Annotated in this window: 39 protein-coding genes and 4 pseudogenes; 12 read left to right on the top strand and 31 right to left on the bottom strand. The window is 70.6% G+C overall.

Annotated features, from left to right (window positions below):
- Nucleotides 1-69: 69 nt before the first annotated feature.
- The 3 genes and pseudogenes from ABZZ79_RS36205 (at nt 70) to ABZZ79_RS36195 (ending at nt 6124) form a co-directional block, all read left to right on the top strand.
- On the top strand, nt 70-4275 hold the full coding sequence (locus ABZZ79_RS36205; RefSeq protein WP_356696301.1) for a ricin-type beta-trefoil lectin domain protein: 4206 nt from the start codon (nt 70-72) through the stop codon (nt 4273-4275).
- A gap of 4 nt (nt 4276-4279) precedes the next feature.
- On the top strand, nt 4280-4990 hold the full coding sequence (locus tag ABZZ79_RS36200) for a DUF6193 family natural product biosynthesis protein (protein WP_356696299.1): 711 nt from the start codon (nt 4280-4282) through the stop codon (nt 4988-4990).
- Nucleotides 4991-5372: 382 nt separating this feature from the next.
- Nucleotides 5373-6124: pseudogene (locus ABZZ79_RS36195) on the top strand (transposase family protein).
- A gap of 221 nt (nt 6125-6345) precedes the next feature.
- Here ABZZ79_RS36195 and ABZZ79_RS36190 read toward each other — a convergent pair.
- The 4 genes from ABZZ79_RS36190 to ABZZ79_RS36175 form a co-directional block, all read right to left on the bottom strand.
- On the bottom strand, nt 6346-7851 hold the full coding sequence (locus tag ABZZ79_RS36190; protein ID WP_356696309.1) for a DUF2637 domain-containing protein: 1506 nt from the start codon (nt 7849-7851) through the stop codon (nt 6346-6348).
- 344 nt (nt 7852-8195) lie between these two features.
- Nucleotides 8196-10709, bottom strand: coding sequence for a bacterial transcriptional activator domain-containing protein (locus tag ABZZ79_RS36185; RefSeq protein WP_356696297.1), 2514 nt, complete (start codon nt 10707-10709; stop codon nt 8196-8198).
- Complete coding sequence (locus tag ABZZ79_RS36180; RefSeq protein WP_356696295.1) at nt 10706-11296, bottom strand: hypothetical protein; 591 nt, start codon at nt 11294-11296, stop codon at nt 10706-10708. The genes ABZZ79_RS36185 and ABZZ79_RS36180 overlap by 4 nt, the downstream gene beginning before the upstream one ends.
- Nucleotides 11293-11466: a hypothetical protein gene (locus tag ABZZ79_RS36175; RefSeq protein ID WP_356696293.1), complete on the bottom strand. Its 174-nt coding sequence runs from the start codon at nt 11464-11466 to the stop codon at nt 11293-11295. The genes ABZZ79_RS36180 and ABZZ79_RS36175 overlap by 4 nt, the downstream gene beginning before the upstream one ends.
- A gap of 264 nt (nt 11467-11730) precedes the next feature.
- On the opposite strand from ABZZ79_RS36175, the gene ABZZ79_RS36170 reads away from it, so the two are divergent.
- Nucleotides 11731-12708 carry a hypothetical protein gene (locus tag ABZZ79_RS36170; RefSeq protein ID WP_356696291.1) on the top strand — a complete coding sequence of 326 codons (978 nt, stop codon included), beginning with the start codon at nt 11731-11733 and terminating at the stop codon, nt 12706-12708.
- A 383-nt stretch (nt 12709-13091) separates the two neighbouring features.
- On the opposite strand, the gene ABZZ79_RS36165 is transcribed toward ABZZ79_RS36170, so the two are convergent.
- A complete protein-coding gene (locus tag ABZZ79_RS36165; RefSeq protein ID WP_356696289.1) occupies nt 13092-14165 on the bottom strand; it encodes a replication-relaxation family protein in 1074 nt (357 codons plus the stop codon).
- 286 nt (nt 14166-14451) lie between these two features.
- Here ABZZ79_RS36165 and ABZZ79_RS36160 point away from each other — a divergent pair, with 286 nt between their 5' ends.
- Entirely contained in the window at nt 14452-15258 is an 807-nt protein-coding gene (locus ABZZ79_RS36160) for a leucine-rich repeat domain-containing protein (RefSeq protein WP_356696287.1), read from the top strand.
- A gap of 13 nt (nt 15259-15271) precedes the next feature.
- Here ABZZ79_RS36160 and ABZZ79_RS36155 read toward each other — a convergent pair whose 3' ends face one another.
- Nucleotides 15272-15514: a hypothetical protein gene (locus ABZZ79_RS36155; protein WP_356696285.1), complete on the bottom strand. Its 243-nt coding sequence runs from the start codon at nt 15512-15514 to the stop codon at nt 15272-15274.
- A 143-nt stretch (nt 15515-15657) separates the two neighbouring features.
- Nucleotides 15658-18315 (bottom strand): ATP/GTP-binding protein, encoded by a 2658-nt coding sequence (locus ABZZ79_RS36150; RefSeq protein WP_356696283.1) that lies wholly within the window; start codon nt 18313-18315, stop codon nt 15658-15660.
- A gap of 531 nt (nt 18316-18846) precedes the next feature.
- Here ABZZ79_RS36150 and ABZZ79_RS36145 point away from each other — a divergent pair.
- Together ABZZ79_RS36145 and ABZZ79_RS36140 are read left to right on the top strand one after the other, a co-directional pair.
- The gene (locus tag ABZZ79_RS36145; RefSeq protein WP_356696281.1) at nt 18847-19515 is read left to right on the top strand and encodes a class I SAM-dependent methyltransferase; all 669 of its coding nucleotides are present in this window, start codon (nt 18847-18849) and stop codon (nt 19513-19515) included.
- Between the two features lie 205 nt (nt 19516-19720).
- Nucleotides 19721-20239, top strand: a complete 519-nt coding sequence (locus ABZZ79_RS36140; RefSeq protein ID WP_356696307.1) for an NUDIX domain-containing protein — start codon at nt 19721-19723, stop codon at nt 20237-20239.
- 285 nt (nt 20240-20524) lie between these two features.
- Here ABZZ79_RS36140 and ABZZ79_RS36135 read toward each other — a convergent pair whose 3' ends face one another.
- From ABZZ79_RS36135 to ABZZ79_RS36105, 7 genes and pseudogenes are all read right to left on the bottom strand, one after another.
- The gene (locus ABZZ79_RS36135; protein ID WP_356696305.1) at nt 20525-20917 is read right to left on the bottom strand and encodes a C40 family peptidase; all 393 of its coding nucleotides are present in this window, start codon (nt 20915-20917) and stop codon (nt 20525-20527) included.
- Nucleotides 20918-21239: 322 nt separating this feature from the next.
- Complete coding sequence (locus ABZZ79_RS36130) at nt 21240-24611, bottom strand: hypothetical protein (protein ID WP_356696279.1); 3372 nt, start codon at nt 24609-24611, stop codon at nt 21240-21242.
- A 24-nt stretch (nt 24612-24635) separates the two neighbouring features.
- The gene (locus tag ABZZ79_RS36125; RefSeq protein ID WP_356696277.1) at nt 24636-24995 is read right to left on the bottom strand and encodes a hypothetical protein; all 360 of its coding nucleotides are present in this window, start codon (nt 24993-24995) and stop codon (nt 24636-24638) included.
- A pseudogene (locus ABZZ79_RS36120) lies at nt 24992-27711 on the bottom strand (ATP-binding protein). The gene ABZZ79_RS36125 and the pseudogene ABZZ79_RS36120 overlap by 4 nt, the downstream one beginning before the upstream one ends.
- A 383-nt stretch (nt 27712-28094) precedes the next feature.
- A pseudogene (locus ABZZ79_RS36115) lies at nt 28095-28481 on the bottom strand (hypothetical protein); the annotation flags it as partial.
- Entirely contained in the window at nt 28478-28816 is a 339-nt protein-coding gene (locus ABZZ79_RS36110) for a hypothetical protein (protein ID WP_356696275.1), read from the bottom strand. The pseudogene ABZZ79_RS36115 and the gene ABZZ79_RS36110, both read right to left, overlap by 4 nt.
- Nucleotides 28813-29646, bottom strand: coding sequence for a conjugal transfer protein (locus ABZZ79_RS36105; RefSeq protein ID WP_356696273.1), 834 nt, complete (start codon nt 29644-29646; stop codon nt 28813-28815). Before ABZZ79_RS36105 ends, ABZZ79_RS36110 begins: the two co-directional genes overlap by 4 nt.
- A gap of 1216 nt (nt 29647-30862) precedes the next feature.
- Between ABZZ79_RS36105 and ABZZ79_RS36100 the strand changes: the two genes are divergently transcribed.
- Both ABZZ79_RS36100 and ABZZ79_RS36095 read left to right on the top strand, forming a co-directional pair.
- The gene (locus ABZZ79_RS36100) at nt 30863-32326 is read left to right on the top strand and encodes a hypothetical protein (RefSeq protein ID WP_356696271.1); all 1464 of its coding nucleotides are present in this window, start codon (nt 30863-30865) and stop codon (nt 32324-32326) included.
- Nucleotides 32327-32442: 116 nt separating this feature from the next.
- Nucleotides 32443-32991, top strand: a complete 549-nt coding sequence (locus tag ABZZ79_RS36095) for a hypothetical protein (RefSeq protein ID WP_356696269.1) — start codon at nt 32443-32445, stop codon at nt 32989-32991.
- Between the two features lie 353 nt (nt 32992-33344).
- Here the strand turns inward: ABZZ79_RS36095 and fxlM are convergent, their stop codons facing one another.
- The 7 genes from fxlM to ABZZ79_RS36060 all read right to left on the bottom strand — a co-directional run bounded on the left by fxlM (nt 33345) and on the right by ABZZ79_RS36060 (nt 40996).
- Nucleotides 33345-34550, bottom strand: a complete 1206-nt coding sequence (fxlM, locus tag ABZZ79_RS36090) for a methyltransferase, FxLD system (RefSeq protein ID WP_356696267.1) — start codon at nt 34548-34550, stop codon at nt 33345-33347.
- A gap of 13 nt (nt 34551-34563) precedes the next feature.
- Nucleotides 34564-35703, bottom strand: a complete 1140-nt coding sequence (locus tag ABZZ79_RS36085) for a lanthionine synthetase C family protein (RefSeq protein WP_356696265.1) — start codon at nt 35701-35703, stop codon at nt 34564-34566.
- Nucleotides 35700-38666: a lantibiotic dehydratase gene (locus tag ABZZ79_RS36080; RefSeq protein WP_356696263.1), complete on the bottom strand. Its 2967-nt coding sequence runs from the start codon at nt 38664-38666 to the stop codon at nt 35700-35702. The genes ABZZ79_RS36085 and ABZZ79_RS36080 overlap by 4 nt, the downstream gene beginning before the upstream one ends.
- A gap of 79 nt (nt 38667-38745) precedes the next feature.
- Nucleotides 38746-38916: an FxLD family lantipeptide gene (locus ABZZ79_RS36075; RefSeq protein ID WP_356696261.1), complete on the bottom strand. Its 171-nt coding sequence runs from the start codon at nt 38914-38916 to the stop codon at nt 38746-38748.
- 413 nt (nt 38917-39329) lie between these two features.
- Nucleotides 39330-39776 carry an ATP-binding protein gene (locus ABZZ79_RS36070; protein WP_356696303.1) on the bottom strand — a complete coding sequence of 149 codons (447 nt, stop codon included), beginning with the start codon at nt 39774-39776 and terminating at the stop codon, nt 39330-39332.
- A 180-nt stretch (nt 39777-39956) separates the two neighbouring features.
- Nucleotides 39957-40550, bottom strand: coding sequence for a hypothetical protein (locus ABZZ79_RS36065; RefSeq protein WP_356696259.1), 594 nt, complete (start codon nt 40548-40550; stop codon nt 39957-39959).
- Nucleotides 40547-40996, bottom strand: a complete 450-nt coding sequence (locus ABZZ79_RS36060) for a hypothetical protein (RefSeq protein ID WP_356696257.1) — start codon at nt 40994-40996, stop codon at nt 40547-40549. The genes ABZZ79_RS36065 and ABZZ79_RS36060 overlap by 4 nt, the downstream gene beginning before the upstream one ends.
- 380 nt (nt 40997-41376) lie before the next feature.
- Here ABZZ79_RS36060 and ABZZ79_RS36055 point away from each other — a divergent pair, with 380 nt between their 5' ends.
- From ABZZ79_RS36055 to ABZZ79_RS36045, 3 genes and pseudogenes are all read left to right on the top strand, one after another.
- Entirely contained in the window at nt 41377-42714 is a 1338-nt protein-coding gene (locus ABZZ79_RS36055; RefSeq protein ID WP_356696255.1) for a hypothetical protein, read from the top strand.
- A gap of 10 nt (nt 42715-42724) precedes the next feature.
- Nucleotides 42725-43285, top strand: a complete 561-nt coding sequence (locus ABZZ79_RS36050; RefSeq protein ID WP_356696253.1) for a GNAT family protein — start codon at nt 42725-42727, stop codon at nt 43283-43285.
- 4 nt (nt 43286-43289) lie between these two features.
- A pseudogene (locus ABZZ79_RS36045) lies at nt 43290-43445 on the top strand (transcriptional regulator); the annotation flags it as partial.
- 134 nt (nt 43446-43579) lie between these two features.
- On the opposite strand, the gene ABZZ79_RS36040 reads toward ABZZ79_RS36045, so the two are convergent.
- The 10 genes from ABZZ79_RS36040 to ABZZ79_RS35995 all read right to left on the bottom strand — a co-directional run bounded on the left by ABZZ79_RS36040 (nt 43580) and on the right by ABZZ79_RS35995 (nt 52836).
- A complete protein-coding gene (locus ABZZ79_RS36040; RefSeq protein ID WP_356696311.1) occupies nt 43580-43840 on the bottom strand; it encodes a hypothetical protein in 261 nt (86 codons plus the stop codon).
- Nucleotides 43841-43869: 29 nt separating this feature from the next.
- On the bottom strand, nt 43870-44802 hold the full coding sequence (locus ABZZ79_RS36035) for a hypothetical protein (RefSeq protein WP_356696251.1): 933 nt from the start codon (nt 44800-44802) through the stop codon (nt 43870-43872).
- Nucleotides 44803-45436: 634 nt separating this feature from the next.
- Nucleotides 45437-46060: a hypothetical protein gene (locus ABZZ79_RS36030; RefSeq protein ID WP_356696249.1), complete on the bottom strand. Its 624-nt coding sequence runs from the start codon at nt 46058-46060 to the stop codon at nt 45437-45439.
- A gap of 87 nt (nt 46061-46147) precedes the next feature.
- On the bottom strand, nt 46148-47728 hold the full coding sequence (locus ABZZ79_RS36025) for a ParB N-terminal domain-containing protein (protein WP_356696247.1): 1581 nt from the start codon (nt 47726-47728) through the stop codon (nt 46148-46150).
- 242 nt (nt 47729-47970) lie between these two features.
- Nucleotides 47971-49128, bottom strand: a complete 1158-nt coding sequence (locus ABZZ79_RS36020) for a DUF6573 family protein (RefSeq protein ID WP_356696245.1) — start codon at nt 49126-49128, stop codon at nt 47971-47973.
- A 44-nt stretch (nt 49129-49172) separates the two neighbouring features.
- The gene (locus ABZZ79_RS36015; protein WP_356696243.1) at nt 49173-49895 is read right to left on the bottom strand and encodes a protein phosphatase 2C domain-containing protein; all 723 of its coding nucleotides are present in this window, start codon (nt 49893-49895) and stop codon (nt 49173-49175) included.
- Between the two features lie 60 nt (nt 49896-49955).
- Entirely contained in the window at nt 49956-50126 is a 171-nt protein-coding gene (locus tag ABZZ79_RS36010; RefSeq protein ID WP_356696241.1) for a hypothetical protein, read from the bottom strand.
- 1016 nt (nt 50127-51142) lie between these two features.
- Complete coding sequence (locus tag ABZZ79_RS36005) at nt 51143-51787, bottom strand: hypothetical protein (RefSeq protein WP_356696239.1); 645 nt, start codon at nt 51785-51787, stop codon at nt 51143-51145.
- Nucleotides 51788-51908: 121 nt separating this feature from the next.
- Complete coding sequence (locus ABZZ79_RS36000) at nt 51909-52193, bottom strand: hypothetical protein (RefSeq protein ID WP_356696237.1); 285 nt, start codon at nt 52191-52193, stop codon at nt 51909-51911.
- Between the two features lie 73 nt (nt 52194-52266).
- A complete protein-coding gene (locus tag ABZZ79_RS35995) occupies nt 52267-52836 on the bottom strand; it encodes a hypothetical protein (RefSeq protein WP_356696235.1) in 570 nt (189 codons plus the stop codon).
- Nucleotides 52837-53833 lie beyond the last annotated feature (997 nt).

The raw sequence follows: 53833 nt of genomic DNA, 5'->3' as shown, positions 1-53833 counted from the left end.
GCTACCTCACCCCGCTGGAGACCCGGCAGCGACACGAGCAAGAACACGCCCTCGCAGCGTAAGCAACGAGTGTCCAGCATCACGGGGAAAGTTCACACCGTCACGGACCCCAACAGCCGGACGACGCGCTACGAGTACGACGCTCTCGGCCGCCTCGTCAAGGGCTGGTCACCATCGCGCTCGACCGGCGGCAAGACACCCAACGTGACAATCGGCTACCAATCAGCCGTCGCCTCGCCCGCGGAGAACCTCCCGGCCGCCGTCACCGTCAACACGCTCCAGGACGACGGCTCTTACGCCAAGACGGTCACCCTCTACGACGGCCTGGCCCGCGTGGTCCAGGAGCAGACCGAGGCTCACGGTGCCGGCCGCATCGTCGTCGACACCGCCTACAACGACCACGGCCTGGTCTGGGAGAAGACCAGCCCCTACCTGGCCAAGGGGGAACCGGACACCCAGTTCTTCCGGCCGAGGTCGACCAGCGTCATCCCGAGCTCCACCAAGCACCGCTACGACGGACTGGAGCGCGAGTACCGGACCTCGGTTTACCACGACGAGCACTTCCAGTACGCCACGTACACCTACTACAACCTGACCAGCACCTACGTCGACCCTGTCGGTTCCACCGCGCCCCGGACGCTGACCTACTTCGACGCACTCGGCCGCGTCACGCAGATCAAGCACTACAACCAGGCCACCTCCTCGTCCGACACAGGCCGCATCACGGCGTACAGCTACGACGACCGAGGCAACCGCAGGCAGGTCAAGGACCCGGCCGACAACGTCTGGACCTACACCCACGACGCCCGAGGCCGCGTCACCTCGGCCAAGGACCCTGACACCGGCACCACGGACACCTGGTACGACGCGGCGGACCGGCCCAACCACGTCCAGAACGAGCGCGGCCTGGACACGTTCACCGAGTACGACGACCTGGGCCGGGTGACGAACGTCCGCGAGGGCAGCGCGACCGCTGTTCCCTCCAAGGTGTTCACTTACGACGACGCTCCCGGCGGCAAGGGCCTGCCGTACGCATCGACGCGGCACACGATCAACGGCGACTACACCGACCGCGTCACCGGCTACGACTCGGAGAACCGTGTCACCAGCCGTGAGACGGTGATCCCCGCCAACTCGATGACCGGCGGGATCTCCGGCACGTACCCGTACAGCTACACGTACACGCCCACGGGGAAGCTGGAGTCCGTCACTCTGCCCGCGAAGGGCGGCCTCGCGCAGGAAAAGGTCATCACCCGCTACACCAGCGACGGCCTGCCCGAATCGACGTCCGGCCTGACCTGGTACACAGCCGACGTCACCTACTCACCCCTCGGCGAGCCGCTGCGCACGGTCACCGGTTCGCAGCCCTCCCGCGTCTGGACGACGAACTTCGTCGACCCGCACACCGGACGGCTTCAGCGCACCGTCACGGACCGCGAAACAGCCAGCCCCAACCGGGTCAACGACAGCTACTACGCGTACGACACCTCGGGCCTCATCACTTCCCAGGCCGCCAACTTCGGCGGAACCACCGGCACGGACACCTGGGACACCCAGTGCTACACCTACGACGCCATGGGCGAACTGGTGCATGCCTGGACCTCGAACATCACGCCCAACCAACTCGGCACCGGCTGCAAGGCGTCCAACGGCAGCACATGGGGCCACAACGGCAATAACACGATCTCCTCCGGCCCGGTCGCCGACGCCCCCAACGAACTCGCGGACACGACGGCCCCTGACGCCGCCCTGACGTCCTCGCTCGCGGCTACCACCCCCTACACGGGCACGGTCTCCTCCGGAGCCACCGCCTACCGCCAGTCCTTCACCTTCGACTGGCTCGGCAACCGCGCCACGATGACCGAGCCCGACCCGGCCGACGCGACCAAGGACGTCAAGTCCACCTACACGTACGGCGAGACGGTCACCGGAAACGGCGTGAATCCGTCCTACATCTACCAACCCCACACGATGAGGAAGGCCACCACCGACCCCGTCGGCAAGGGCGGCGGCGAGTACCTCTACGACGAAACAGGCAACACCACCGAGCGCCGGGTCGGCGGCACCACCCAGAGCCTCACCTGGAACCACGAAGGCCGCCTCGACACCGCCGGGGCACTGCAGACGGCAGCGGGCCCGATCAAGGGCCTCGCCGACAAGTGCATCGACGTCCAGGGCGGCCAGACCGCCGACGGCACTCCCATCCAGCTCTACACCTGCAACAGCAGCAGCGGCCAGCAGTGGGAGCGCACCGGAGACGTCCTGAAGTCCCTGGGCAAGTGCGCCACAGCCAGCGGGACCCAGGTCCAGCTGAGCACCTGCACCAGCGGCAGCGAAGCGCAGAAGTTCGTCCTGCGCACGAGCGACAAGTCCCTCTACAACCCGAGTACGGGCCTGTGCCTGAACGTTCCCGGAGCCAACTCCGCGGACGGCACGGACCTCCAACTCGCCGCGTGCGCCGGCGCAACCGCCCAGCAGTGGACCCCGGCAGGCACGACCACCTACATCTACGACGCGGCCGGCAACCGTCTCCTCGAACGCTCCGACGCCGGCTCGGTTCTCTACCTGGGCGAGACGGAACTCACCACGAACGCGACGGGCAACATCACCCGGGCCACACGTGCCTACGCCCACCCCGGCGCCCCCACGGTCATCCGCTCGACGAGCAACGGCTCCACGACGGGCCACAAACTCAACGCGATGATCGCCGACCACCTCGGCACGGCAAACACGACCGTCGAACTGTCCGGCACCCAGCCGGTCACCCGCCGATCCTTCAAGCCCTACGGCGATCTCCGCGGCCCCAAGCCGTCCGCCTGGCCCGACAAGCGCAGCTACCTCGGCGTCGGCATCGACGACGTCGCCAGCAGCCTGACGCACATCGGGGCACGCGAGTACGACGCGGCCACCGGCCGCTTCATCTCCGCCGACCCGATCATCGACATCGCGGACCCGATCCAGATGAACGGGTACGCCTACGCCAACAACAGCCCCATCTCCAACTCGGACCCCACGGGTCTGATGAACAACGCTGATCTTCTGGGCAAGCCGTGCAAGTCGTCTTGCTTCACTTGGGAGGACGAGGGAACGTCCGGGCTGGATTTCTCCGGTGACGGCTACATCACAGTATTTCCAACCGTCAATGTTCCTGCTAACTGGAGTAAGGCCCCCAAGTACATCGAGAATTTCAATGCCCAGATCCGTTCAAGATGCACCCGACGGAGTCTGGCTGAATGCTCCGATCTAATGGAGCCCTTCAACGCGAGTAGCGCAATTGCTTCCAAGGGAATTGCGTGTGACGCTGCGGGCGGATCGTGCCCCGCGGGGCTCGACTACGAATGGGGTGCACTGGTTCGTGCCGGCGTCGACGGTGCGATGCAGTACGGCCTCGAAGGCCCCAAGGGGGGATTTGGGGGTCCCCTGCCGGGCAAGAAGCGCAGCAAGTCACGGGGTGACGATGACTGCCATCAGTGCTTCCTTGCCGGGACCCAGGTACTCCTCGCAGATCAGACCACAAAGAACATTGAAGAGATCAAGGTCGGCGACGAGGTGCTCGCCACAGACCCTGAAACCGGTGAGACTGCATCACGTACTGTCACCGATGTCATCATCACCGAGTACAGCGTCAAGCACTTCAACGAGCTGACGATCGAGACACCTCTCGGGGACGAGACGCTCGCCGCCACTGCAGATCACCCCTTCTGGGTGCCTCAATATGGCGAATGGGTCCCCACCAGCAACATCGCCCCAGGAACAGCGCTCCGTAGGCCCGACGGTACGACGGTCACTGTCACGGCCAACCGGCCCTTCATCAAGAAGGCTCACACCTATAACTTCACTGTCGACGATCTGCACACGTACTATGTGCTGGCGGGACAGACTCCAGTACTCGTTCACAATTGCAACGTTGCGCTGGGCCTGAAGGGTGAAGGCACCTACGAGTGGGCCGAAAAGCTGGGCTACAAACACTTCGGGAAATTGGAAGGCTGGCAAGGGCCGGTAGAGGCGGCGATCAGGGATACTAGCAATACTCTTCACGTAAACATGAAGGGACTTGGGTCTTTCGCTGACGCTGCGAGGGACGGGCTTACCCCGGGGCACCCATATGCCACAGATGTCGAGATGGGCATGATTGCAAGGTCTGTGGTTCATGGTGGACGTTCGTGGGACAGTATCAAGTTCTACCGGCCGGGTAAGCGCGGTTCTCTCGTTGAATTCCCAGTGCCGGAACCTGACTGGGGTTCGTTCGGTAGAATTCGCCCCTACATAGATTGAGTTTGTGGACGGTGTAGCGCTGATGGGAATGATCGACTTCGATCTCTATCCGGAGATTCGGGATGCTGGCTCGCTATCTTCGGCCATGACCGAGGCGGCAGATAAGGTCGGCCTCGATTTGGCCGGAGTGCGCAGCCAATCCGAGGTTGGGTCGGGCGTGATCTCCACCGCGCAGGTGGATTCAAGTCGTGGAAAGGTCTTGGTGTGGCTCGACGAGTCCACAAGGACATTCTTCGTTGGTGTCCAAGAGGGCCGGTTTGTCTGGGCGGAAGGTGCCACCGATGATCTCGCTGCTCTGGTTGCTGCCTCTGTGGCGTGGCGTGATGGGATGTCGGTAGGCGAGTTCGCAGAGAATTTTCCTTTCATGACGCTGACGCGACTCGCTAAGGCGCGGGAGGCGGGTGATCCGGTCCCGGCCCAGTGGGACTGGCTTTTGAATTCGGAGATATTTGAAGACGAGCGACCTCTTGTGGAGGCCGCTCACGTCGAGTATCGCCTCCGTCGATTGTTCCCGAATTTGAGTCATGGGACATTGCGGCTCAGTACGAATCTTGGAGTGCAGGGATCGCGCGAGATTCACATCAAGCCTCTGGATGGCGGTCGCTATCGCGTCGAAGATACTTCAGTGTCTGGTTCGTCTTTCGACGCTGGCAGCTTGATGGAGGCGGTCGTAGCCGCCGCCGAATTTCTTGATCGAGGCCCAGATTTGGAATGAGGTGGCTTCCTTTGTTGCAGCGATCTTCCGCGGGCATGGGCATTCGCCCGTGATTTTCCCAACGCTACAGCAAATTGGAAGCCCAGTCAGGTGCGTACTGTCGAGGCTTCTGAGGGGCTTGACGGCAGTAGTTGACGGCAACGGCGGCGAACACTGCGGGTGGGGAGTGTAAATCTAACGGGTCTGGCCCGTAGTCGGTGGTGACGGCCAGTAGCCATCAGCGGCCATGATCTTGTGGTGGATGTCAACTCGCTTGTGAACACAGTGAGGTCTTTCAGGGCGGCCACCGATCGAGTGACAGGCACTGTGGCCAGAACGCACAAGGCTCCCGTGCCGTTGAGGGAGGTGTTCGAAGTCTCAACCCATCGGCGCAGGAGCCTTGTTGGTCCCTCATCCTGCCGCACTCGACCTGCCCCATGCGCTCATCGAGTGGGTGACGATGCTCATCGTCACCCGCGAGGGTGACCGTCGCTGCAAGCTCCCGCCGCACCAGCGTGCTCTGGTCGCTCTGGTGTACCTGCGCAAACACGAGCCCCTCGCGCAGATCGCCGCCGGGTTCGGCATCTCGGTCGGCACCGCGCACGCCTACACCACCGCGGTCATCGATCTCCTGGCCGCCCGTGCGCCCGGTCTGCTGCGCGCTCTGCGCGAGGCAGACCCCGAGTTCGTCCTGCTCGACGGCACCCTGGCCGAGTGCGACCGCCTCGGCGAGGGCCGCGCCGACTACTCGGCCAAGCACCGCCGCCATGGGGTCAACGTGCAGGTGGTCACCGACCCACGCGGCGAGGTGCTGTGGCTGTCACCGGCCCTGCCGGGGCGCTGCCATGACCTGACCGCGGCCCGTGCCCATCGGATCATCAGGATCTGCGAGCGCCAGGGGGTGCCGATCCTGGCCGACCGTGCCTACATCGGTGCCGGCGAGTGGGTAACCACACCGGCCAGACGGCCTCCCGGAGGCGAGCTGACGCTCACCCAACAGACCGTCAACCGGGCGCTGTCGAAGGCGCGGGCCCCGGTCGAGGGCGGCGTTGCCCGCCTGAAGTCCTGGCGGATCTTCCGCAAAGCGCGCGGTGCAGCCCGAATCGAATGACGTCAATCGCAGCAGCGGTCCTCACTCTGGAGCGGCAACGCTGAAAGACCTCAGTTATTAACTGTCGCTTCCAGCTCGGGAGTTACACCGCTCACCGTACAGACCTGCGCGGGGACCACTCTTCCTGAGCTGGTAGTTCAGGCGGGCTTTGTGTGCTCTTTACTGCTGGCTGTTCCGTTGGGCATGGCCCAATCCTGGCATGAGTATCGTCCGCACTGCTGTCGGCTGTTGGAACTCCTCCCGAAATGATCTTCTGCTGGCTGTGTCAGGCCCGGCACCGGCATGTCCAGCGCGAGTACGAAGGCCATGGGTGGGCTCGGGGGATGGCCAGTGCCGGCCGGGCCCCGCGGACTTGTGGTCTCGCGTGTTGGCGCGGTTCCGGCGGGTGTCCGGGACGGTCAGGTCCTCCGGGGCCGCTCGGCCGGGGCGGCCGGGCGGGGTGGTGGCGGTGTGGTCTTCGGCGGGGGTTTGCCGGCGACCGGGGGTCCGGGTGTCGACGGTGATCGTTACTGGTGGCGGTGAGTGTCTGCCAGCGGCGTTCGAAGTCGCGTGCGTGTTCGGTGATGTAGGCGGCTTTGAGGGGTTTGTTGTGCTGTGCGGTGATTCCGTGGAATGTACAGTTCCGGGCTGTGGTGTCGGGTGACGGTGTCGGGGTGCGTTTTCGTTGTTGGGCCCAGTGGGTGTAGACGCGGAAGTTCAGGTAGTAGCGGCGCAGGGTGGATGGGCTGACCGGTTTGCCGCGGGCGCGGCTGTGGATGCCGTTGTCTGCGAGGTGGGTGGAGAGTTGCTCGGGGGTGGGTTCTCTGCCGTGCTGGGTCTGGTAGTTCTTCCAGGCGAGGTAGTAGCGGTCGACCGTGGTGAGCTGCGATTGGCCCCGAAGCGTGTTGCCCTGCGGCGGTGCGTCGTCGGTTGCGGGGCCGACGGCGGGACTGCGGGTGCTCTTGGCTGCCTGTGCTGCCGCGCTGATGTCTGTCTCTGACTTTTGGGGGGAGGGATCGTCGGATAGCGGCTGCTCGGCCGTGGCCTCGACCGTTGTGGGAGGCTGGACTTCGCCGTATTCGTGCTGCCGTACGGCCGTGGTGCGGCTTTCGTCCTCGATTTGAGCTGGTTGCAGGTCCTGGCATGCAGCGGTCTCGAGCGACTCCGCACTGTGGTGCTGCGTAGTTCCGGTGGTCCGGTCGAGGCGGTGTTGCTTGGGTGATTCGCTGTGGCCGGCGGGGAGGGTTTGGGTCAGGGGGATTCCGTAGCGGGCGAGGCGCAGGGGGATGAGGGATGCGGCGGGGGCTTTGCGGCGCCAGTTGCGGCCGTAGCGGGAGCGCAGGCGGGCCTGGTGGACGAGGCGTTCCTGTTCGAGCTTGATGACCTGGTCGTAGGAGCGCAGTTCCCAGAGTTTCATGCGTCGCCACAGCAGGAAGGTGGGCAGCGGGCTGAGGAGCCAGCGGATGGGGCGGACGCCTTCCATGTGTGTGCCGTGGGTGATGTCGGTGATCCGGCCGGTGGCGTGCCGGGCGGCTTCGACGGCGATGACGAACAGGATGGGGATCACCGCGTGCATGGCGGTGCCGAGCGGGTCGGGCCAGGCGGCGGCGCCGTTGAAGGCGATGGTCGCGGCGGTGAGGACCCAGGCGGTCTGGCGCAGCAGCGGGAGGGGGATGCGGATCCAGGTCAGCAGCAGGTCGAGGGCGAGCAGGACGCAGATGCCGGCGTCGATGCCGATCGGGAAGACGTGCGAGAAGTTCCCGAAGCCCTTCCGCGCGGCCAGTTCGCGCATGGCCGCGTACGACCCGGCGAAACCGATCCCCGCCACGGCGGCCGTGCCCAGGACGATGAGCACAGCCAGGGCGCGCTGCACCGGCGAGAGGCCGGCCGTCCCCACCCGACCGGCCGGCTCGGCCGGTTGGGCCGGGTCGGCCGGCTCGGCCGGGTCGCCCGGTTGGGCCGGGTGAGTCGGGTGGGTCTGGGCGGGGGCGGCGCCGGTCGTGGACGCCGTGGCGTGCGGCTTCGCGGAGGAGCCTGCCCCGTCGGGGTCGGGCCGTCGCGGGCGCTGATGTCGGTGCGGCCGCTGTGGCGGTGCACGGCGGGTTGCGGGTGGTGGTGTGGTGGTCATGGCGGGGGTCAGGGGCGGGTGGGGGTGAGGAGTTGCTGGATGAGGTGCTCGGTTTCGGGTTCGAGGGGGGTGCCGAGCTGCCGGCTGTGGTGTTGCAGGCGGTCGATGACGGTGTGCAGGGCTGCGTGGTTGTGGTCGAGGTGTTCGATGGTCATCCAGGTCCGGTAGAGGCGTTCGCTGTGGGCTCCGGCTTCGAGGGCGGTGGTGACGGCGTGGCGGGCTGCGGTGAGGTTCTGGCGGGGGCCGGGGGTGGTGCGGTGGGTGGCGACGAGGTGGGCCGTGTCCGCGATGGCGGTGGTCATTTGCTGCTGGAGGGGTTCGGCCCAGGCGGGTGGTCGGTCGCCGAAGGGGCGTCCGCGGACGAGGGTGAGGGCGTGTTCGAGGTCGGGCAGGGCGTCGGGGCCGCGGTTGTGGGCGTGGTGGGTGAGGTGCTGGAAGCGGGTGTGGTCGCAGCGGATGGCGGGGTGGAGGCGGTAGGGGTCGTCGCCGTGGCGGCGGCGGGGGACGTAGGGGGTGTTGTCGGGTGCGTCGCCGAGGTGGCGGCGCAGGCCGTTGAGGCGGGCGTTGAGGGTGCTGATGCCCCACGCGTGGTGGGGGTCCATGGCGGTGCAGAGGGTGTCGGCGTTGTGGTGGGGGTGGAAGTAGAGCAGGGCGGCGAGCTGGGCTGCGCGTGGTCCGTGCCCGGTGTCGGGAACGCGGTCGACCTCGAGGGGGCCCAGGACCCGGATCTCGGGCGCGTACGGATCACCTGTCCGGCCCGGCTGCGCGCCGGGCCCGCTGTTGCCGGGATCCGCGGATGTGGTGGGGGAGGGGCGGCGCCGGGGTTGGGGTGTGCGGGTGGACGCGGCGGCGAGCAGGGACGGGAACACTCCGCCCGCACTGGTGTCTGCGCCCGTGCCGACCCCTTGGTCCGGGTGGTGTGACGGATGCACTGAACTGCTGACCGCATCCGCAGGGGCACCGCTCGCACTGTCCGATCCGGCGCTGGGCGGCGCCGGTGTCCGGCCGGTCGTGCGGGTGGTGGCTGAGGGCAGGTTGCTCGGGTCGCTGCTGGTGGAGGCTCGTGCTTCCAGTGTGCGGATGACGTGCTGGTAGGCGTCGTCGTCGATGCGCTGCAGCACGACGTCACAGCCGACGGCTTCGACGTGCTGCGCCTCGTCGGCTGCGGCGTCCAGGACGAGGGCGTCGGGGAAGACCTCACCGGTGCTGCCTGCGGACGCGATGACGGTGATCGGGGGACGGCCGGGCGCCGCGAGGAGTGCGGTGAGGCGGGCGGCCGCCTGTGGGTCCAGAGGCCGGGTGGAGATCAGCAGGCAGGGCTGCTGCTCGGGACTGGGTAACTGGGCTGCCTCGAGGAGGTGTTCGCTGAGTTCGTGCAGGGCGTCGTCAAGGTCGTTGGTTGCGGTGATGCGGGCTGTGGGCAGGAGCGGGGCGAGGTCCTGTGCGAAGCCGGCCGTGATCAGGCGGGCTGTTCCGGCGCAGGGGCTGAGGGCGTGCTCGAGGAGGAGGGAGCGGCACGCGGCGAGGACGGCGTCGGTGTCGCCGTCGAGGGCGATGACGGGGTGCCGGGCGAGGTCGAGCAGCAGCAGGCTGCCGTCCGCGGTGGTTCCGATGGCGGTCAGCGCCGGGTACGGAGCCCCGACGGCGTCGGAGCCTGTCCCTGCGGCAGCCTGGTCTGCACCGGCGGGAAGCACCCACCACCCGTCGGCGCCGGTGGCGAACCCCGCCGGCGGGACTGCGGCGTCGTCGGGGAGCACCTCGATGGTGTCTCCGATGATCCGGGCGGCGCGCAGGCCGGGCAGGGGCTGCCCGGCCTGCCGGGCGTGGTGGGCGAGGGCGCGCAGGGCGATGTCCAGCCGGCCGGTGGCTGCGGTGTCCGCTGCCTGGGCGTCGGGCGCGTCGGTGTCGGCCGGCGTGTTGGCGGTGGCGGGTGCTGCCGGTGGGGTGGTGCGGTTTCGGCGGGTGCGGCGCAGGGCGAGGGCTGCGGTGACCGCTGCGGCGGCCAGGTATCCGCCGCCGATCAGGCCGGTCAGGGCCGACGGCTCCTGCGCCGCAGCCGGGACGTCTTCGGCGGGTCTCGATGTGGCGGGGTCTGTTGCAGGGCGGGACGGGGTGTCCTGTGTGCTCTCGGCGCCGGGTGTGGGAGTGCTGTCCGTTTCGTGGTCCTGCCGTCCGGGCCGTGTCCCGGGGGTGGCTGGTGTCCGGGTGGCGGGCGTGCCGGGCTGCGGGCCGGGTGCCTGGCCGGGTGGGACGCTTTCCACGAGCAGGTCGATCGCGAGCCGGGGCGCCTCGAGGGGGAGGACTTTCGGTGTGGCCAGATGGGCTCCCTCGCGCAGCGCCAGATCGGGATCACCGGTGTCGATCGCCTTGACGCCCTGCGCACCGTGGGCGGCATCCGGGCCGGGGGAGGGGGCGGCGGCTGCGGGCAGCGCGCTGGCGAGGGCGGCGAGAGCGGCGGCTGCGGTGACGGCCGGTGCCGTGCGGCGGGCGGCCCGGGCGCTGGCCGCGGGGGCGCGGGTCACGGCCCGATCCTGATGGTGGCGGTGTCGAACTGCGGGAGCTGGAAGCCGACTTCGCGGGTGGTGTCGGGTGGCTGCGGGAACTGCATGAACACCGGGATGCTTTCGCCGGATTTCAGGTAGTCGACGCTGGTGGTGGTCAGGGGCCGGCCGTCGGTGTCGCGCAGCACGTAGTAGCGCTTGCGTTCGCGGTAGTCGACCAGGGTGGCGCCGCCGAGGGACTGCCCGTTGCGCAGCACCTTGCTCTCGTTGCCGCGCAGCCCCGCGGGAACTTCCAGCGTCTGCGCACCCTGGTTGGCCAGCGTGCCCCGCACGGTCAGGAACCCGCCAGGATCACGCACCGCGCCCGTGATGGTCAGCAGCATCTGATGCTGCCCCTCGATCACGGCCAGCGGCCGTGCCTGCTCCTGCGTCTGACGCTGGGCCTGACCGCCTGCCCCGGTGGTGGCGGTCGTGGGCCGGGCCCGGCCGTCCGCGTCGTCGTTGCCGCTTCCGCAGCCCGCCGTGGCGGCTGTGCCGAGCAGGGCGAGGGCTGCCGCCAGTGCTGCGGCAGCCGGCCGGCGGTGGCGGAGGTGGTGGGGTCTCGTCATGCCGTCTCCCGCAGGCGGGGCCAGACGGTGATGACATCGCCGTCGAGGGTGACGCGCTGGTGGGTGAACTGCTCGCGGACGAGGTTGAAGTCGTTGACGTCGAAGTCGCCGGTGGCGTGCAGGACCCAGGCGTCGCCGATGCGGCAGACGTCCCTGGTGGCTTTGGCCACCGGTAGGGTAAGGAGTCTTCGTTGCTGCGAATGCATGCTTGGGTGTGGTTCACCGGGGCATCCCTGAAGTTCGCCTGTTTATGCGGAAGATGGGGGGTGGTATCTACTTCACGCCGGTAACGTAAATCTTCGCGTGAGCAAAGCGCAAGGGTTTTTGGATGAATCTCGGATCTATGTGCGGGCAATCCGGTCCGAGCGGGGAAGTCTCGAGGCGAGCGAAGCATCGCGGCTCGTAACGCAGGCGACCTCGGACGGGGGCTCCATATGAGTGACGACAGCAAGAAGCTGGCCGCGGCTTCTCTTGGCGTTGTGGTCCTGGTCGCGGCTCTGCCCGCGGTGTTGCTGCTCAGCCCGGTCGCTTTCGGGCGGGGGAGTACCTCCCGGCTCACTGCCGTTCTGACCTTCGCCGGGGTACTGGTCACTGCATCTGTGTCCCTGATCGGACTGATGCTGAACCGCCAGACCGAGCGTCGCCTGGCCCAGGAGCAGGCGGATCAGCAGCGCCAGCTCAGGCTGGATGCAGCGATGCGGGCCGGACAGCTTGTCTCTCCCCCCGATGCGGCGGCCGCGCACCCGGCAGGCATGGCATCCGGACTGCTCGCGCTCACCAAACTCGACAATGCCGACCTTGCCGTGGCGCTCCTCGTCGACCTGTGGGCCGAGGAGAGTGAGAAGGAACAGAAGAGGATTTCGGACGAGACGGCGATCCTGGTGATCGATGCCGCGTTGCGCTCGACCTCCCCGAACGCGCAGCTCGTCGCGGCCGAACTGCTGTGCCGTCACGCCGGCAAGCTCAATGTCAGCCAGTCTCTGCACTGGCCGAGCGCGGTGGACGGCTCGTGGAATCCCGCCTACCGGCCCAAGACGAAACTCCTCATCGTCGAGGCTCTCGTGCGCATGGCCACCGCCAGCGAACCCAACGAGGGCGCGCTGCGGTCAGTCGCGGTACGGCTCTACGGAATCTGGCAGGCGGAGCCCCGGGAGAGTGTCCGCGGCTGCATCGGCAAGCTCATCAAGGTGGTCTTCGACCGGCTGTGCCAGTTCCGCCACAAGGAGCTGGTCCACGGCATTCAGATGGTGGCGCTCAGCGACCTGGAACGCGCGGCGGCGAGCGCCGCGGAGAACCCCGACAGCTACCTCAACGACCTCTCGGACAACCTGGCCAACCGGCTCAGGGAATGGGCCCCGTCGTGCCAGGGGCACCCCATCGGCCCAGGAGCCCTGGCCTCGGCAGCCGGGTAGCCCCGCGAAGTCATCCCACGCCACGACCGAACCGGCACCCGAAGGAGACGAACGCCGCCCGCTACACGGCAACTGACTGCTGTCCGGCTACGGCCTGCGCGCTTCGCGCGCCTGCTCACCGCCAAGTCCCCGACCGTGCTGCACCTCATGAGGTGGAGCCTGCTCACCCGCAACCCCCCGACCCCGCCACCACCGGGACCCTCAACGTTCGCCACTCGCGGGGACGGACCCGCCTCGGCGAGAGCCCCGCCGGTCACACCGCCCTGCTCCCAGCAGCTGCGGGGATGGACCCCGCGCCAGATCATGGCCGCGAAGCGGGAATCCCGCCGAAGTGTGAGCGCCGCGAGCAGCAAGGCAGTGCCGCTGTGTGGTCGCGTGCCCGTTCATAGTTCGGTCCATGGGCGTGGTGGTCCGCCGGTGAGGGGTGTCCAGGTGTCGCCTTGCGGGCTGTGGGTTTCGAGGTCTTCCAGTACGGCGGCGCCGAGGGGGACGTGGTGGGCGAGTGCGGTGACGTGGGGGTGTTGGGCGGTCATGGCCTGCAGGTCGTGGATGCGGTTGTCCAGGACGCGGCGGGAGGCGCCGGTGAGGATGAACAGGATCCGGGGGTAGAGGGGGTAGCGGCGCAGCCAGGCCGGCCCGGCCGGCTGAGGGGTGTGTCTGGCGGGGCGGGGCTGGTAGGTGTGCAGGCGGGCGTAGTCGATGAGTTTGGCGGCGAGGCGTTCGCTGCTCATGGTGGCGCGGTCGATCTCGATGAACGCCCGCATCTTGGTGCGGCCCCGCCCCCGGCCCCGGTCCTGGCTGTTCTCGCCTTCGCTGTTCTCGCTCTCGCTCTCGCTCTCGCTCTCGTTCTCGCTGTGGTCGTGGCTTGTGTGGTGGAGGGTGTAGTGCATGACGGCGTCGGCGATGAGGTGTTCGCGGTCGCCGAGGGGGTGGGCGACTTCGGGGGTCCAGTCGAGGTAGCCGTGTTCGTCGCCGCGCTCCCGGGCGTCGGTGGCGAAGGCGAGGTGGGCGCGGACGGTGGTCAGGGTGTGGGGGGTTTTGAGGGAGGCGGCGTTCGCGGTGGTGACGGGGTAGGGAGGCCGGCCGCGCAGGGCGGGCAGCTCACGCGTGAGACGGGCGCCCTTGCCGGTGAGGTACCAGGCCCGGGCGCCGTGGGAGGCCGGCAGCACCGTGGAGTCGACGAGCCGCTCCTGGCGCAGGGTGTTCAGGGGTTCCCAGACGGTCTGGCGTGCTGTGCCGGGGCGGAGCATGGCGCGGAGCTGGTCTGTGGTGGCCATCCGGTGCTGCGCGAGCGCGGTCAATAACTGGTGGGGCAGCGGGTCGCGCGGACTGGGTTTGTGCCCCACTGCCGCCGCACCGGCACCGGTGCTGATACCGGAATCCGTGTCGGTGCCGGTCGTCGTGGCGGTGTCCGCGCGTGTGCCGGGGCTGGTGCGGGCGTGTTGGCCGGCGTTCATCGTTGCTCCTCCGTGTCGTGTTTGGCGTGCGGGGCGGTTGTCGGTGCAGGGGTGAGGGGGCTGAACTGCTCGGCCGGTGTGGTGTCGTCGGATCGGGCGGCGGTCTGGATCGGGCTGGAGGGCGGGCGAGCTCGGCGGCTCGCTGTCGGGGCCGGGGCGCCTCGGTGACGCGGACGGGCCGGTACGGCGGCCGGCCGTGGTTCCCCGTGCGAGTGTTTGATCCTGGTTCTGGCTGGGGTGCAGGGCCGCTGGAGCGGCTCTCGGCGGTGTCCGTATCGTGGCGGCTGTGACGGGTGAGGAAGAGCCGGGGCTTTATGTGAACCGCTGGGGTGACACATCGCCTCCTGATCCGCAGCGGTTCGGGCTGCGCCAGGATGCGTGTTCGTGTTTCGACCAGTCCCGGCCGCGCCCGCGTGCCCGTGTCGGGTTCCATGGGGAGCGGCAGGACACCTCTGCTCAGGGCTGGCGGCGCCTGCTGGAGCTGGTGGACGAGGCCGCCGCCGACGGGCGCGAGGAGTTCCGTCCTCTGACCGGGCTCAGCCCGCAGGAGCGGCGGGAGGTGGTCACGCTGCCGCCGAGCATCGCCTCGCTGACGGCGGTCAGGCATCTTGTGCTGTACGGCAGCAACCTGGTGCGGATTCCGCCCGAGATCGGAGCCATGACCAGCCTGGAGGAGTTCACCCCCTACACCTCCTACCGGCTGCACTGGTTCCCCTACGAGATCACCCGGTGCCGGAAGCTGACACGCAGCACCGTGAGCACGCGGGCGCTGTTCGGCAACGAGAAGCTGCGGCCGCCCTTCCCCAGGCTTCAGCCGGGCCAGGACCCGCCTGCGGACCCCGATCGGGAGGACCTGGATCCCAGGCGATGGGGTGTCACCGCGATCCACAACTGCAGTGTCTGCGAAGGCCCGGCCGGGCCAAGACTCCAGCAGGCGTGGATTTCCCTGCGCGTGGCCACCGACGTGCTTCCCCTGCTCGTCAACGCCTGCTCACCGGCGTGCTTCGCCGCACTGCCCCACGGCGCGAAGAACCACCTCCCCACACCGCACCAGGGCGGCCGCCTCGACCAGCCCACGCCCGACTACGACTGACAGCGGCACAACCTCACCGCGTGCTGCTCCACCGATGAGACCACAGCGGTTCCACGGCCTGGTTGTGGAACTGCCGCTCGGCTTCACGGCATGGGGCGGCCATGAACGCTCGCTGGGCTTCCCCGAGTTCGCAGTTGAGCAGGCCCATCGTCACCAGGACAGCGTCGACCCCATGGCAGCCCTGATCCTTGAGGAACTGCTGGAGTGCGGCGGTGTCGCGCGTCGACTCCCACAAGGGCCGGGCCGTTTCCTGCATGGCAGCGATGCGTGCGGATCTCTCTGCGTTGCAGTTCATCCGGCTCTGCCTCCCCCGAGTCGGGCCGCAGGTTACCGCGAGGACGGCGAAGACGTCGTGAGCAGCCTGCGCCGTGCGGTGCGGCCCTTGTGGCTGGCGGGCGGTCATCCGAATTCGGTGTCCCTCCTGGCGGCGGGCCCGGCCGGGCGGGTGCGGGTGCCGGTGGGGGTGTGGGTGGTGAGGAAGGCGGTGACGCGGGCGAGTTGCCCGGCTGCGCGGTGGGTGAGGTGGGTCAGGGGGTGGGCGTCGGCGTTGGCGTGGGCGGCGTGTTCCAGGGCGGGCACCTGGCGGGGCCGGGCGTGGTCGGCGTACACGTCGTCAAGATGCGGCCCGCGCAGCTGGACGGGTCCGATGCGGTGTCCGCGGACGGTGAGGGACACGTAGTGCTCGTAGCGGTTCATCGTCGCGACGCGGGCGGCGCTCGGGGTGTCGCCCCATTCGGCGGTGACGGGTGCGACGGCGGAGACGGAGCCGGCGGTGGTGGCCAGGGTGGAGGCGTTCTGCAGCAGGGACTGGCGGACGGGTGCGGGAAGCCGTGAGAGGAGCTGGGTCATGCCGTGGACGTGGCACCGGTATTTGCGCAGGTCCTCGAACATGGAGGCGATGGTCTCCGGCGCGGCCCCGGTCAGGGTGATCAACTCGTCGAAGTAGGTGCGGAACGGCACCCGCCGCTGTTCGGGGGTGTCGCGGCGGGAGCGGGCGGCGCGCAGCAGGTCCCGGGCGAGCAGGGCTGTGATGAGGCGGTCGGTGGGGCCGTTTCCGCCGGGGCATATCCACACGATCATGTGGGTGTCCATGGCGGTGCGGATGTTGTAGACGCCTTCTGCCTGGCCGAGGAACGCCCGCGTGACCGGGTTGGCGGCCAGCCGGGCGATCGGGTTGAGGACCACGGCGAACGCGTCCGGAGCCAGGCTGGGGAAGACGGTGGTCCACCAGGCGCGGGTCTCGGCATCGAGCCGGTCGGCGACCGCGGCGAGCGCAGCGTGGCGGAAGGCGGTCTCGGTGAGCAGGGCCCGGATGTGGAAGAGGGTGGCCTGGTCTGCGGGCCGCCCGGCCCGGCACGCCGTCTCGTTCACGGCGGTGAGGACGGTGAGGGCGGCGGTGAGGATGGTCAGCGCCCGCGGCGCGTTCGCGTCGTCCCAGGCCAGTACGGAGGCGAACGCGTCCGCCACCGCTTCCACCACCTCGTGCGGGTGCTGCCCGTAGTGCATGCCGAGCGGGTTCCAGGAGCTGATGCGGGGGTCGGGGCCGAGGGCGTTGAGGTCGATGAGGGCGATGCGGTGCATCAGATGCTCGTGGGCGAGGAAGGGGGCGGCGCGGGGCCAGGAGTCGCGGTGCGGGTCGACGAAGACGAGTCCGCCCCCGGCGTGCGCCCAGCCGATCGCCTGCGCGAGGGCCCGTTCGGTCTTCCCGCCGCCGGCCTTGCCGACGCCGACCTCGAAGAGGGTTTCACCGGCCCAGGTGGCGACCAGGCGCCGTCGCCCGTCGGGGCCGTGGTGGATGCCCTGCAGCAGCAGGGCGGGGTCGCCGAAGGTGAAGGTGGGCAGGTCCGCGGCCAGCACGGGCAGACGGCAGTGCACGGTCGGAGGCTTCAAAAGGCCGGTGAGTTCTTCCAGCCGCGTCCAGTTGGGGCGGGGCGGCTGGCAGTGGCCGAGGTGCCAGCGGCGTTCGAAGCCGCGCCGGGTGGGCCAGCGGTCTGCGCCGATCCGCCACGGCCCCACCCGCCAGCCCCGCATCGCCCACCTGGAGCGTCCCCCGAACACATCCAGCCCGGCCTGCAGTTGCGCGAGGCGCGCCTGGGCGCGGCCTTCGGTGTTGGAGGCGCACATCACCAGCAGCTGCACCCGCACCAGATGATCGTCCTCGGCGAGCTTGCCCAGCGCCTCCACCGGATCGACCCGCCGCGGCACCGGCGGCATCACCAGCCTGCGCCCCCCACCCGCCCCCGACCCCGTCCCGGTCTTGTTGCTGGTGAGGAGTTGTTGCAGCTGCCAGGGCAGGGAGTCCTCGATCCGGCCCGCGTCCTGACGGATCCAGCGCGCCGCACGCTGCGCCTCCCGGCGCTCGCGCCGTCGTGCGGCGGCCATCAGCTGCACACGGCGGGCGCGCAGGACCCATTTGGGGGCGCGCTGGATGGCGAGGCGGATCTCGGCGAGGTCACCGAGTTCGGCGCGCAGGTCCGCGACCGCGTCCACGAGCGGCTGCAAAGGATCCGGGGCGAGGGGGACGTCGCGCAGGGGTGCGGTGGGTTTGCCGCGCAGCACGAACTCCGCCCGCACCGTATGCACACGCGGCGTGTCCGCGATCCGCCCGGCCCGGGTGACGGTGACGTCGGGCCCGAACGGGGTGATCGACAGCAGCCGTTCACCCCCGGCCGGGCCCTCGATCCGGTACCGCAGCGCACGGGAGCCGTCCGCCCGCAACCGCACCTGCACGCATTTCGCCCGCCGCGGCACCCACCACGGCATCGACGTCGACGCCCGCGCCAGCTGCACACCCCGCCTAAAGATCTCCTCCAGCCCCGGATCGAAATGCCGCGACGCCACCAGCTCCAGCGCCATCCGCTGCGCAGACGCACGCGCCGCGAGACAGCGGACAGCCCACTCGCCTCCCGCCCAGACCACCGTGAGGGCCAGGGCGAGTACCCACCAGTGGGCGTAGAGCCAGCCGGCCGCGTGCACCAGAGCGGCGAACACACCGATCACCTCGGCAGCACCGAATGCCTGGCCGGTCAGGGGCGGGGCTGCTGCTGCGGCATCCAAGGTGCTGCTCCCTTCGTGATCAAGCACGTGAAGTGCACATCGGCGATGCTGCAGGAGTAGGGGTGCTGGGATGTCTGCCAGTTCCACTTGCCGGGGCACCGGCCGCGGCGGCGCACCCGAGCCAGGACGGATCGCGGGCGCTGATCGGCAGCGGGACCACGAGCCGGCCCGGCCCGGGTGCACGCTGGGCGATCTTCCCGTCGTAGGAGGCCCGGGCCGCCCAGGGCTGCGTACGCGGCCGGGAAGAAGCAGTGTCCCGGCTGTTTGGTTCCTCGCCTGGAGGGGTGTTCGCCGAGGTCGACGAGCCGGAGCCCGCCGGTGGTGCCGGACTGTCCGCGCCCCGGCCCGGTCGGGGGGCGGGAGATGCGTGTGGTGCTCTGACCGCTCTGCCGCCGGCACCGTCCTGCGCTTGTGGTGCGCCTCTTGTGCCGGGTGCCGTCCTGGTGGCCTCGTGCGGGTCGCAGGCTTCGCATTGCGGTGTCGGCCTACGCTGGCCTCACTACCGGTGGGGCAGGGAGAGGGAAGGCCGGCGTGTCGCGGGACGGGCAGGAGGACCTGGCCGCTGCGCAGCGTGCGCACTGGCAGCGCACCTATGGTGAGCATCCGCGCATGTACGGCGCACAGCCGTCCGAGGCGGCGGTCCACGCCGCCGCGGTATTCCGGGCCGCCGGTGCCCGCGACGTAATGGAGCTCGGCGCCGGCCACGGCCGCGACGCCCTGTATTTCGCCCGCCAGGGTTTCACCGTGCGCGCCGCCGACTTCAGCCCGGCAGGGCTGGAGCAGCTGCGCGCAGCGGCGCACGGCCAGGGAGTCGCCGACCGTGTCACCACCATGGTCCACGACGTACGCGAACCCCTTCCGCTCGCAGACGCCTCGGTGGACGGCGTCTTCGCGCACATGCTGCTGTGCATGGCCCTGTCCACCCAGGACATCCACGCTCTGGCCGGCGAGGTCCGCCGCGTGCTGCGCCCGGGCGGTTGCTTCGTCTACACCGTCCGCCACACGGGGGACGCGCACTACGGGGCCGGCACGGGGCACGGGGACGGCATCTGGGAGCACAGCGGCTTCGCCGTGCACTTCTTCTCCCGGCCGCTGGTCGATGCCCTGGCCGATGGCTGGCACCTTGAGGAGGTCCACGCCTTCGAGGAGGGCGGCCTGCCGCGCAGACTGTGGCGCATCACCCAGCGCCTGCCGGCCTGACGGGTACTTCGACACCGCAGCGCTGCCGCACCACGTGGGCCTGCCGCCTGCGCCCCGAACGCCGGGTAGCGCCCGCTGGACAGGCAAAGCGCCGCTCGTGCTCAGTGCAGTGTCAGCGCGAGCGTCGGCCTGGGTGACGCCGGGCCAGGCCCGGGCCCTGGCGCGGCCGACGGCGTGGACGGGAGTGTCTGCCATGGTGGTCCTCATGGGTGAGTGGGTGGAGCGGGTGGACGAGGACGATGTGGTGCTGGGTGTGGTCGACCGTGAGGAGGCGGTCCGCTGCCGGTGGCTGCACCGGATAGCGACGGTGGTGTGCCGGGACGGGGAGGGCCGGATCCTCGTGCACCGCCGCCCGCACGGAGCAGATCGTTTTGCGGGGCAGCTGAACTGGATGCTCGGCGGCGCGGCCGGCGTGGGTGAGTCCTACGGGCAGGCGGCTGCACGGGAGTTGGCGGAGGAGCTGGGCGCCCGGGTCCGTCCTCGTTTCCGGTTCAAGTTCCTGTGTGAGGGGGTGATCAGCCCGTACTGGCTCGCCGTGCACGAGGCCGTCGTCACCGGCCCTGTGCGGCCGGACCCGTCGGAGATCGCCTGGTACGGCTGGCTGGCCGAGTCCGAACTGGCGGACCTGGCCGGGCGGCAGGACTTCGTCGCGGACGCCCGTGAGGCTTTCGACCGCTACCGCGCCCTTCCCGTGCCCCCCGGCGCGCTCCCCGGCGCGGGGTGAGCCACGGGCGCACCGCGCCGGGCTGCGGCCGCGCCCCGGCTGTGCGGCACCGTTCGGCAGGGAGCCCGCAATCGCGGCGGCGTCGCCCCCGCGGGCCGGCGGGAGCACGTGGCAGTTGGGGCTGGCGGACCGTTGCTGCGTGTAGCCGACGGTGTGGCCGGGGCTGGCGGGTGCCGGCCGTGGGGCAGGCCCAGCAGGGTGACCCGGTCACGGTCAGCAGCAGCGTGGCGGACAGCAGCGGCTGCAGCAGCGGGCGGCGTGGGTGCCGTGTGCAGGCAGGGGTGGTCATAGCAGTCGTGCTCCTCCGGCGTAGCCGGACATGGCGCTGACCGGGTCGGTGCGGACGGTGGTGCCCGGCCGGGCGGCGTTGATCATGCGGCCGCCGCCTGCATAGATGCCGACGTGGTAGATGGTGGCGTCGCGGCCGGGTGCGTGGGCGAAGAAGACGAGGTCGCCGGGCTTGAGGGCTGCGGTCCCGAGACTCGCAGGTATGCGGCGGCCCTCACCGGCCTGCGCTGCTGCGGTGCGCGGGAGGCGTATCCCGGCGCGTGCGTAGGCGTAGGTGGTCAGCCCCGAGCAGTCGTAGCCGTTGATGCTGGTACCGCTCTTGCCGCTGGGGGAGCAGCAGATGCCGTGAGAGGGGCCGCCCGCGTTGCCGCCGCCCCACGAGTACGGCACTCCGCGCTGCGAGAGTGCGGCCTCGAGAACCGTACGCACCGTCCCTGAAACCCCGTCCAGGCCCGGGTCCTTGGCGGCGCGGGTGTAGTGGTCGATCCAGCCGAGGACGTCTGCCACGTAGGCGGTGGAGTGGTTGTACTGCCAGACGGCCGCTTCAAGCTGCGGCCGTTTGCTGAGGTCGCGGCCGCTCCCGCACAGGTAGACGGCGGCGCCGAGGGCGGCGTCGTCGGCGTTGTGCGGGTCGGCCGTCCCGTCGCCGCCCGCGTCCTGGCCGGTGCTGTTCCACGTGGAGGGCAGGAACTGGAACGGCCCGACCGCGCGTTCACCGGTGGCCGTGCCGTCCCAGCGGCCGTTGTCCGTATCCGGGAAGGCGGTGGTGTTCCCGCCCTGCCCGGAGCCGTTGAGGAGAACCCCGTAGATCTTCGGGCGGATGTCGCCGCCCGCCGTGACGCTGCGTCCCACGGCGTGGTGGGACTCGGTCTTCGCGATCCCTGCCAGGACGGGCCAGCGCATGCCCCGGCACTCCGGCACGTACCGGCCCACCTGCTGGACGGCCTTCTTGTAGGCGGCGAGCATCCTCGGCGGGATGTCCGCCGCACTCCCGCCCTCGGGTAACGAGGCGTACTGCCCCGCGCCCGCCTGTGCTTGGAGGGTGACGTAGGCGGTGATGGCGTTGCCCACCGGCACCGCGCAGGACACCGCCGCGCCCACCAGCAGCACGGTCACGCAGGCCCAGCGGGTGATGCGCCGTCGCGCGCGGCTCATTCGTCGTCTCCTTCCGTGTCCGGGGGCTGGGGGCGGGGCCGGCGCCTGATCGTCGGCCGGGGCGGCGGTGGCGGGGACGGCGGGTTCGGGGGCTGGTTGTCGGGGCCGGTGCGGCGCAGCAGCTCCTGGAAGCGCTCCTCGGCCTGGCGGCGGGTGTCGCTGCGCGGTGTCCGCCGTCCGGGCAGCGCGGAGCCGCCGGATGGCGTGCGGCCTTGAGGCGGCGGCGGTGGCGGTGGCGGTGGTGGGCCGGTGTCGGGCCGGCGTGCGGGCAGTGGCGTGCTGGTGGGGCCGGGCGGGGCAGGTGTCGGTGGGCGCGGTGTGCTGCCCCGCTGCCGGGTTGCCGGCGCGGGCGGTGCGCTGCGGCTGCCTGGTTCCGCAGTTGGCCGGGCTGCCGGCGGCTCGGTCCGGCCTCGCGCTGACGCGCGCGGGGGCCGGCCGGTCGTGGTCGGGCGGGTCCGGGGGACGGGCAACGGGGAATCCGGGTGCGGGCCGGCTCCAGGGGCAGACGGGGCCTGCGCCTGGGCCGGGGCTGGGGGTGTGACGGGCAGGCGGCGGTTGGTGAAGGGGGCCGGTCCGCCGCGGTCGTCGCCGTCACGGATGGCCCGGGCGACACGCTGTGCGGCGTCTCCCCAGGCGCGGCCGTCCTCGCGGACGGTATTGCCCCAGACACGGACTTGCTGGCGGGCGTCATGGGCGTAGCGGGTGGCGCCGGCGCGTGCGCGGCGCGTGTTGGCGGGCAGGCCTGCGGTGGCGCCGTAGGCGGTGCGGGCGGTGCGGTTGAGGATGCGGTAGCCGCGGAAGCGGACCAGCCGGTTGTGGGCCCGCGTGGCGAGCAGCGTGCGGTCGGTGTTCTGGTCGTGGATGACTGCGCCGGTGGTGCGGTCGACGATCTGCCCGTCCTCGTCGCGGTGGCGGTCACCCGCCCCCGCGGCCGAATCGGACCACCACCCGGCCCACCGCCCGGACCACCCGGACCGGCCGGGCCGCCGGGTATGGCGGGGTTGTCGTCGCCTTCTGCGGTGGGGCGTTGCCAGCGGGCGAACTGTTCCCGGTCGGGGCGGCGTCCGATCAGCAGCCAGTGCCCGCCGCGCGCGGTGAGCCGCGCACCGAGTCCGGCGATCGCCGCGCCCGCTGTGAGGGGTGCGAGTCCGCGGCCGGCTTCGGCGGTCGCGTCGGACAGCAGGCGGCCGGTGTCGACGGGCATGCCCGTCCCGTCCGCCATCGAGGACAGCGCGCCCGTCAGCCGCTGCCGGGTGCCGAGGATTCCGAACCGGCCTCCGCCCCCGCCTCGTGCTGCGGCCAGGGCCCGCAGCCCGCCGCCGTAACCGCCCAGCGCTGACGGGGTGTTCATGGCGAGGGCGGCACCGAGTTCGGATGTGTCGCCGGGCAGGTGGGTGCCGCCGATCTTCGCGTAGCGCATGCGCATGGCCATGCGGCGGCCGAAGCCGGAGATCCCCGCCAGCAGGCGGCGGTGCATAGCGGCGCCGACGACGGCGAGGGCGACGATGAGGAGCATCCGTTCGACCATCAGGTCCGGGCCGTCGGTGATGGTGGCATCCACCGCGATCGCGAAGAACGGGATGAACGCACACACCCCGATCACGGCGAGGCAGGCGATGCCCCACAGTGACAGCCACTTCCACACCGACTGCCGGGCAGGGCCGGGCAGCATCGCCGCGACGAACGTCACTCCCGCCGCGGCCGCGGCACCCGCGCACGCACCCTGGACGCCGAGCAGCACGAGCGCGCAGGAGAGCATCATCCCGGCGATGAACAGGGCGGCGACCAGGAGGAGGAGGGCTCCGCCGATCCGCCACCAGGTGGGCTTCTGCGCGTATTCGGCGCTGGCTTTGCCGACGTCGCCAGATTCTTTGAGGTCGGCCAGGAACGCGGCGAACTCGCGGTGTCCCTCGGTCACCTGCGCGTTCAGCGCATCCAGCGGCAGATTCTCCGCGGGTTCCGGTACTTCGGCCGGTCCGGTTCCGGTGTTGTTGCGCTGGCAGTACTTCTTCGCAGGTCCCCAGATCTTGTCGCAGGGATCGTCCTTGTCGTCGTCCTCACCCGTCTCGCCGGAGTTGTTGCCGGGTTTGTAGCCGCCGGTGATCCACTTGAGGTGGACGGCGTAGGCCTTGCGGTCGGAGGGCTTGGCGGGGTCGAGGATGCGGCCGTACTGCAGCAGCATGTACGGCTTCACGACCAGCGCGTTCGTGATGGAGTCCTGCAGCGGCCGCGCCACCTCCGCCGCCGACACCGGACCCTCGCCCTCCCGCTGCAGGCATTTGAGTTCCTGCTGGCCGGCCATGCCGTCGCAGGGGCTTTTGCTGGCGAGTTTGCCGCCCCAGTCGTAGGAGTTGACGGACTGCTCGGCGACCTCCGCCGCCACCTGCGTCGACTGCCCCAGCGGTCCGTCGGCGGCGAGGAGGGTGTCGGGGCGGATCAGGGTGGAGGCGGCGAACGCCGCGATCAGCAGCGTCAGCACCATCTCGCCCAGGCCGCGGCCGACCCGGCCGCGCACGATCATGAACCCGGTGAACACGAACGACCACGCCAGCAGCAGGCCTTTGACGCCGAGGGTGTCGACGACGATCGTGTCGTAGGTGTCGGCGGCCTTCTGCGCGGGCGCAGCGAGGAGCTTGAGGAGGGGGAAGCGGAAGGCGGCCTCGATCGCCCAGCCGGCCATCCCGACCAGGAGCCGGATGAGCATGAACAGCCCGGACAGGGCGAACGAGAGAGCCTCGCCCCGGAAGTCGAGGATGCCCTCACCTTCGGCGTTCAGCTCGTATCCGTCGATCGGCACCCCCTCGGACGAGTAGATGTTCAAGGGCGCGAGCAGGTCCCCGGTTGCGTTGCTGTCGGCGGCGTGGACGACTTGGGCGTTGACCAGCACGAAGAACACTGCCAGCAGCAGGACGAAGCCGCCCTGACGCACACGGGGATGGTGGTAGCGCATCGCTCACCGCCGCCTTCGCCTGGCAGGCACCCGGCACCGGACAGCGGCCAGCACGATCAGGCCGACGGCGGGCAGCACCAGCGGCCAGGCGGTATCGCCGCTCAGGCTGTCACCGCCGGGCGCGGCGGGCGCGGCGGCGTGCCGCTGGCAGGCTTTCCCGGCCTCGCCGACGACCAGACCGCATGCATCGGACCGGGCAGGCCGGTCGGTGGGGGTGAAGGCTGCGCCGGTCGCCGGCCACCAGGCGTGCGCAAGGCCGGTGGTGAGGACCAGCACGAGCATCCCTGCGGCGAAACAGGTGAGGGCGAAGGCGAGGAGACCAGCTGTGGTGTACCGGTGTGAGCGGGCTGGGGAGGAGTTCATGACCCACGCTCCTCGGATTGGGCTGCGCCATGGCGGCCGCGACGCGTCCTGCGGGAGCGCCGGGCGCCCGCACCGGCGGCCGGCCGGGTGGGTTCGGTTTGTGTCTTGTGTGTGCCGGGGGTGGTGGTGATGGAGTCGGTGATGCGGGCGAGGGCGGGGATGATGACCTTGACGCGGCCGGTGTTCTGCCGTGGGCAGGTCAGCAGGAACTCGCCCTCCCGGCCGCGCTGGCCGACGGGGGACAGGCCCGTGGTGACCAGCCGCACCAGCTCGGGGTCGTCGGGGTCGAGGCCGATGAAGCCGAGGCCGCGGCGGGCGCGTTCGCGGTCGGTGGTGCGGGCGAGTGCCCGGTAGGCCATCAGGCCCCGGTCGGGGCCGAGTTCGTCGGCGTCGTGGGATCCGGCGATGAGTCCGGCGCCGTGTTTGCGGCCGTCGTGGAGGATCTCGTGCACCAGGGCGGTGCCCTCGGCCGAGCTGGTGAGCCAGTACAGCTCGTCCAGCACCACCGCCGTGAACCGGTCCGGGTCCTCGAAGGCTCTCTGGCGGGCGATCGCGGCGATCAGGTAGAGCACGGCCCGTCCGATCAGTGCCTCGAGCGGCTGCTGGTGCAGGACGTCCGGTTTGTCGAACGCGGCCTTCGGCGGCAGCTTCAGCCCGGTCGTGGTGATGACGATCATGTCGGAGGTGCTGGAGGCGTCCAGCCGCAGCGGTGGCAGGGAGGGGTCGAACACCATGGCGGCCAGGGGACTGTCGGCGATGACCTGGATGAGCCCGGCCAGGGTGGCGGCCGCGTCCTGCCTCCTGCCCGCCTTGCGCCCGGCCATCTCGTCGAGGACGTCCAGCACCCGGGACATGGACGGACGTCTACTGGCGGCGGCCTGTTCGACGGCGTGATGGAGGACTTCGCCGCTGGTGCTCATCGCGGCGATGCCGAGTTGCAGGGTGAGGTAGGACAGCGCGTAGTTGCGGCCCTCGGGGCCGGGGAACAGGCGCAGCGGGTCGATGGACACCTCCGCCCGTGCGGCGTCGACGATCTGGCAGCGGCCCGCTGCCGCGGTGCGGGCGAAGCTGGCCGTACCGGGGTGCGGTCGATGCAGATCGCGCTGCCGCCGCGCGCCCACACCGCCTCGGCGATGAGTTTCTGCAGGACGCTTTTTCCGGCGCCGAGGTCGCCGACGATGCCCATGGAGGCGGAGGCATCCTGTTTCGGGGCGTCGGCGACGTTGATCATGACGGGGCGGGTGGTGCCGCTGTCGAGGCCGATACCGAGGAACATGCCGTCCGGATCGCCGACCTCGCTGGTGGTGAAGGCGCCCGTCAGGGCCCAGTCCTCGCTGACCTGGTGCTGGGTGAACTCCCGCACCACACCCGGCCGCACCGCGCCGGGCAGGCCGAGTGTGAACAGGTGCTCCTGCAGCCCGGCCGGCCGCACCGTCCGGTAGTCCGCCCCCGCGAGGAGAGCGGTCAGGGCGCGGGCGCGGGCGTCGCAGACGGCGGCGGTGGGCCCCCACACGGTGAGCACGGTCACCGACTGCACCTCCACCTCCACCGAGGTCCGCGACAGGCGGGCGTCGAGCTCGCCGAGATCGCGGGCGGCGTCGGTCAGGGAGGCGGGCATGCCGGTGGGGCGGGCCTCGTACTGGCCGGCCTGGTCCACGAGCTCGTTCTTCTTGCGCCGCACCTGCGCCCGCGCCTTCTCCGCCGGCACCAGCGTCAGATCCACCGCGTAGTCGACGGGAAAGTCCACCAGCTCCAGCTGCGCGAACAGATCCGCCGCCTCCGCACTCACAGCAGGCGGGCACTCCGCCAGCACCAACTGCGCCTGATACCCGGTGCCGGTCTCGGTCTCGACCTGCAGCCACCGCCGCCCCAGCGGCGAGACCATCCGCTGCCGCCACCACACGCCACGCCCCGAACGCGTAACCGGGTCCGAGGCAGTCAGCTCGCCGTCGTCCTCCTCCCTGTCACCGCCGGTGCCGCCTTCGTGAAGGCGGGCCTGGCCGAGGTCGGCGTAGCTGGGGGAGCGCAGGATCCCCTCCCGCAGCCGGCCTGCGTACTGGCTGCTCGTCTCGGCCTCGGTGAGCAGGGGTTCTTCCATGCCGCAGTGCAGGGCGTGCTGGATCATCCACACGATCTCCGCCGGCCGCGCCGGCCGCAGCGCGACACCGCCGGTGAGCGCGGCCTGGACACGGGCAGCCTGCTGACGGCAGGCATCCACCTCCCGCCGGGTCACGGGGGCGCCGGGAATGCCCAGCAGTGAGGTGACCTCCGTCCAGGCCGCGCCCAGGGACGCCGTCAGACGGACGCCGGTCGTCTCGGCTTCGAGGGGGACGGCCAGCCACAGGGTGCGGCGGTGCATCTCCTGCCCGTCCAGCAGGTCGAGAGCGGCCTCGACGTTCTCCACCCACGCCTGCCGCCCACCGGCGGCAGGCGTGGGGGCGGGTTCGATGCCGTCGATCATGCGCAGCGCGATCTCACCGGGATCGGTCTGCGCGCACAGCCCGATCAGCCTCGGCGCCCCGGACAGCGACCGCACCAGGTGCGTGACCCTGGCCAGCTGCTCGTCACGGACCGCAGCCGGCACGTGGGTGCCCTGGACGGTCTCCTCCCGCTGCCCCGCAGCGTCCGGACCGGGGTTCAGCCGGTAGATCGCCCAGACGCTGCCGTGCGTCGACCACACCAGGTGCCCGGCGATGTGACGGATCGGAACCCTCACCGCACACCCCCGTCCCGCTCGGCAAGCAGCCGCTGCACCTGCGACATCGCATCCCGCACCGGCGCGGCCGCTACCGGCGCCGGGCGCCGGGCCGGCGGGGCAGCCACGGCGGCGCGCGTGTGCTGGCGCCGGGCTGTCCGATTTCCTTCCGGGCGTGGTCGAGCTCCGCCGGGCAGCGCCGCAGGCCCACCATGACGCGGAGCGGGAGCGCCCGCCGCAGCCGGTGCCCGTGCCGGACGGCGGGACGCCGGGGTGGGAGTCGCCGCTCGCGAGCGCGAAGCGCGCCGGGACCGCCGCAGCTCTCTCCGAACCGCAGCCGACGGCACGGCACTCGCGGCATGGCGTGGACTAGGCGTGCCCGTTGACGTAGGTGTGTGCGCAGCGGTGGGGGCGTCTTCGATGGTGAAGCCGGCGTGCAGCAAGCGAGGGCTGCGGTCGCGTGCCGCGCGGCCGTTGATGCGGCCGCCGGCGGGCTGGCGGGCCAGCAGCATCCACCCGTACGCGGCCTGCCCGGGGGCGCGGCCGCGGATCTTCGGCTGGCGGACCGCCCACACCGCGAGCAGCCAGGCGGCGACCGGTACAGGGCCCGCCCAAGACCACCAGTGGATCGTCTTGAACAGCAGGAAGCCTCCGCCGACCGCGACCGTGATCTGTGCGGGGGTGTAGGGGCCGAGGGGGATGCGCCAGTCGGCGACCTTGCCCAGCACCCACGGATGACGGCGTGCCGTGGTGTAGAAGCGGCCGACACGCGCCGCGGCCGTCGCGCTCACAGGATCCTCCCGGCATCCGGCAACTGGCCGCGCAGGGCGGGACCTTCGGGTGTGGCGCCGGGGCTGACGGGGGCGCCCTGGGCGGGGTTCTTGACCTCGTCCTCGAACATCTCCGCGAGGTCGTTGCGGGAGTTGTACAGACCCAGCGCGATGATCATCAGGAGCAGGGCGCCGATCCCTGCCTTGAGGCTGACCTTCTGGATCATCAGGATGACGACGAGGCCGAGCAGCCCGGCGCCGAGGCCCTTGGTGGCCCAGTCCTCCAGCATGGTGATCCAGCTGTCACCGAGGTCGTCCAGCTCCCCGGCCAGGACGAGCGAAGCCGACGCGTTCATCGCGTGCCTCCGTTGCCGGTTGCCGGTGCGGCGGGGAGGCCGGAGATCTCCCAGCGGCCGGAGCGGGCGGTGAGGCCGAGCTCGTAGGCCAGGGGCCAGAGGCCGGTGTCGTCGCGGGCCTCGGCGTCGGCCTGGACGCGTACGGTCGTTCCGTCCGTCGGGACGTTCTCGGACGCTGCGGCCTCCTCAGCCGCGGACACCTGCTGGACGGCGACTTCGCTGTACGGGGCGGGGGAGAGCGCAGCGAGCCTCACGCCGGGAGCGAGGTAGCGGTCCGCCTCGCCGCCGCCGGTCAGGTAGGCGGCGAGGAACTCGCCGACCGTGGTGGACAGTTCCCCGTCCGGGACGTTCACCGTGTATGGCGAGGCCGCCGTCTCGGCCTGGCCGGGGCCGGCCACGACGGCGGGCTCGCCGGTCACGGTGAACGAGGAGAGCGCACGGTCGGCGGTCACCGGCACGGCGTAGTAGCGCACCGTGCCGTCGGCGTACTGCGCGGCCACCGTCACCGACCATCCGCCGCCCGCATGCTGCGCACTGCGCACCGCCGTCACGGACTCCAGCCGGGTGCGCGCATCGGCGTCCGGGTCGGGCAGGGCGACGTCCGGGGCCATCGCCTGCGCAAGCCCCGCCTGCGCACTCGCCGCGTCATCCACGCTGCTGCGCAGCCACGCGCGAAGGAACACCTGCGCATACCCGCCGGGATCGGCGTCCACCGTGGTGCGCACAGAGGGGGTGGCGGGCTGGGGCGGGGTGGCGGCCTGGACGGTGGTGGGGGTGGCGGTGACGGTGACGGCCAGGGCGGCGGGTCCGGCCGCGATCGCGGCCCACACCCCTATGCGGGTGAGGCGGGTACGGCGGCGGATCGCCTGTAAGCGGGCGCCTCCCGCTGCCGCGGGCGCGGCCTCGTCGTGCGAGGCGCGTATGCGAGGGGGGCATGGTCGAACTCCGGTGTCGGAGGGGGTGGTTGACGCCGACAGGAAAGCAACCGCCCCCGACCACAGCCCTCACCATGGAGGCCTCACCACGGTCACGATGAGGACACGAAATCCATGGTCAGGTCATGGTCTGACCATGGTCAGGGCGTGGTGAGGCCGACCATGGCCTCACCACGGGCCGCACGCCGATGACGGCGGCAGCGGGCCTGCCCTCCGTGCCCACGGCCTGCAACACCGGGTGAAGGATCAGCGGCAGGGCCGGCCGCCAGTGCGCAGTCGCAAGCCGCCGGCTGGCTGCGCACTGCCCCGGCCGGCTGTGCGCATGGGGAAGACGTCGCGTGTGCAGAGGCTCTGCGCAAAGGACTGGGCACCGCGATTGCGCAGACCCGACTGCGCAGAGCCGTGGGCCGGACTGAGCAGCCGCATGACGTAGTCCGCGCTGTCGCTGCGCAGACGGGTCTGCGCAGTCCGTGGTGAGGGCCATGGTCGGCCTCACTACGGCCTCACCACCATCCGGCCATGGTCTGACCATGACCTGCCGCGGAGGCTGGCGAGTGCCGCACTGCTGTGGTGGTGTGGCCGCGGCCCGAGTGGCGCTCGGCCTGGGCTGCACACCGATGCGCAGCCGGAAGCGGCGTGGCCGTCTGCGCAGTCCGTCGGCCGCGGGTGTTCGGTGGGAAGGCCTCGACTGCGCAGCGTGTGCGCACTCGTCTGTGCATCTCGACTGCGCAGATTCCCGGTAGCCGAGTGCGCAGAGCGGCGGTCCGGCTGCGCACACCCCACTGCGCAGTCCCCGCTGTTGCTGCGCAGTGGGTGCGCAGTCCGTCGGAGGTGACCGGTCATGGTCGGCCTCACCATGCCCTCACCACGGCCCGGCCATGGTCTGACCACGCCCTCACCATGGCCTGACCATGACCTGACCATGGATTTCGTGTCCTCATCGTGACTGTGGTGAGGCCTCCATGGTGAGGGCTGTGGTCGAGGGTGCACGCTGTGCTGAGGGCATGAAGAAGACGCCCGCCCGCACGTTACGGATTCCCGGCCCCTTACCTTCGACGGCGCCTGTGTGCCTGCCCGGCGGCCCCCGGCCGGCCGCTGCGGGGGCCGGGCGGTGAGCCGGTTCGGGGCGGGGGTGCGCCGCGGGGTGATGGCGGCGGATGCGTTCACGCAGATCGCCAACGCTCTCTTCCGTGATGCCCGGATCTCCTTCCGGGCGAAGGGGATCTTCGGGTACGTCAGCACGCACCGGGACGGCTGGCAGGTCACGATCGCCCAGATCGCCGCTGTGGGCCCGGACGGGCGGACAGCGGTCCGGGCCGCGCTGAACGAACTTGAGGCGCACGGCTACCTCGTCCGCGATCGCCTGCGCCGTGCGGACGGCACCCTCGGCGAGGCCGTGTACTCGATCACCGACCGCCCCGCCGCTGGTGCCGTGCTGCCCGAAGCCGTCTCTGCTTCCGCAGCCGGCGGCGGACAGGGGGCGGGCGCTGGTGGGGGGATACGGCGCGGGGCGATGGGCGGGGATCAGTTCACGCAGATCGCCAACGGCCTCTTCCGCGATCCGCGGATCTCCTACCGGGCGAAGGGGATCTTCGGCTACATCAGCACGCACCGCAACGGCTGGCAGGTCACCGTCGCCGAACTCGTGCGCAGCGCCAGCGAGGGCAGCACCGCCGTCACCACGGGCCTGGGTTTGCTGGAGAAGCACGGCTTCCTGCACCGCACCCGCGACCGCAATCCCGACGGAACCCTCGGCCAGGTGCGCTACGTCATCACCGATCTGCCCGCCGCGGAAAACTCCAGGTCGCAGCCAGAGTCGGGTTATCCAATGTTGGCTCAGCCTATGTTGGCCAATCCGCAGACTAAGAACACCATCAGTAAGAAGACCAACAAGCAGAACACCAGCCCCCTCCCTCCGTGCGCCGCCGGCCACGCCGCGAAGCGGGAAGACGCCTCGCGCTCCGCGGCTTCGAAGCCGCGGACGGACGGACCTGTCGCCGATGAGCTGCACCCGGGAATCCGGCTGCTGCTCGAACTCGGCGCCGAACGCCCCGAGCTGCTGCTGACCGGACAGACGCTCACCGACCAGGGCCGCATCGTCACCGTCATGCTGGAGGCGGGCTGGACAGTTGATCACCTGCGGCAGGTGATCGCCGGGCGGCCGCTGCCGCATCCGGTGCGGACCAGCGTCGGCGCGATCATCGCCGCCCGCCTGCGCGCCGCCCAGGCCTACCCACCCCCCACCACCCCCGGCCACGGGCACCGCCACCACGAGGGGGCTTCCGAAGCCCTCGACGCCGAGCCCCCGGCCACGCTAGTGCCTGAGCGGTCGTCAACAGCCGCGGCAGCCCGCACCGTCGGCGAGGCGCTCACCTACCGGGCACTCGTGGAATGCGCCGGCTGCGGCGCACCGGCCACCGCGCCCGGCGAAGACCTCTGCCCCGCCTGCCTGAACTGGCCGCACTGCCGCACCTGCCCCGGACCCACCCCACGCCGCGCCCACCCCGCCGGCGACGGCCGCTGCACCACCTGCACCACCGCAACAGCCCACCTGCCCGAAGGCAGCGCGCCATGACCACCCGGACCGCTTCTGGCCGGCGCTCCGGCCCGAGCACTGCAACTGCGGCCGCACTCCGATCTGACGCGGCCTTCCCGATCCGACCCACACTGCCGACGAAGGAGGAATCCCGCATGGCCCACGACGGCCGTCAGGAACCCGCCCACGCGGTGTACCTGCTCTTCGCTCACGAGCCCTACTATCCGGCCCCCGGCGCAAGGGAGGTCAACACCACGGTCGTGGCCGCCGCGTCCTTGCTGCACCCGCGTATACGGCAGCCCGACGGCGCCCGCATCCACGACCGGCTCGTCCGCGGCCGCCGATTGGGCGAGATCGTGCCGCTGTCCACGCTCACCCACGAACTCGACGGCGGCGCCCGGTGGCCCGAGGCCGGTGACTGGGAGACGGTCACCGCGGACCTGCTGCGCCTTGTCCGGCAGCGGGGCTGTGACGCGGTGAGCCTGTGCCTGCCGGACATCGCCCGCGCCCTGGTCTGCGCGGGCCCGCACAGCGAGGTCCGCACCGTTGACCCGCGCAGCGGGCAGCAGCGCGTGTACGGGCCCGCAGACCGGGTCAAGGTGCTGGTCGAGGTCGGCAGGCGGCTGGCGCGGGCGGAGGCGGGATGCCCGCTGTGGCCCGGCGACGGCCTCCTCGACCCGGTCCGATCCCGGCATACCGAGTGACGCCTTGCCGGATTCCGGGCCCGCTGCTGCGATCCCGGCTGCGGGGCGGGCAGGCGTGGCTGCGGCGCTCTGGCTGGGCTGATTCCTGTCCTGGCGTGCGTGACGGTCAGGCCGGGCGCCCTGCCCGCGGATCGGCGCAGCGGGCAGGGGCGGACCGCCAACCGGAGGCAGGGTTCCCTCTGCAGCACCGCACAGCGTGCTGTGGCGGCTTGGTCGGCATACGGTTCAGGGGCTCTGCTCTGACAAGACGGCAGGGCTCGGGCGGTGGTCCCGTGCCCATCCGCCAGCTGCACGGGACCGCAGCTCGCTGACGCTTCGTGGCCGATGCTGTCAGCGCCTGTTCAACGGCGGGGTCAGTACGCCAGCGTGAGGCGGCTTTCCGGCTTGCTGATCACGTGCCCTTGGCTGGCTGTGGTGGGGGATGGTGCGGGAGTGATGGTCAGGCGGGGGACTGCGGTGCGGTTCTGGCCCCAGGCTTCGATGTGGGTGATGAGGTCGTGGGCGAGTTTGTGTGCGTGGGGCCCGTAGGCGGCTGCGCCGAGGCGGTGGGGCCGCTTGGGGTCGAGGTTCTCGCGGTGCACGGTCAGGTAGGCGAGTGTGCTGCCGTCGACGAGGGCGGGGCTGCGCACGGGAAGCGCCGGCCGCAGGAGCAGTTGTCGGGTGAGGGCGTCGGGCAGGACGTGGAGGCGGCAGACCCGGTCGTCGGTGGCGGTTGCGCGCAGCCACACCCCGTCGAAGGATTCCTCGCCGCCGATGCGCTGCTCGGACAAGGCCTCGATGCCGCTGGTGTCGGCCAGGGAGTGCCCGAGGGCTGCCGCGTCCACGGTCTGATCCTCGTCGTGGACGAGGCGGATCGTGTCACCGGTGTTCAGGGTTGTTGTCTTTTCGCCGTCCTGTCCGATGACGGGGACGAAGCCGCACAGTTCCATCCCTTCGGAGATGAGGGTGTCGCGGTGGCGGGTCAGTGCGACGGAGCAGGTCTGGCCGCGCCAGCGCAGCGGGAGGACGAGGCGGCCACCCTCGCGGAGCTGGTCCCACCATGCGGCGGGTACGTCCCACAGGCCCACGGCGGCGAGGATGCGGTCGTAGGGCGCGTTCTCGGGTGCGCCGGTGAGTCCGTCGCGCTGCATGACGTGGACGTGCTGGTGGCCGGAGCGGTCGAGCATGGTGCGGGCGTGCAGGGCGGCGTCGGGGTCGATGTCGATGCTGGTGACGTGCCCGTGGTCGCCGGTGAGCTGTGCGAGGAGGGCGGCGTTGTAGCCGGTTCCGGCGCCGATCTCGAGGATGCGGTCGCCGGGCCGGACCTGGAGCTGGGTGAGCATCATCGCGACGACGGACGGCACGGACGCGCAGGACAGGGGAAGGGGGCCGCCCAGGGGGTTGTCCTTGATGGACACGGCCTGGTCGGCGTAGGCCTGTTCGAGGCTGATGCCGGGCAGGAACGCTTCCCTCGGCACGGTGCGCATGGCGCGCTCGACGCCGGCGGTCAGGGGGACGTCGTGGAGGATGGCGTTGACGAGGCGGTTGCGCAGGTCGGCGGCGGTGGGGGTGTGGCCCACTGGTCATTCCCTTTCAGTTCAGCAGAAGGCAGGTCTCCCACCCCAGGTCTGCGGGGCGGGGGACACGAAGGGTGTGCAGGGTGAGGAGAACGCCGGCGCTGCCGGTGAGCAGGCCGCCGCTTTCGGGTATCTGGTGCCGCACCAGGTGTGCGCTCAGGTGTGAGCGCAGCAGGGGCAGTTGATGGGTGATGGCGGGGGTGAGGGCGTCGGCGGCGATCCGGTCACACGTCAGGAGCAGCCCGCTCCAGCCGTGGCAGACGGTGCTGTCCTCGATGCGGGCCAGGCGCCGGGGATCGGTGATGCAGCCGAGGACGACGTGTTCGGCGAACTGGCGTGCCGGGCTGTTGCGGCGGGCGAGTGCCGCGAGCTGCAGGGCGCGGCCGGTGCCGGGTGCGCCGTAGCACCAGGAAGGCCGTCCCGGCTCGCCGCGGGCCGGACCGTCCAGGAAGTCCGGCAGGGTCAGGAGTTCGGGCCATTCGATGATGCCGTCGGCGGTGGGCCGTGCCCAGGTGGTGAGGAAGGTGATGCCTTGGTCGAGTGCCTGGTCCTGGCCGTCGACGGTGATGCCGGCGCGGGCGGCCAGGGCGAGGAGGGCGAGCGGGCCGGGCATGCCGTGCGCGAGGCCGAAGTTGGCGTGTCCGGTTGCGAACGCGCCCTGTTCGGGCAGGCCGCGTGGTCCGTCGGCCGTCCACCAGCCGGGCGCTTGATGGCCGGCGACGGTGAGTGGTTCGGTGAGCAGCCGTACGAGGTAGCGCAGGATGCGTTCGAGCGCGGCCTGCCTCTCGCGCCGCAGCAGGCAGGCGCCGAGCCCGGTCAGTCCGCTGATCAGGTCGTACTCGGCCATGCGGGGCGGGTGCCCGCTGTCCATACGGTGCTGCGCGGCGTCCAGGCGGGCGGCCGTGATCGCGATAGTCTCGGCGTCCAGTTCGGCGAGTGTGCGTGAGGCTGCCGGAGGTTTGGCGAAGTGCAGGGCGTAGGCGGCGGCGGGAACTCCCCGGTACAGGCCGGCCTCGCCGGGATGTGCGGTCAGCGGCTGGGCGGTGACGGCGCGGGCGGCGGCCTGGGCGGCGCTCCAGGTGCCGCTGGTGTGGGCGGCCACGATCTCGTAGAGGGCGGTGCCGGCGAGGCCGCCGCCGAGGTCGTCGTGCCTCATGCGGCCCCTCGGGCCAGTGACCGGCAGGCCTGCCGTGCGGCGTGCCGGGACGCGGCTTCGCCCGCCCGGTCCGGTCCTGCCATCCGGTTGTGGTGCAGGTGCAGCAGCGAGTCGAGGACCGCCTCGAGGCGCTGAGGGCCGACGAGGGACCGGTATGCCCGCAGTGCGGTCCGGCGCAGGGCGAGGGCCGCGGCCAGCTGCGGGGAGGCGGAAGGGAGCGGATGGGTGCGCACTTGGCGGACGGTGGGACGGGTGATCTCCAGGCGCCCCTCGCCCAGCGGTGTTGCGGTGGCCATCCATGTCCGTCCCTCGCGGGTGCCGAGGAACCCCTCCGCCAGGTCGATCATGCTCAGCGCGCAGAGTACTTCGCGTTGAAGCTGGGGAAGGTCGGTGAGTGCGCGGCGGGTGACGGCACTGTCTGCGACGAACACGGCTTCGGCCGCTTGCATCGTGGGGCCGGTGCCGTAGCGGCCGGTTTCGGGCCGGTAGCCGTCGACGACGAGACGGGATGCGAGCCGGTCGGCGGTGAGCTGCCTGGTCCATGCGGCCACGGCTTGCAGGGTGTGCGGGCCTGCGGGCACACGGATGCGTAAGTGGTCGCTCTCGTGCAGCGACCGGTAGCGCACGAACCACGCCTCGCAGGTACCGAGGTCCTCGAGCAGGGCCGGCAGACGGCGGGTGATGATCTGGTCCATCGCTGTGGGATGGGTGAACACTTTTGCCTGCAGCCAGCGGCCGGCGTCGCCGGGGCGCGCCAGGTCCTGGTTCGTGACCACGGGCGCGCGCGTCAGGTCCGGGTGCGGCATCTGCGGGCGGGTGGCGGCGAGCGGCATGGTGATCTCGTGCGCGTGGCCGATCCACGCCACGTCGTCGCCGGTGACGGCTTCGGTAAAAACGGCCGACGGGTGGTGCTGCAGGTGCTGGTGGACGAGCCGGCCGTGCAGCGGTTCGGCCAGGTCCAGACTCATGGACCGGTCGCCGTCGTGGAGGTCGAGGCGCGCCGGGCAGCGCCACGTGGCGGCCCAGTCGTTCAGCGCCGCGTGCCAGGCCTGCGTGAACGGTCCGGCCGGCAGCGCGGCAGCGGGAAGTGTCCAGCGCGCGGGTGCCAGAACGGTGCGGCGGTGGCGGATGCGGGGCAGGAACGGCAGGGAGGCGGCGGCCGGCCCCCAGTCGAAGGCGGTCCAGGCGGTGAGCGGTCCACGCGTGAGCATGGCCAGGAACCGGGCCAGCGGTGGTGCCTGCTTCTCCAGCGCGAGCGGGTGGAGCACGAGCGGTTCGACGACGCGCCGCCGGGAGAGGCTGACCAGGTGCAGATGGCTGCCGGTGCAGAGCACGGCGAGATCGTCCACGTCGATGATGCGGGTGGCCGGTTCGAAGTGTTCACCGACGCTGAGGACGTGGGGCAGCACGGCGGGGATGCGGGCCACGTTCTCCGCGTGCGCAAACGTGGGCGTGAAGGAGAGCTGTGCGGGCACTGCTCCCTGGACCATGGTGGGCAGTGTGGCGTAGAGGTCTGACAGTGCCGTCCCGAGCAGGGCGGTGAACCGTCCGGACAGGGCGCCCGCGGTCCAGGCTGGACGCACATCCAGCAGGAAGTCCCCGCTGTCCAGGGCCCTGGTGCTGGCAGAGCGGATCCGGACCGCCAGCTCCACGTGCGGCGCTACCGGCCCGCTCTCCGCCTCCTCGGCGAGGTCGTCTATGTCGGCGTCCGTGAGCACGATCTCGCGGGTGCCGGTCATGGCAGCGTGCATGGCCTTCGCGGCGAGTTTCTCGTCACGGGCCAGCGTCCTGGGCGCAGTCTGCGGCCATGACGACAGGGGGTAACCGGCGGGGTAGCCGAGCCCGGAGGCCAGGTCGACGGCATCACGTAAGGGGACGAGGACGCCGGTGCCGTACCGCTCCCAGAAGTGCGTGGCGTAGGCCGCCCAGGCGGGCGATTCGCCCCGGGCGCGGGTCAGACGGACGAGCGCGTCGGCAGCGTGCTCAGCCTCGTCCAGAACAAGGCGGGGCACGCGGACGTGGGCGTCGAGCCGCAGGTCGAGGGAGATGCGGCTGCGGCTGGCCGCGGGCACGGACTGCATCAGGTCGTCGGCGGCCGCACGGAGCGTGTGAGCAGCGTCGCCGGCGGCCCGGTTGTGCGCGGCGAGGAGCTGTCCGGCCTCGCCGAGCTGAGCGAGGACATCCCGCGTGCCCGGTAAGAGTTCCTCCGTATGGGAGCGCAAGACGCGCAAGATGTGCCCTGCGGGATCGTCCACGGTCATCGGTGCCGTGAGACTGCTGATCAGATATCCCTCTGCGAGGGCCTGCCCGATCAGACGCTGAGCCTGTTCGACGCTGCCTCCTGCATCGGTGAGCAGCCGCAACAGCTCCCGGCCGCTGACGGGTTGCGCGGCTGCCTGCAGGAGGACGGACAGCGGGCGGCTGATGCGGGCACTGGCGATGCGGCCGCCTGAGCGCGGCGTATCGAGCATGTCGCCACACCGGAACGCCAGGCTGTTGACCTGGACCGTCAGGTACGGCAGTACATCGGCACGGCCCTCCAGGTCCCTGCGCACGTGATCGACCCACAGGGTGTCGGGGCGGGCCGCAGCCTGATGCGCGGCCCCCATGGTGGCGCAGGCCGCGCCGACGGCAGCCACGGCGACCCCGGCGAACAGGCCGAACGGTGTCGCCCGCCCGGTGGCGCGCAACAGGTACCCGGCGACGGAGCATGTGGCCTTGCCGATGCGCTTGGGTTCGACGTCGCCGCCGCCGAGGATCCGTTCCACGTAGCCGGCCAGACGCGGGGACGCTGCGCGCAGTGCGGTGACGAAGACCTCGTCGTCCCATACCTGCTTGAGCCACTGGCGACATTCGTCGGCGGAGCCGATGGCGGGCCAGCCGGTGGGGCGGGCCGTAGCGGGCATGACAGCGGCGCGCAGGACCAGCACGTCCCCGAACCGCCGGTAGATCGGTCGAGCCACAGATGTCTCTCCTCGCTCATTCAGTGGTGTGCCGGTGCGGGCGCACAGTGTTCGCCCGCACCGGCGCGAAGGCGCTGGATCAGCTCGAGGTGCAGGACGACGCGCAGGTCTTGGCGCATCCGTCGCTGGTGTCGCACATCTCGGTGACCGGCGTCGGGGACGTTGTGATGGTCGTGCTCAGGTCCCACTCGTCCTCGGAGAACGGAACCTCGACCGTGGTCGAGGCGAGGGGCGCAGTGGCGTGTGCCATGGGTTTGCTCCTTGATGAGCCGGCCGCCCGCGGGATGGGGCGGAGGGGCCGCAGGACCCCCGTTGCGACCTGCGGTGATGGCGAATTGCAGATCACAACGCGGGCACTGCGTTCAGCGATGAAGGCGGGGCCGGAACCGCTCGACGCCCCAGCGGAACCGTGCTCGCCAGCGGTTGCCGCTCCGCCCTTGCTGGACGTTGTGACGTGGGGTGCGGATGTACGGGCCTGACGCCCGTGGGGGCGAGGCCACTTTGTCCTGCTGCCGCCGGTGCCGCTGCCGCTGCCTGTGCGCAGTGGGTGCCACACGGAGGCGAGAACGGCGTGCGAGGCCGATATCTGGGTCCTCCCGGCGCGGATGGCGCCCCGCGCCTGTTGGCCGTAGGGGAGACGGGGTTGCGTCGTGGTTGAGGTGCTCACGCGTCACCCTTGGTGCGTAGCTCTGCCCAGATCTCCTTCGCGCATGGGCATCTGGGTGGGCCGAGCAGGTCGTAACCCCAGCGGTCGGCGACCGCATCGACCAGGAACAGCCCGCGGCCCGACTCTTCCTCGTCACCGGCGGAGCTGAGGGTTGGCAGGAGTGCTGGTTCCCGGTCGACGATCCCGATACGGACCCGGGTTGCGGTCGATCTCGCGACGATCAGACGGATTTCGGGGCAGGTGGTGTGTCTGGCCGCGTTGGCGATCAGTTCCGTGACGATCAGCGCGGCAGGCTCGGCGAGGCTGTCCATTCGCCACAGGCCGAGGACATCACGGACGCGTTCGCGGCCGGCCGCAGCCGCAGGTGGCACGCACGGGAACGTCTGGCTGTAGGCGGCGTGTCCGCTGCTTGTGGCTGCAAGGATTTCCGACCGGCTGCCGATCGGAGGGTGCACGTCGTCGTCCCTTCTCGGTGGGACCCGGTGTCGGGCCGCGCGGGGGCAGGCGGCCCGACACCGGGCGTCGGAGCCCACTCCTCACCGGGCGAGTGGTGAGGAGCAGGGAGCATGAGGGTGGTCTCGTGCTCGGCGCGGAGGCGTGAACACCACCGCCGCAGGTGGGGTTCAGGCGATGGTGCTGAGGACGGTTCCGAGGAGGGTTTCGTGGGGTGGGGGGCCGGGCTGGAACTGGTCGAGGAGCTGGCGCAGGGCTGTGGGGGGTACGAGGCGGTCGCCGCGGCAGGGGCGCAGCCAGTAAGGGCCGGGCGGCTCGGTCGTCGTCATCGGCGGGAGGGCGATGTGGTGGGGGTGGCCGAGGCACAGGGCGTGGCGGTGGGGCGCCCAGTGTTCGCTGGTGCCGGGCGGTACGAGCCAGATGAGCCAGGAGCGGTGGGGGTCCTCGATGACGGGTCCGCAGGCGTCGGGCTGGTCGTCGCCGGTGTGCTGGATGGCGTCCATGACGGTGAGGGCGGCGTAGGCCTGTGTGCCGCCGGCCGTGACGACGATGTCGAAGAATCTCCCGCCGAGGGGGAGTTGCAGTACGTGTTGCTGCTGGAGGGCCATCAGGCTGCGTACGCGGGCGGCCAGGTCGCTCATGTCGGGGGCGGCCTGCTGTGGGTGGAAGGTCCCGGTGCTGGTGGTGAAGCCGGCCGGGGCCGTATCCGGCAGTTTCCGGCCGGGGGCGGTCTCGCGGCGGGGCAGCTGCTCGGTGATGCTCACGCCTGCTCCGTCTCGCCGGCCGGGCGTAGGACGGCGGTGACTGTCTTGCCCATCACTCGTCCGTCGTCGTCGAGCTTCACGTCCCAGGACAGAAGGCCGCCGTGGTGCCTGACCCACCACAGGCCGCTGCCTTGGAGAGAGGATGTGCAGGTGGCCGCGTGGAAGCCGGGGAAGAAGGGTTCTGCGTCGTCGACCTCGATGCGGAGCTCTTCCGTGTCCGGGAGCACCGTCATCCGCAGGCCCATGCAGCCGTCGGCGAACGGTGTGCCGTGGCGGGCTGCGTTGTCGGCGAGCTTGGCGCTGATCTGTCCGGCTGCATCGACGTCGCCGGGCCAGCGGGCGACCGTGAGGCGGGGGCGCACCCGGAGCCGGGCGTTGGGGCCGGACGCCTCGCTCACCAGCAGTCTGGTCTCCCAGCGGAAGCGGGGCATCTCCGGTTCCATCATCAGCGGCAGCAGGGCGACTGTGGCGCTGACGGGGTGTGGCTGGGGGTCGGGCTCGGCTGCAGCAGTGGACGCCTCAATCGTGGATGCTTCGGCGGTCTGCGATAAGCACTGCTGCGTCGGGGGCGCGTTCACGGGGGACTCCCTGGTTTCCGTGCTCAGTCATGCACTCTCAGCGAGGGCTGCTACGAGCGTTGCAAGGTTGACCAGACGGATCCACCCCCAGATCGTCCTCGGGTCTTGGCGCAGAGTTGACGGCCTTCCTCGGCTCTTCCCCGGAACGGCCTCGGACCGCTAAGTACCCTCGTTATGGGGCAAGTTGAAGACGACAGCGATCTAACGTCGGTGCTGTGGCGTGTCAGGCGGATGGGATGGGAGGCAGGATGTTGTTCTTCCGGTTCGCGCTTGAAAGGCGCGGCATCCGAAGTGCGGATGAGTTTCTCCCGCCGTATCGGAAGGCAGCGGGACGGCTCGGTCTGACGACTGTTGAGCCGGCTCCCAAAACCTTCGAGGGCTGGTTCTATGACGGGCGCAAGCCGCAGAAGGCTTTCCGCCCGGTGATCGTCGAAATGCTGGGCTACAGCATCGACGATCTCTGGACCACGGTCCCCGAGGGGGCCACCCCGGACTTCGTTCCCCTCGTCGGCACGTCGCCCAGTGCATCCCATGCCGAACCCGGCATGGATCTGAGCGAGATGAAAAGGAGCGGCGCAATGGCCGTTCGACGCGCGAGGAACTACCTTCTCCAGACGGACCGCGAGAGGCTGGGGGACAACACCCTCCCCCTGCTGCACGACCAGGTTGCTCGATTGGTACGCGAATACCCACGTGTACCGCTGTCGGCGATCTGGGATGACCTGCTGGACGCTCAGGACCAAGTCATCTTTAACCTGGAGACCGGAAAGCACCGTCCATCACAGCTTGGCGACCTCAACTTCATGGCTGGCGTGCTGGCGTTCCTCGTTGCCAAGGGTTTCAACGACATGGAGGACCGGGAACAGGCGAGAACGATGAGCCTGCTCGCGGCAGCTTTCGCGAAGGACGCGGAGCACGTTGGCCTCATGGCCATGGTCAATGGTCTGCAGTCCCTCATCGAATACTGGGCAGAGCGGCCCGGAGACGCACTGTTCTACGCCCAGAGGGGGGCAGCCCTCTCCTCGAATCTCCATGGCACGGTCGGCCTGTGGTTGCTCGGCCTCCAGGCGCGCGCTGCGGCCGTCCTCAGGGACGAGCAGACGGTTCGGGCAGTGACCCTTGAGGCCCTCGACCGTCGTGGGAACGTCGTTCTGGACGACCTTGACCAGCTCGGAGGCCTGCTTACGTACTCAACGGAGAAGCAGATCTACTACACGGTGGAGGCCGAGGCACTCCTCGGCCATGGCGATGCAAGCCTGACCTCACAGGCGGAGCTGGCCGTACAGGGCTTCAGCAACCCCGAGGATCCGAACTGGGCGTTTGGGGACCTGGCGGGCGCGCAGTGTAATCACGCGCTCGTACTTCTTCACAGTGGTGAGGTGGACGGAGCGGCACAGGCCATTCGCCCCGTGCTGGATCTTCCGTCCACGCACCGGAACTACGGCATCGTCGTCTCCGCCCAAAGGGTCCGCCATGCACTGATGGCGGGCCAGGTCCGAACAGCCGTGGCGGCCCGCGAGCTGACGGAGGAGATCGCCGTGTACGCACCGCGCAGGCCAGCACTTCCCTCGGGTACGCAGCGATAGGGTCTCTGGCATGTACCCGGTCGAACGTTCCAGCGCACGGCTCAGTCTCCGCGAACTCACCATCGACGACGTCGACGCCGTGTTCGCGATCTACGGCAGCCGCGAAGCTACGGAGCACCTGTCGTTCGAGCCGCGCTCCCGTGAACAGGTGGGCCAGATCGTTGCTCGATCCATGGCCTCGTCCACGACAGTCCCGCGAAGCGAATTCGCCCTCGCCATCGTGGAGCGGGAGACGGGCAGCTTGATCGGGTTCGGCCGTATCGCGATGGATCCACACCAGCAGCGCGCAGCCACCTTCGGTTTCGCGCTGCGCCCTGATGCGTGGGGCGTCGGATATGGTCTCGAAGTGGTTCGCCTCCTTCTCGGTCTCGGGTTCGAGGAACTCGACCTGCACCGCATCTGGGGAGCCCGGTCCCCGCTCAATGAGGCATCGGCGAAGACCATGACGGCCGCGGGCATGATCGAGGAAGGGACGATCCGCGGACACATCCTCAAAGCCGGTCAGTGGCGCGACTCTGTTGTGCATGCGATGCTCGCCGAAGAATGGGCCGCGCAATCCCGAACCGCCTAGCTTTGCCGTCGGCTTTCATGCCTTGTGTATCGCCAAGAGCCGTGCGGCACAGGACATCCATCGCCCAGCCATACGCGAACTGGTCGCCGACGTGGAAGCCCGCGACCGCCGCCGGGTGCTGTCCGAGCTGCATCAATTCAGCTGCCGACTGGGAGTGCCCTGTGAGCGACCAGTACGACAAGGCGTTGCCCCAGGGACGTCGGCGTCACTGGCACCCCGCAAGGAGTCGGCATCCTCGATACGGAGGCGGTCGGAGTCCAGACCGTTGGTCATGTCCGGGTCGGTGTCCGTGTGTTACGGCGCGGGCAGCGGGTCGGTGGGGTCGTCGACGCCGAGGAGGAGGACGTGGTGTCCGACGGTCTGTGTCGTGTCGTCGGTGAGCTGTTCGATGTCGAGTCGCAGCCGGATGCGTCCGGCGCCTTCGCCGCTTGCGGCAAGGTCGTGTTCCAGTTTGTCGTCGAGGCGGTCCAGCGCGGTTTCGACGGCGGTGTAGTCGGCCAGGCCGCGGGCGAGGAGCTGGCCGGTAGCGGTGTCGCGGACCTGGTAGCTGGGCATCGGGGCGCGTCCTGTGGTGCTGGGGGCGGTCAGGTGGCGGGCTCGGTGAGGCGGGGGCGGGCGGCCTTCACCGCGCGGGACCAGACGTCGGGGCTTCCTCCGTGCTCGCGGGCGAGGGATGCGGCCAGTCCGCGGATGTCGCCGTGTTCGCGCAGGGCGGCGAGGGCGATCTCCGTGCGCTGGTGGGCCGGGGAGCGGGGCGGCATGGCGGTCGGGTGGTGTGCGAGGACGTTGCGCACGGCGTAGTCCCAGGACCTTTGAGGTCCGCCGAACTGCACGCTGAGCTCGGCGGCGAGCCCGGGGTGGTAGCCGTCGCGGTCGATTCGCTCGGTGGCGTACTGCTCGGCGAGCTGCGTCGCCGTCAGCGTCTCGCCGCCGTCGCGGGCGCTCAGCTCGGCCGCGAGGGCCTCCTCGAGCGCCGAGGGCCGGCCGACCGGCGCGGCGGGCTGGGGGCCGGGACGGCGGCCGGCCTTGCGGAGCTTGTCCCCGGTGCGCTTGCGGTCGAAGTCCTGCAGGTCACCGACGAGGAAGCCGGGGATCATGCGGCCGGTGGGACCCTCGATCTGGCCGGCGGAATCGGGGAAGTAGCCGGGATTCGACGTCTGGTACTTGCGGATCACCGAGGGCCCGCTGAAGCCCAGCAGCTCGGCCGCCCTGTTGATGGAGACAATCACCGCGCGGTCGAGTTCGTGCAGTTCGGGGTCGGCCTTGAGGATCTTGCTCGCCTTGTTCTCCTTGAACCAGGCATAGAAGTCGCGGAACTGCTCCTCGTCGTAGAAGTCGGTCCCGTCGATGCGTTCCTTCTCCGGGTGGCGGTGCTCTTCCGGCTGCTCGTCGAGACGGATCTTGTACCAGCGGGCCGCGGAGCCGACGCTGGCTCCGGTGAACTCGCGGATCCAGTCGCGGTTGACCACCGCGCGGCCGCCGACGATGCGGCGCTGCGGGTTCAGGGCCTTGGACATCGCACCCTCCGGTATGTGCTGCGGCCCTATACTGAGGGCCTGCTCCTCTTGGTCCGCCGGTGCTTAACGCGCGGGCGGCGAGTCGAGTTGGTGATGGTGGTCGGCGGGACGTTCGGCCGGGGTTGCCGCTCTGGGCCGACATCCTCGTGAGATGGTGTCTTCCGTCGGCCACCGCTTTACCGCTGCCCCGTGTAATCAATATGACGCTCTTGATGGGTGACTGTCAATCCGGCCGACACCCGGGCCATGTTCACGGTCGCCCTGGCGGTGTGCGGCCCACTCCTGGTTGCCGCCCCGGACCGGCGTTGTCGGCGATGGGTCAGGCCGTGGTGGGGAGCATCAGCTGGCGGGGGCGTGCAGAACGTGAAGGGCGCGCCCGCGCCAGCGCATCGCCCAGTGCACGCAGATGGAGCAGCTTTTGTGCCTGCCCTCGCACTGGGGCAGGGGGCGTACCAGCGGGCGTCGCGCGACCAGGCGAGGGAGTCGGCGGAGGCCAGGTATTCGGCGCACGTTGTGAGTGCCTGGGTCTTCAGACCGAAGCCGTGCAGACGCACTCCGGCGGCCGCGGTGGCGAGGGCGGCCTCCGACGTACACGGCGCGAGCCCCCAAGCGGGCAGCGAGGAGTGCGTGGCGGTTAGCGGGTGATGCGGGCGCGGGCGCGGTCGGCCTGGATGTGGACGGCGTCGGCGTGCGCGGCGGCGCGGACCTTGTCGGCCCAGTCGGCCGCGCGCTGTGCGAGTTTGGCGAGGCGCGCGAGGTGGGTGTTCTGGTGCTGGCGGGCCCTGTCCATGAGGGCCGCGTGTTCGGCGGTGAGTTCTTCGGCGGTGTAGGCGGCGATTGCTTCGGTGCCGTGGCGGTGGGTGATGCGCCCGAAGGGGCAGGGGCCTTCTTCCTGTTCGATGACGGCGAGGTGGGCGGTGGGCCAGCCGGTCTTCTGGTCGCGGGGGCCGAGTTGGATGTCGAGCACGCATACCGCGTCAGCATCGTGCAGACCGTCGGTCTGGTAGCGCAGGTGCGGCCGGGGCACGGGGCCGGTGGGGTGTTGGGTGTGGGCGCGCCACTGTTCGGGGGAGGGGTCCTCCTCGTCGCTGTGGAGGCGGTGGAGGTAGGAGACGAGGGCGGGCAGCTGCCATGCGGGGGTGCCGAACGGTGCGGCCGGCATGGCGAGCCCGGTCCGGGCGATGAGGCCGGTGTGGTTGCTGACGGCGGCCTGGGTGACGAACAACGGTGCGTGGAGGTGGAGTTCAGAGCAGAGCACGGCGAGGCCTTCCTGAGTGGGCGGCGAGGGAAGAGAGAGGGGGTGGGTTGCCCGGGCCGGACTGTCAGGTCCGGCCCGGGCGGCGGGTCAGGCCGCGTCCTCGGCGTCGCCGGCTCCCGGGCCGTCGGGGATGTCCTCGGCGCCGCCCGGGCCGTCAGGGGTGTCCTGGTCGGTCTGGTCGTCGGTGTCGGACGTGTCCGGCGTGTCCGGCTCGCTCTGCCGGTAGGGCTCGTCGTTGGTGATGGCTGCCTCGATCCTGGAGAGGGGGTAGCCGTTGTCGGCGAGGAAGGTGAGCCAGGTGCGGGCGTTCTGGCGGATCTCGCGGAGTTCGTAGACGGCGGAGCGGGCGGTGCTGTCGGTGCGCCAGGTCCGTACTTCGCCGATTCGCTTCTCGAACGTGGCGGCCAGTACCGCGAAGTTGAGCAGGGTGAGCTTGGCCGGGGTGGCCGTCTTGGCGCGCTCTGCTGGGTTGTCGTAGCCGGTCAGTTCCTTGACCAGGTCGCGGCGGCCTGTGTCGCCCGCCCACTGGGCCACGGGCTTGGGGCAGGTGAGGAGCTGTTCGGTGATGAACGCGGCGAGCGGCTTGGGTGCGCTCTTGCGGCCGATCAGGTCTTTCAGCCACGCCTGGCGGGCCTTCTCGGCGGCGCGGTAGGCCGCGTTGCCCGCCCTGACGTACTCGCGTGACGGCTCCTGTGGCCTGGTCCCGTCCTGCGCCTGCGCCCGGTCCCGGTCCTGGCGGCCGTCGGGGCCGGGCCGGGGCGGGCGGTGGCCGTAGCGGCCGGGGTCGGTGCAGTGGTACTCGATGTCGCCCGGCTCGCGGGGGTTCTCGGACCAGGTGGCCATGTGGCCGGGGCACCCGGCGTGTGTCTCGGCGCTCAGGGGTTCGCCGTCCGGGCCGTCGAGCGCGCTGAGCGGCTCGGCGGTGGGCGGCAGGGGGTCGCCGTCTTCGGCGAGCCGTACCCCGGAGGCCTTCAGCTTGGGACGGACCTGCTCGCGGGCGCGGTGCTCGGCGCGGTCGTCGCGCTCCCACTGCGCCTGGAAGTCGAAGCGGTTCCTGGCGTGGGCCTCCAGCAGGCGTTCTACGGCGGCGGGGTCGTCGTCGAACTCGCCCAGTACGCCGAGCACTTCGAGATCGAGGTCGTACGTTCCGGCTTCGGCGAGTGCGGAGCGGGTCCGCTCGCCGACGGCCCTGGAGGTCTTCACCGCGCGGGAGACCTCGGTGCGGGAGAGGCCGATGAGCTGGGCGACCCTGGCCTGTTTCATGCCTGCGCCGACCGCGCCCAACAGGGCGTCGGCCTGCTCCAGTTCGGTCAGGCCGCGGCGGTAGGCGTCGTCGTTCTCGATGAGCTGGTCGATGAAGTCCTCGCCCGCCTCGCGCAGGGAGGGGTCGAGCACGTAGGCAGGGACCTCGATCGCGTCCTGCTCCTCCTTGGTCTTTGTGGTGGCCCGCAGGGCGGAGCAGCGGCGGTGGCCCATCTTCAGCTCGTAGGTGTCCTCGCCGAGGGGGAGGACCACGACGGGGACCTTCACGCCTTTGGCCGCGACGGACTTGAGGAATTTCTCGTCCAGGCTGAGGTCCCGGCGGACGTTGCTTTCGTTGACGTGGATCTGTCCGAGCCGCAGAGTGACCTGCTGCATGGGTGTGGTGGTGGTTGCGGAGTCGCTCACGGATCGCTCCTCGGGGGTGCGGGTCGGTGCCGAGCAAGTTGCCGCTTGCTCAATAGAATCAATTATACGCTCTTACTGAATTGCGGCAAGGCCCTTCTGGTCCGGATCTGCGGCGGTCTGCTGCTGGAGGATCGCTTCAGCGACGGCATCGGCGATTGCTGCGCGAGTGGTCACGGCTGCGGCCTCCTCCGGGCAGCGGCCCGGGGGCGTTGTGCCCCCGGGCCGGACGGATGCTCAGTTGTTCAGTCCTCGCCGGGCTGCATGAGGGTGATGACGGGCTCGCCCCGGTCGCCCGGCCCGACCGCGCAGACGATCTGGACCGGGCGGGCTCGGCGGGTATGGCCGTCGCGCGGGATCCGCTGCAGGCGGACGGTGACCCGGCTGCCTTCCCCGCTGCTGCGCCGGATCGCTGCGCGGGCCATGGTCAGCACGTCCCACAGGCGGCCGCGCTCGTCCTGGGGAGCCTGCCGGTCGGTGTCACCGTCGTTCCAGGCCACGCAGTCCTCCCATGCCGCGCTGGTGAGAGCGACCGGTACCCGGAAGCCGGCCTCGCGGGCCAGGCCGGCGTCGGCGGCTACAAGAACGCCGTCGGCGAGGGCCTGGGCGCGGGTGTAGGCGTGGATGATCTGGTCAGGGCCGCTGGCCGGGGGGACGGGCCGCACTGCGTCGCCGCTGATGGCAGAGTCGTCGGTTGCGGCACCGTCGTGCAGCGTCGGGCCGGTGCGCGACACGGCGTCCTCCACACGCACTGTGCGCGGGGTGGCGAGTTGCTGCGGGGAGTTGGAGCCGGTGGGCCGGACGGCCGGGCTCTCGCCCGCGGTCATGGCGTGCACCGCGAGCATCATCGACAGGCCGTTCGCCCTCGATGTGTCCCAGGCGGCCTGGGCCTCGGAGCGTGCCTGCTCGAACTCGTCCCGGATCTGCTCGTGGCTGTAGCCCTGGGCGAGCTTCACGCGCACGGTCTTGCCCGTGAGGTCGACTGCGAGGGCGGGGAGGTGGCCGGGCAGGCTGTTGTCCTGCCGGGTGTCGGCTGTCGGCTCGCGACGCATGAGGGCGCTTGCCGCGCTGTGGTCCTGCGTCCCGGCCCAACTGCGTTCCCCGGGGCGGCCGGTGCCTGCTGTGGCGGGGGCGTCGTCGGCCGGTGCCGTACCCGACCCGCCCGCGCCGGGATCGTCGGCCGTCAGGATGTAGAACTGGTTCGAGTGGACGCGGACCGTCCACTGCTGCCCGGGGGAGTCCTCGGTGAGCCGGGCGCGCGGCCTGGCCTCCCATGCCTCGAATGCGCGTGCCGGATCGACCGGCACCATTCTGCCGGTGGCGGCGTCATAGGCGCGGCACGACAGTGCCGCTGCGCGGATCTGTGTGACGCGGCGGGTCCAGTTCCGGCGGATGGTGGTCATCGTGCTTCCTCCTGCGGGGGCCGGTTGGCGGTGGGCTGGGGGGCTCACGCGGTGCGGGTGGTGGGGAGGTCGGCGACCAGGGCGGTTGCGTGGTCGGCGTAGGTTGCGGCGTGGGCGATCGCCGATGCTGTGATGTCCCGGGCGGCCTGGCCCGGGGTGCCGGTGAGGTGGTCGGCCAGGTCGTGGGCTGAGTCGTCCAGGGGCTCGTACGTGCCGTCGCTGGCCAGCAGGAGACGGCCGGTGGCCGCGTGGCGGGTGGCGGACTCGATCGCGGGGTGGCCGTACTGTGCCTGCTTCTCCTCGTCGGTCTGTGTCGCGCCCAGGTAGGAGGTGACGCGGTTGCGGCTGTCCTGGAAGACGCGGCGCAGGTTGTGGTCGTTGGTGAGGCGGTGCTGGGTGCCGTCTGGGGTGAGGAGGTAGGCGCGGGTGTCTCCGCACCAGGCGACGGTGAGCGGCTTGCCGGGAGCGGCGACGGCGACGACGGCGCAGGCGGCGGGCAGGCCGTGGCGGGCGTACTCGTCCAGCCGCTGAGGCTCGGTGGCGTAGGTCTCGTAGACGGCCCTCAGGCCCGCTTCGGCGTCGGCGTGCACGGCGGCGGCGCGGGCGAGACGGCGGGCGGCGGTGCGGGTCCAGGCCTGTACGGCGTGGCTGGAGCCGATGCCGTCGCACAGGGCGTACGCGCGGGCGCCGTTGTGGGTGTAGGCGGCGGTGGCGTCGCACTCGTGGGAGCGGTCGCCGGTGAACTGGAATGCGGCGTGGGTGCGCATGAGGACTCCGGGAGGCAGGGCCTGCGGCCGGGCGCCGCGGGGCGCCCGGCCGCAGGGCGGTCAGGCGGTGGGGGCCGGCTGGGGCTGGGCGGTGGTGACGCGCAGATTCTCGGCGCGCAGCTCGGCAGCGACGATGGCCATGAACGCGGTGTCGGCCTGCTCGTTGCGGCTGCCGGGGGCGTACCAGTAGCGGTTCTTGCGATGCCACTTGAAGCCGTGCTCCTTGAGCACGTCGGCGGCCCCGTCGCCCGGACGTGTGCCGGTGACCGTGGTCCCGTCCTGGGCCGTGTCCGAAGCGTGAGTCCCTGCGCGCCTTGGTCGTCCGCTTCACCGTCGGCCGCACGGGCGGCGGCCTGCTCCTGGGCGGCGGCCCAGCGCTGCGGCAGGACGACGTCATGGGCGATCTGCCACATCTGCTGCAGCGCCCAGTTCTCCTGGATGGCGTGCCCGTCGACGACGCAGGCGGCGAGCATCCCGCTTGCGGCGGGCTCGGCGCCGTCCAGGCTCCCGCTGCCGTCTCGGCGATCTTGGTGAGCGGTGAGCAGGCAGTCGGCGCCGACGTAGTCGCGCCCGACGAACCGCGACGGGTACAGCTCCACGGGGACGGTGGCCCGGGTCCACGGGCGCAGCAGGACGGGGACTTCGCCCGCGGGCGTGGCGGCGAGGGATGCCGAGACGGCCTCCGCCGTCACGGGGGAGGCATCGCGCTGGCCGTACACCGACATGGACAGGTCCGGGGCGGTCGGCTGCACGGGGGCGGTGGGTGCCTCGGCGCTCACCAGGTCCGCGACGGCACGCCAGGCGATGCCCTGGGCGGTCTGATGGCCGCAGCGGGTGAGGGTGGCGCCGTCCCAGCGGTAGCCCCGGGAGGTGAGCCGCCACACGCACCGCAGGACGGTTTCCCCGGCCTTGCGGCGGGCGGTGAGGACCAGGGCGCAGTGTCCGGGCTGCGTCTCGGCGGCGGCCGTCCATCCGGCCGTCTGCGCGAGGGCGGTGAGCCGGATCAGGTTGCGGGGCAGAGCGGGGGCTGGGGCGGTGGGTGCCGGCACCTCGGCCGGGGCCGTCCGCCGGGCGGGGGTGCGGGAGCTGCTGGCGGGCTGTGTGGTCGTGGCCATGTCGGGTCACTCCTGGTCGGGTCGATGCCGGGTGAGTTGCCGCTCACACCGGGAGGCAGGGCAAGGCAGGGGAGGGGGCAGGCAGGGCGTTCCCGCCGGGCCGGTCGGGCGACCGGCCCGGCGAGGTGGTGATCAGCTGCGGCGGTTCGGGGGACGGTTGTCCCGGGGCGCGGTGTTGCTGGCGCTTGCGGGGCCTGTCGGGTCCTGGTCCGGGCGAGGCACCCGCCCGGCCTGCCGGTACTCAACACCGGGTTCCAGGGGCACCGGTGCGCCGGTCTCGGGGACGACGGTGTACGCCTCCCGGATTTGCTGCGCGGTGAGCGGGCGGAGCCAGAAACCCCGGACCCTCCAGCCGCGTACGGACTCCGACCCGTCGGGGCCGAAGGTGCGCACGACGAGTCCGCCGGTGGCACATCCGACCATGGCTGCCGCGATCACTGCGGTGACACGCAAGGATGCGGCCTCGTTGATGACCAGGGTGTCATCGATCACGGTGAGCTCCTGGCCTTCGGTGAAGTCACCGTGCGGCGCGCTGGCGCTGGCCACCATGTGGTGCCTCCCGTCGCCGAGAACGGTGTTCACAAGGGACAGGTACGCGTCGGCGGCGCGGTCGAGCAGTGCATGCGCCGTGTCGACGGCGGTCTGTATTGCCTCGTCCGTCCCGTCCTCGCTGACGGGGTTGGGTGTCCACCGCATCGCGTCGATGCCGACGTCCTCGCCCGCGTCGACGTCCTGTCCTTCGAGGCTCTGCCGTATGTGGTCCTGGTACTCGCTCATCGTTCCCCTGCCTTGGGTTGTCGAGTTGGTGACGGGCAAGTTGCCGCTCGCCCTTAGAATCAATAATACGCTCTTGCAGGGGGTGACCGTCAATCCCCAATCACCCCCCGGAGCATGTGAGTTACGGCGAATCCACCCGCGTCACACTCGTACGGAAGAACCGGTTGCGGCTGAGGCTGAACATCACCCGCCTGGCCTCCCCAGTGCTCTCCCGCTTGCCGTAGATCTCGACGCTGGTCAACTCGCCCTCCTCGTAGCCCACCTGCAACACGGTGCCTTCCCAGACCTCAGGCCACGGAGCGGGCCGGTTCGCGGTTCTCGGGCGGGCGTACATGGCCAGACTCCGGGCGGGGTTGCGCTCGATGCGCACCCGCTGCCCCCGGCTGATCGGTCCCGTGACGGTCACGCTGTCCCCTCTCTGGTGGCTTCGGCCCCGGGAGAGCGGGGCGAGCGAACAGTGTCCGCCCACCCCGGGCACCTCACCGTGTCCGGACCGCCACCTGATCCTCGGATGTCGCCAACAGCTCGCTGACCCCATGACGGGCGTGGTCGGCTCGCACGCGCGCGGCCACCTCGTCGGCAGAGGGGAGCCCGAACCCTCCGTCACCGGCGAACACGTCGTACGCCTCACGCCACCCGCGAACCTGGCACTCGACAGCCGCACGCGACGCGCACGCGATCGTCAGACCTCCGACAGTGACGGACAGTGCGCCGATTCCGTCGGGGCTCACTGCCGCACTGCGGGCTCGGATCCGGGCGCGCCGGGGCACGTCGTCCAGGATCACGAACGAATTGATGGTCAATTCGGGTTCGCGCATTTCTCCCGCGTCGACCTGTTCGGGAAAGATCCTGTCGAGGATTGCAGCGGCCTCGCACCAGCCCTCCCACCAAACCCGTGCACAGGTAGGGTGCCGGAATTCGATGACGGCCGTAGGAATCTTCAGAAGAGGGATGAGTGTCAGACCGATGGATGCGTCGGCCTCGTGTTCCCCGGCTAAGTGAATCGTGAGCCGACTCATCGCGCTCACGGTTTCTGCTTCCGCGTTCAAGAGAGCTCCTTGTGTTGGTGATTGAGACCGAACCAGGTTGCCGCCTAGTTCAAAATCAATAATACACTTTACGTCCTGGCGGGAAACACTCAGAACCTTGCGACATCTCCTGACGCATCTCCTGATCCATCTCCTGACCAAGGCCGATCGCCGGCTCCGTAACTCCCCAGCTCAGGACACCGTTTCGCCGTGGTCGGGGAGCTGACATCCCCTCTGCTGCCACTTTCCCGCCCGGTTGAAGGATGAGTAGGGGGTGGGGCGGTCCGGGCGGTGGCGTGGCGGCATCGGGGATCGGGGCCCGCCGGGTGTCTGCTGCGCGTCGGCCGGGGCCGCCGCGCCGTGGCCGTGTGGGGCCTGGCGGCCCGTGGAGGGGCGGCGGGAGGCACGGGCGGCTGGTACCGGGCCTCCCGCCTCTCCCGTCCCCTTGCCGCTCTCCTCCGCCGGTTCCTTCAGCCCCGTCCCTACGAGAGTCGCGCCCCTGACAGGCAGTCACCGGGCAGCAAGGGCTGCGCCGCTACAGGCTCTCCGCTGCTTCCGCTGGCGAGTGAATGCCCGTCAATTGGGGTGGCGTTGCCGGATGCCTCCAGAATTGATCCGGCCGGTACCTTGACGCATACCACGCGGATCACCGAGCGGCACTGCAGAGGAACTCGACGCAAATTCAAGATGGCATTTTCGGGAGTGGCTTAAGCGTCCTGGACTCCCACCGAAACCCGTGCCAGGGGTGTGGTTTGAGCCCAGTATTCATCCAGGCCATTCATTTGACGCGCAACCAGAGCCCCGGTCCGCTGCCCGCGCTGACGCGCGCGGAGCGTGCGTCAGATTCCGTACTGGACTGCGGAGCAGGCCTGTACGGAATCGATCCGGCGTCAGCCGGATCAACTGACCCACGGAGTGGGTCAGTTCAGCGGACGGAGTCCGCTGGCCTCCCGCGCGGAGCGCGGGAGTGACCGCCGCGTAGCGGCGGCGCGTCGTCTTCGCGGAGGGAAGCGCGCGC

The organism is Streptomyces sp. NPDC006458, assembly GCF_040612135.1.
In the GTDB taxonomy this organism is placed as follows: Bacteria; Actinomycetota; Actinomycetes; order Streptomycetales; family Streptomycetaceae; genus Streptomyces.
Note: the sequence above shows the minus strand (reverse complement) of the source record. Positions and strands in the feature narration are given on the sequence as shown.

Bases quoted from the DNA above. Each gene is read 5' to 3' on its own strand.
- ABZZ79_RS36170 (WP_356696291.1), top strand. From the start codon at position 11,731: ATGAGTGACGACAGCAAGAAGCTGGCCGCGGCTTCTCTTGGCGTTGTG.
- ABZZ79_RS36035 (WP_356696251.1), bottom strand. From the start codon at position 44,802: ATGTCCAAGGCCCTGAACCCGCAGCGCCGCATCGTCGGCGGCCGCGCG.
- ABZZ79_RS36110 (WP_356696275.1), bottom strand. From the start codon at position 28,816: ATGAACGCGTCGGCTTCGCTCGTCCTGGCCGGGGAGCTGGACGACCTC.
- ABZZ79_RS36050 (WP_356696253.1), top strand. From the start codon at position 42,725: ATGTACCCGGTCGAACGTTCCAGCGCACGGCTCAGTCTCCGCGAACTC.
- ABZZ79_RS36095 (WP_356696269.1), top strand. From the start codon at position 32,443: ATGGCCCACGACGGCCGTCAGGAACCCGCCCACGCGGTGTACCTGCTC.
- ABZZ79_RS36005 (WP_356696239.1), bottom strand. From the start codon at position 51,787: ATGAGCGAGTACCAGGACCACATACGGCAGAGCCTCGAAGGACAGGAC.
- ABZZ79_RS36040 (WP_356696311.1), bottom strand. From the start codon at position 43,840: ATGCCCAGCTACCAGGTCCGCGACACCGCTACCGGCCAGCTCCTCGCC.
- ABZZ79_RS36180 (WP_356696295.1), bottom strand. From the start codon at position 11,296: ATGACGAGACCCCACCACCTCCGCCACCGCCGGCCGGCTGCCGCAGCA.
- ABZZ79_RS36075 (WP_356696261.1), bottom strand. From the start codon at position 38,916: ATGGCACACGCCACTGCGCCCCTCGCCTCGACCACGGTCGAGGTTCCG.
- ABZZ79_RS36060 (WP_356696257.1), bottom strand. From the start codon at position 40,996: ATGATGGAACCGGAGATGCCCCGCTTCCGCTGGGAGACCAGACTGCTG.
- ABZZ79_RS36125 (WP_356696277.1), bottom strand. From the start codon at position 24,995: ATGAACTCCTCCCCAGCCCGCTCACACCGGTACACCACAGCTGGTCTC.
- ABZZ79_RS36190 (WP_356696309.1), bottom strand. From the start codon at position 7,851: ATGCGCGAACTGGCCGCGCGGAAGGGCTTCGGGAACTTCTCGCACGTC.
- ABZZ79_RS36055 (WP_356696255.1), top strand. From the start codon at position 41,377: ATGTTGTTCTTCCGGTTCGCGCTTGAAAGGCGCGGCATCCGAAGTGCG.
- ABZZ79_RS36155 (WP_356696285.1), bottom strand. From the start codon at position 15,514: ATGCAGGAAACGGCCCGGCCCTTGTGGGAGTCGACGCGCGACACCGCC.
- ABZZ79_RS36015 (WP_356696243.1), bottom strand. From the start codon at position 49,895: ATGCGCACCCACGCCGCATTCCAGTTCACCGGCGACCGCTCCCACGAG.
- ABZZ79_RS36140 (WP_356696307.1), top strand. From the start codon at position 19,721: ATGGGTGAGTGGGTGGAGCGGGTGGACGAGGACGATGTGGTGCTGGGT.
- ABZZ79_RS36085 (WP_356696265.1), bottom strand. From the start codon at position 35,703: ATGAGGCACGACGACCTCGGCGGCGGCCTCGCCGGCACCGCCCTCTAC.
- ABZZ79_RS36020 (WP_356696245.1), bottom strand. From the start codon at position 49,128: ATGACCACCATCCGCCGGAACTGGACCCGCCGCGTCACACAGATCCGC.
- ABZZ79_RS36165 (WP_356696289.1), bottom strand. From the start codon at position 14,165: ATGAACGCCGGCCAACACGCCCGCACCAGCCCCGGCACACGCGCGGAC.